A 56,753-nucleotide genomic window follows, 5' to 3' on the forward strand; every position below is an offset into this window, starting at 1 on the left:
GGAGCCAGAGGGCCAGCCCATTCGCTGGCTGCCACCCCAGGGCGGCGACCGCGCCGTGATGCTGCAGGTCGATGCCCGCGACGACAGTCCGACGAGCCGGGCGCTCTTCCAGCTGCTGGCGCAATGCCACGATGCCGCCTTCCAGCAAGCGCTGCGCCAGCATCAGGGGCTCGGCTATGTCGCGGCGGTGCGCTACCGCGAGGGGAGCGGCTGGCCCCGGTTGGGTTATGTCGTGCAGTCTCCCCACGCCGATATCAACGTTCTTAAGCACGCCGTGAGCGACTTCCTCGCTCGCCAGGGCGTCATGCTGGCAGCGCTCGATGCCGCCGTCTTCGAGCGCCGACGCGCTGGCCTGGCAAGCGCCTGGGGGCCGCCGGAAACGCCTGGGGAGGCCATGGCCCGGGCCTGGCAAGGCGTACGCCGCAATGGCGATCCGGCGCCTTGGCTTCTGGCCCGGGAGGCCCTTGCCGGGCTGACCGTCGAGAGACTGATCGCCCAGGCGACGGCGCTGGTCGAGGGCCGCCTGACCTGGCAATGGTGGGCGCACTCGCCGGTGGGCCTAGGCAGCTCGGAAATCAGGGATCAACTATAGTGAAACGACCGGCACGAGCCCGGTGGAGGACACGACCATGAGCCTAGCGCATCTGGTGAATCGCGGCTGGCAGTGGCTGACAGGGAAGACAGCGCCCGCAAGCACCTCACAAACGACACAATCCTGGACGGAAGCGACAACGACAACAGCACCGGAAGGGGGAAATACGATGAGCACGATCAGCATTCATCCGGCGGTGGACAAGGGTGTCGCGGCGGGTAGCGACGACTTCGGGGGCGGCAAGCTGCATTGCCATTGCAGCGACCGCCAGGTCGAGGTCACCGTCGAGGCGCAATGCGCCCACAACCATGTCTGTGGCTGCACCAAGTGCTGGAAGCCCGACGGGGCCTTGTTCTCGATGGTGGCGGTGGTGCCGCGCGATCGCCTCAGCGTCACCGCCAACGAGGATAAACTGGAAGTGGTCGATGCTTCGGCCGCCATCCAGCGCCATGCCTGCAAGGCGTGCGGTGTGCACATGTTCGGGCGCATCGAGAATACCGACCACCCCTTCCACGGCCTGGATTTCATCCATACCGAACTTTCGGATGAGAGGGGTTGGGCCGCGCCGGAGTTCGCGGCATTCACCTCCTCGATCATCGAGTCCGGTACTCCGCCGGATGAGATGGGAGCCATTCGCGCCCGGCTCCAGGAGCTGGGGCTGACTCCCTACGACTGCCTGTCACCGCCCCTGATGGATGCCATCGCCACCCATACCGCCAAGGCCAAGGGCGTGCTCTGACGTCGGGATACGGTTTCCCCGGGCTCGCCAGCGGCAGCCCGGGGAAAAAGCGTTTCTTCACTCCTTCCGACTGGCTTCGGCCGCGGCTTCGCGGGTTTCTTCCTGATCACTCTCGTCGCTCTCCTCGTCGGCGACATGTCTGAAGTTCGACGACGAGGAAAAGTTGCGCTCGTTGAGACTCTGCATCGTCTTGCGTAGCTTGCGGCGCTGCCAGGGCGACGACAGGCGCTTGGTGTCCCAGGTGGCCGGGGTCAGCGAGCAGAAATTGTCATTGTCGAACAGATCGAAACTGCGCTCGGCGCCGATCGGCATGTCCTCGGGGCCGTAGACGCCGATCAGGCGAATGGTCAGACGCTGGAAGCGCAGGTCGCCCGTGGGGCGATGCCCTTCCATTTCGATGCCCTCGTCCCGGGCCAGGCGCTTGATCAGCTCCGCGAAGGTGCCGATGTGCAGGAAGTCACCGGACTCCAGCGGCCCCTGGCGGGTATTCTCCCTCACCCCGCCCAGCCCGGGGGAGGTGTCTCTCTTCCTGTTTTCGTCGCCCTCGGTGTACTCCTGGTCGAAGTCGGTGACATCCATGGTGATGGTGCCTTCCGAGGTCTCCAGGTCGGCGATGATGTATTCGATGAAGATCGCCTCGGCGCTCATGTTGCTGATGATGCAGAGCGCCTCGATATCCTTCTTCTTGCCTCGGTTGATGATCAGGCGCGGGCGGCGCTGGCGGCGAAAACCCATGTACAGCAGCTGCGCGTAGGCCAGCCAGATGATCAGGATGCCGAGGTTGGTGAAGAAGCTCAGCACCTTCGAGTTCTGGGAGATCCATTCGAGCATAAGCGTCCTTGTCCTTTTCTCTATTGCCTCTACGGGACGACTTCCATCATGTGCCCCAGGTGTCTAGGAAAGGGCACACCGTGACCGGAAGCATACCCCTTTCAAGAGCGGGCTTCTCTAGCCTGTAGCAATGATAAGGCAAAAGCGGAAATGCCGTGGGGCGGCAGGCGGGGCGTTGACGAACAACGTTCTTGAATCTACTCCTCCACCCGGCTGTATCTTTTTTAAGACACTATAAGGCACTGATATGAAATGAAATTTATTATTGTCGCGTTATGGCGTTGCCAAATGGCGACGTTTTATGGCTGTCCCGGGTCACCTTTTCATCACCCGCCTTGTCCGACCACCCTCATGCCAAATTTAAGCTTTTGATATTGTTGGTTTTTTAAAAACATGGCATCCGGTTCGCTATATTATAGTCAGACAGCGAGAGCTTCTCGCTTCAGGTTCACGATTCATCTGGTGTATCGACGGGTAGATCAGATCAATCAAACCGGTTTTTCAATTCCCTGCGTACCTTGGGCTGCTCTAGCAGCCCATTTTTTTGTCTTTTTTTCGCCGTTTTTGCTGTCCGCACGAGCCAGCGCGTTCTTTCCCCGGGGCAGGCATTCTAATACCTTAAAATCGTAAATCTAGTTCTTTCCGACTTGCAGGGACTGCTTCCGACAACCCGAAAGCATGGATTTCCCCCTTTCTTAATCCAGATGAAATAACTGCCTGGCGGACACTCTTACGATGGACAGGCGGTGGCGAGCAGGGTGTCGGCATCGCCGCATCAAAGGGTGCCCGACAGGCGATGCCTCTGCAAGGACAAGCAGGACACCGACCAGGAAGGGTCAACACCCTGAGCCACCGCACCATGACCGCAAGATACGCGAAAGCACCCCGGCAAGAGGGTGCTTTCTTTCATGCGATGCCCCAATCAAGGGATGTGGCGAATACCTAAACCACCGGTGTCAACCATTCTGCATTCAGGGTCTGCTTGCCCTTGACCAGGTCGAAGTACATCGTCTGGATCTGCTCGGTGATCGGGCCGCGACGCCCCTCGCCGAGGGTGCGACCGTCGAGTTCGCGAATCGGCAGGACCTCGGCGGCGGTGCCGGTGAAGAACGCCTCGTCGCAGATGTAGACCTCGTCCCGGGTGATCAGCTTCTCGCGCAGCTCGTAGCCCAGCTTCTCGGCCATGTGGAAGACGGTGTTGCGGGTGATGCCGTTGAGGCACGACGTGAGCATCGGCGTGTAGATGATGCCGTCCTTGACCACGAACAGGTTCTCGCCGGACCCTTCGGCGACGTAGCCCTGGGGATCGAGCAGCAGCGCTTCGTCGTAACCGCCGCGTTGCGCCTCGGCCAGGGCCATCATGGAGTTGATGTACTGCCCGTTGGCCTTGGCTCGGGTCACCGAGACGTTGACATGGTGCCGGGTGAAGGACGAGGTCTGCACCTTGATGCCCAGCTCCCGGGATTCTGGCGACATGTAGGACGGCCACTCCCAGGCGGCGACGATGACATGGGTCTGGAGGTTGTCGGCCCGCAGCCCCATGCCCTCGGAACCGAAGAACGCCATGGGTCGCAGGTAGGCCTCCTCGAGACCGTTCTCGCGCACCACGGCGCGGCTGGCGTCGTTGATCTGCGCCTTGCTGAAAGGCATGGGCATGCCGAGAATCTTGGCGGAGTCGAACAGGCGATTGGTATGCTCCTTGAGCCGGAAGATCGCGGTTCCCTGCTCGGTGGCGTAGGCCCGCACCCCCTCGAAGCAGCCCATGCCGTAGTGCAGGGTATGGGTCAGCACATGAACCTTGGCGTCGCGCCAGGGCACCATCTCGCCATCGAACCAGATCAGACCATCGCGGTCGGCCATCGACATAGTACTTTTCCTTCGTTGTTCAACGTGTAGCTGGGCGTTATGAAAGCGGACCCTGCGGGCATCCCTCGCAAGCGTCTAGGTGGCGTCCTGGCTCGCTTCGGGCTCGAGCCAGCGCCGCCAGACGCGGTTGACCACCTGGCGACACTCCCGGTACTCCTTCGCGTCGACCCGGGTGCCGCTCTTGGTCAATGCATTGCGATGCGCGGCATGCCGATAGGCCAGGTAGGCATCGCGCAGGTGGCGGGCGTCGTCGGCTGCCAGGCAACCGCTCGACTCCAGGGTCTCCAGAATACGAATATTGTCGCTCCAGGCCAATAGATCGGGGGTCTCGAATCCCCGGGACAGCACCGCATACTGGCACAGGAACTCGATGTCGATCATGCCGCCGGCGTCATGCTTGATATCGAACCCGCCCTGCTCCCGCTCGCTCGCGCTGCTGCCATGGTGTTGACGCATCTTGTGGCGCATCTTGACCACTTCCTGGCGCAGCAGCTCCGAATCACGCTCGCGCCCCAGCACTTCCCGGCGAACCTCGTCGAAACGCTCGGCCAGTTCCTGACCGCCGGCCACGGCCCGGGCACGCACCAGGGCCTGATGCTCCCAGGTCCAGGCGTGCTGACGCTGGTAGTCGGCAAAGGCATCGAGGCCGGTGACCAGAAGCCCCGAGTTGCCCGAAGGGCGCAGGCGCATGTCGACCTCGTAGAGGGCACCGGCAGGGGTGATGGCCGTCAGCAGATGGATGATGCGCTGCCCCAGGCGGGTGAAGAACACGCTATTGTCGATGGCACGCTTGCCGTCGGTGGCGCCCTTGGGGGCCGCATCGTGGATGAAGACCAGATCGAGATCCGAGCCGTAGCCGAGCTCGATTCCCCCCAGCTTGCCGTAGCCGACGACCAGGAAGTCGGGCTCGCGGTGCCGAGTACCGTCCCGGCGCTGAGGCAGGCCATGCTTGTGCGTCAGGTGCCGCCAGGCCATCACCAGCACCTGCTCGAGCACCACCTCGGCGATGAAGGTCAGGTAGTCGCTGACCTTCATCAGGGGTCGCGCCCCGGCGATGTCCGAGGCAGCCACGTGCAGCACCTGGGCGTGCTTGAAGATGCGCAGCGCCTCGAGCTGGGCCTCCTCGTCCTCTTCGGGAATTCGCCCCAAGGCCTGGCGCAGTTCGTCGGTCAGGCGGGCCTTGTCGGCGGGCGAGTAGAGAGTCTGCGGGGTCAGTAGCTCATCGAGGAGCACCGGGTGGCGGGCCAGCTGCTCGGCGATCCAGGGACTCGCCGCGCACAGCGCCACCAGATGGTCGAGGGCGTCGGGGTTTTCGCGCAGCAACGCCAGATAGGCCGTGCGCCGCAATACCGACTCGACCAGGGGCAGGACGCGCTCGAGCCCGGTGTCCGGGGCGTCGCTCTGGGCCACGGCGGAGAGCAGCAGGGGCATCAGCGCATCCAGGCGCTCCTGGCCGATCTGCTGCATGCCCTGGACCGCACGCGAGCGGCGCAGTGTCGCCAGGCGTCGCGCCGCCAGCTCGGGGGCCGTGAAGCCGGCGCTCTCGAGCAGATCCTGCCCCTCCTCTTCCGTCAGCTCGCCACGCCAGGCGGCACGCCACTCGTCCAGGGGGATCTCGTCGTCGCGTTGCGCCTCGGCGTTTTCGATGGGCGCGTCCGCCTCCTCTTCCGGGTCGGCGATGACGGCATCGAAATGGCCGCGAATGCGTTCGCGCACTTCCTCGAGTCGCGCTTCAAGGGCCGTCCAGTCATCGTAGGATTGCTCGGCATGGCTCATGGCCAGTGCCAGACGCTCCCGCGCCGATGGGTCCTCCGGGAGGGTCTGGGTCTGGCGATCTTCCTGGGCCTGGAGGGCGTGTTCGAGATCGCGCAGGAAGACGTAATCGGCCTCGAGGTCGTCGACCACCCCCTGGGGCAGCAGTTCCAGCGCCGGGAGGCGTTGCAGTGCCGTCTTCAGCGACGGCACCTGCAGTTCGGTATCACGGCCGCCACGGATCAGCTGGAAGACCTGCACCACGAACTCCACCTCGCGGATGCCGCCGGGGCCCAGCTTGATGTTGTCGAGGCTGTCGCGACGGCGCACCTCGCGGTTGATCAGCGCCTTCATCTCGCGCAGCGATTCGATGGCACCGAAGTCCAGATAGCGGCGATAGACGAAGGGACGCAACCTGGCCAGCAGCTCGACTCCGGCATCGCAATCGCCGGCAACCGGCCGGGCCTTGAGCATCGCATAACGCTCCCACTCCCGGCCCTGGTCCTGGTAGTAGCTGGTCAGCATGTTGAAGCTGCCGACCAGCGGACCGCCCTCGCCCAGCGGGCGCAGGCGCATGTCGACGCGAAAGACGAAGCCTTCGGCGGTGATCGTGTCCAGCGCGGCGATCAGCTTCTGACCGATGCGCGTGAAGTATTCCTGGTGGTCGTATTCGCGCTTGCCGCCCTGGGTGGCGCCCTTCTCGGGAAAGGCGAAGATCAGATCGATGTCCGAGGAGAGATTGAGCTCGCCGGCCCCCAGCTTGCCCATGCCGAGCACCACCAGGCGCTGCGGCGAGCCGTCCTCCCGGGGCGCCGGCGCCCCCCAGCGCCGCTGGAAGTGCGACTCCAGCCAGCCCAACGCGCCCTCCAGACAGACCTCGGCCAGGCGCGAAACGCTGGCTGCGGTATCCCACATGCCGTGGCCCCGGGGGCGGTTGAGATCGCGCCAGACGATACCCAGCATGCGCGCCCGGCGGAAGCGCCGAAGCGCCGCATGCATCTGCGCCTCTTCCTGGATACCATCGAGCACATCGGCGAGGGCCTGGCCGAGAACCTTTTCCTCGAGCGGTGCATCCAGCTCTCCGTCCGCGTCCAGGGCAGCAAGCCACTCGGGATGACGTATGAGGATCTCGGCCGCGAATTCGGAGCAGGCCAGCACCCGAGCCAGCTCCTCGCGACGCGTCGCCGACAGCGCCTGCCAGACGTCGCTCGGCGGCTCCGCCCCCTGGCGTTCGGCGAGCTCGTCCGCTCGGGCCAGGCTGTCGCTCAGTCGCTCGGCTACCCTGGCCAGCGAGGCATGCAGCGCGTCGGGAATGTCCGTCAGCGGTAGGAAAGAGTCGGGCAACGCCATGAAGCTCCCGTGCAGGTCGCGAATCGAATATCCTCAGCATAGCGAAGGGCGCACCGGGGCAGAAGGGAATCGGGCGCTTTTGTGGCCTCGTCCAAGGAAGAGAAGAAGCGATTTATGCGACATCTGGACCTGCAAGTGATCGAGCACGCGTTGCGCTGGGCCAATGCCGGTGAGGCCGTCTGGCTATGCACGGTACTGGCGACCTTCGGCTCGTCGCCTCGGGAACCTGGCTCGATGCTGGTCGCCAGGGCGGATGGTCGCCATGTCGGCTCGCTCTCTGGCGGATGCGTCGAGGAAGATTTTCTCGAACGGCTGCAAGCGGGGGATTTCGACACGCCGGTCTCGGTGATTCGCTATGGCGAGGGGGGCATCGATCATCCCGAGGTCACGCTGCCTTGCGGCGGCATCCTCGAAGTGCTGATCGAACGATTGCCCCCCGTCGATGCCAACCTGATTCATCTCGAGGTGCTGCAGGCCGCCCTGCTCGGGCAGCGGTCGCTGATTCGCCGCGTGCGGCTCGACGATGGGCGGACGAGCTTCGTCGAAGGCCCAGCCCAGGGGCCGCGAGTGGAGCGGGACGCCGAGAGCGCGCGGCTGCGTGTCGGCCCGGCGCTGCGCCTGATCATCGCCGGTATCTCGCCGGTCTCGGCGGCCTGCGCCGAGTTCGCCCGTGCCCTGGGTTTCGAGGTGATCGTCTGCGATCCGCGAGACGAGGCACGGGCGGCGTTCGAGGTGCCGGGGGGCGGGGCCGGAATCGAGGTGCAGGCGGTGCTGCCCTCGCTGTTCATCGCCTCGGGAGGCTGCCATGCAGCCACCGCCGTGGTGGCGCTGACCCATGACCCGCGCATCGACGACCTGGCGATGATCGAGGCCGTGCGTACACCGGCATTCTATATCGGCGTGATGGGGTCCAGGCGCACCTCCGAACAGCGCGCCGCGCGCCTGCGGCGCTCCGGCGGGCTGGAGGAGACCGATATCGCGCGAATCCACATGCCCGTCGGCCTGGCCCTGGGCAGCAAGACACCGGCGGAGATCGCCCTGGCGGTCATGGCCGACATCCTGCGTGTTCATCGCGGGCAGCTACGCGATGCCTTGTGAGCCAACGCGTGACGACCGGCGGGTGATCGCCCTGGTCATGGCCGCCGGCCGGTCACGCCGCTTCGGCACCGACAAGCGTCGCGCCAGGATGGCCGACGGCCGCTCGCTGCTTCATGCCACCCTGGCCCTGGCGAAGGGCAGCTTTGCCGACACCTGGGTCGTCGTTGGCGACCGGGATGATACCACCGAGCTGGGAATCGACAGCGACATCCACGCACTACACGCCCCAGGCGACGACATCGGGCTCGGTACCAGCCTGGGTATCGCCTTTTCCGAATTGCGTGTCAACGCCCCCCGAGCCCTGGCCGCCGCGGTGATGCTAGGCGACATGCCCTGGGTGTCGCCGGATACCTGCCGACGACTGATCGCGCAGGCCCAATCCGAACGCATCGTGCTGCCCCGTCATCAGGGGCGCACCGGCCATCCCATACTCTTCGGGCGCGTCTTCTGGCCGACCCTGGCCCGCTTGCACGGCGACCGGGGCGCCCGTGACCTGCTCAGGCAGTGGGGCACGTGCTGGAAGGTCGTCGAGGTAAGCGACCCGGGCATTCACCGCGACGTCGATGTGCCCTCGGACCTCGACATCTAGGCTGCCAGCTTCTGCCACAGCAACAGACCCCAGATCGTCCCGGCCATGATCAGCGACAGCATGACCGCCGCCGACCCGATGTCCTTGGCCCGACCGGACAGCACATGATGCTCGGGACCAATGCGATCGATGGCGGTTTCCACGGCACTGTTGAGCAGCTCGACGATCAGCACCAGGAAGCAGCTGCCGATCAGCAGCGCCCATTCGACCGACGTCTCGCCGACCCACCAGGCGAAGGGCAGCAGCAACAGGCAGACCACCAGCTCCTGGCGAAAGGCCGCCTCATGCAGGAAAGCCGCCTTGAGACCCTTGAAGGAATAACGGGTCGAATGCACCAGATGGCGCCAGCCGGTCTCGCTCGATTTCATCTTGCAGATCCCTAAAGCCTGTCGTGGCTGCCTAGTCTATCCAATTCGGCTGTTCAATTCGGCCCCGACATTGTCGGCGCGGGTGCTACCGGTCTAGCCTGTAGGGACCCTCTATCGATCTTCCAGGAGAACGCCATGCCCCGCGTGCTGATGCTCAGAGACCAGGAACCGCGCAGCCAGGTCGAGGAACTCGGTGTCGACCAGCTCCCCGACCGTTCGGTCAGCGTCGATATCGACTATTCCGACCTGAACTACAAGGACGCCCTCGCGGTGACCGGCAAGGGCAAGATCGTGCGCGACTACCCCTTCGTGCCGGGGATCGATTTCGCCGGCACCGTGCGAGAATCCCACAGCGACCGGTATGCCCCCGGCGACAAGGTGATCCTTACCGGCTGGGGCGTGGGCGAGCGCCACTGGGGCGGCTTTGCCGAGACCATGAACGTCGATGCCGAGTGGCTGGTCCCCTGCCCCGAAGCCTTGTCGCCTCGCGACAGCATGCTGCTGGGCACGGCGGGCCTGACCGCCATGCTCAGCGTGATCCGCCTCGAGCAGGCCGGGCTGGCCGCCGGCAGCAAGGTACTGGTCACCGGGGCCACCGGCGGCGTGGGCAGCTGGGCGGTGCAGATGCTGGCGCAACTGGATTACGAGGTACACGCGGTCACCGGCAAGGCGGATCAGCATGCGTGGCTGAAGGAGCTGGGGGCCAGCGAGATCGTCGATCGCAGCGAACTCGATGGCGACACTCGCCCCCTGGAAAAGGGCCTCTGGGACGGCGCCGTGGATACGGTGGGCGGCAAGGTGCTGGCCAGCGTGCTGGCACGCATGACCTACCAGGGGCGGGTCGCCGCCGTGGGGCTGGCCGGCGGCACCGATCTGCCCACCACGGTGATGCCGTTCATCCTGCGTGGCGTGGCGTTGCTGGGAGTGGACAGCGTGATGGTGCCCTTCGAGCAACGCCAGGCGGCCTGGCAGCGTCTGGCTGCGCTGCCGCGGGACCTGTTCACGCGGATGCATGTCGAGGAGGTCGGCCTCGGCCAGGCCGCCACCCAGGCCGAGGCCATGCTCAAGGGCAAGACACGGGGTCGGGTGCTGATCAACCCCCATCAGGATTGATGGCCAACATGCCGCCGTTTCGTCGATCTCTCCCGCGGGCGGCGGCAACTCGGGCACTGCGACGGGGTTACCCTTGGTAACTTTGAGGAGGTTTGCGCTAAAATAGCGCCCCATTCCACCCATGACCCGTCGGGCCACCGCTCATGCCCCTTCGCATCGCCATCAACGGTTACGGTCGCATCGGCCAGTGCGTGCTGCGCGCCCTGATCGAGCGCCCGGCGGCGGATCTGCAGATCGTGGCGATCAACGAACTGTCCGATCTCGACACCATCGCCTACCTGACGCGCTACGACACCACCCACGGCCGCTTTCCCGGACGGGTCGAGACCCGGGACGGCCAGTTGATCGTCGACGGCCACCCGATCAGCATCGTCTCGGAGCCCGACCCCGAGCGCCTGCCCTGGCACGAGCTGGGCATCGACCTGGTGGTGGAGTGCTCCGGCAGCTTCAAGGATCGCGCCACCGCGCAGCGCCATCTCGATGCCGGTGCCCGGCGACTGCTGTTTTCCCAGCCCGCCGAACCCGATGTCGACATCACCCTGGTGGGTGGCATCAACGAGCATGAGCTGACCCGCGAGATGCACATCGTCTCCGCCGCCTCCTGCACCACCAACTGCCTGATCCCCATTCTCACCGTGCTCGACGAGGCGCTGGGCATCGAGCATGGGGTGACGACGACCATTCATTCGGCGATGAACGACCAGCCGGTGATCGATGCCTACCATCGCTCCGACCTGCGCCTGACCCGTTCGGCCATGCAGTCGATCGTGCCCGTCGATACCGGCCTGGCCCGGGGCATCGAGCGCCTGATGCCGGGGCTCGCCGGACGCTTCGAGTGCCTGCACGTGCGCGTGCCGACGATCAACGTCTCGGCCATGGACATGGCGATCTGCGTACGCACCCCGACCACCGCCGCGGCCGTCAACGCCCTGCTGCGCGAGGCCAGCGAGCAACGCCTGGCCGGCCGACTCGGCTACACCGAGGAGCCCATGGCCTCGGTCGACTTCAACCACGACCCGCGCTCGGGTATCGTGGACGCCACCCAGACCCGGGTGGCCGGCGGCCATCTGGTGAAGCTGCTGAGCTGGTTCGACAACGAATGGGGGTTCGCCAACCGCATGGTCGATGTCGCCGAGCGCATCGCCGGGCTCGATGCCCGTTGACGTCCCGGTTCTTGCCCCCGAGCGGTAGCGGTTTGCAACGACGAGCAACCATGAAGAGGAACGTGCCACATGAACGTGCGCAAGATGACCGACCTGGACCTCGCCGGAAAGCGTGTCCTGATCCGCGAAGACCTCAATGTCCCGGTCAAGCAGGGACGTGTCACCAGTGACGCCCGCATCCGGGCCTGCCTGCCCACGATCCAGGCGGCACTGGAGGCCGGCGCTCGGCTGATGCTGATGAGCCACCTGGGCCGCCCCACCGAAGGCGAACCTGCCGAGGAGTTCTCCCTGGCCCCGGTGGCCGACCGCCTCGGCGAGTTGCTCGACACGCCGGTATGGCTCGAGAAGGATTATCTGCAGGGCAAGGTCGATGTCGCCGAAGGCGAGGTGGTGCTGCTCGAGAACGTGCGCTTCAACTCGGGCGAGAAGAAGGACGACGAGGCCCTCTCACGCGCCTACGCCCAGCTCTGCGACGTCTACGTGATGGACGCCTTCGGCACCGCCCATCGTGCCCAGGCCTCGACCCATGGCGTGGCCCGCTTCGCCCCCCAGGCCTGCGCGGGACCGCTGCTCGCCCAGGAGCTGGAGGCCCTGGAGAAGGCCCTGGCCACGCCGGCACGACCGATGATCGCCATCGTCGGCGGCTCCAAGGTCTCGACCAAGCTCGAGGTGCTCAATGCCCTCTCCGAGAAGTGCGATCAGTTGATCGTGGGCGGCGGCATCGCCAACACCTTCATCGCCGCCGCGGGCTACAAGGTCGGCAAGTCCCTCTACGAGGCCGACCTGGTCGATCAGGCACTGACGCTGATGGAGCGCGTCGATATCCCGCTGCCCACGGATGTCGTGGTCGCCACGGAGTTTTCCGAGGCCGCCAACGCCACCGTCAAGGGGGTGGACCACATCGCCGACGACGAGATGATCCTGGACATCGGCCCGGTGACCGCCGAGCGCTTCGCCGCCCTGCTCAAGGATGCCGGCACCATCCTGTGGAACGGTCCGGTCGGGGTGTTCGAGATCGACCAGTTCGGCCAGGGCACCGAGACGCTCTCCAAGGCCATCGCCGCGAGCAGCGCCTTCTCCATCGCCGGGGGCGGCGACACCCTGGCCGCCATCGACAAGTACGACATCGAGGATCAGGTCTCCTACATCTCCACCGGAGGCGGCGCCTTCCTCGAATACGTCGAAGGCAAGCCGCTTCCCGCCGTGACCGCACTGCAGAAAGCCGCCACCAGGTAACCCCGGCATATCAACCCCGCCGGGCAGCCCGCCCGGCATTCACTTTCAGGAAAACCCGGATTCATGGCCCTCATCAGCCTGCGTCAACTTCTCGATCATGCCGCCGAACACGGCTATGGCATCCCCGCCTTCAACGTCAACAACCTCGAACAGATGCGCGCCATCATGGAAGCCGCCGATCGCACCGATTCGCCGGTCATCGTCCAGGCGTCCGCCGGCGCTCGCCAGTACGCCGGCGCCCCCTTCCTGCGCCACCTGATCCTCGCCGCGATCGAGGAGTTCCCGCACATCCCGGTGGTCATGCACCAGGACCACGGCACCAGCCCCGGGGTCTGCCAGCGTTCCATCCAGCTCGGCTTCTCCTCGGTGATGATGGACGGCTCCCTGGAGGAGGATGGCAAGACCCCGAGCAGCTACGCCTACAACGTCGAGGTCACCCGACGCGCCGTCGAGATGGCGCACGCCTGCGGCGTCTCCGTCGAGGGTGAGCTGGGCTGCCTGGGCAGCCTGGAAACCGGCCAGGCCGGCGAGGAAGACGGCATCGGCGCCGAGGGCAAGCTCTCCCACGAGCAGTTGCTGACCGACCCGGAAGAGGCCGCCGACTTCGTCGCCAAGACCCACGTCGATGCCCTGGCCATCGCCATCGGCACCAGCCACGGTGCCTACAAGTTCACCAAGCCGCCCACCGGCGACACCCTGTCGATCTCGCGCATCAGGCAGATCCACGAACGCATCCCCAACACCCACCTGGTGATGCACGGCTCCTCGTCGGTGCCCCAGGAGTGGCTCGAGATCATCAACGAATTCGGCGGCCAAATTCCCGAGACCTACGGCGTCCCGGTCGAGGAGATCGTCGAGGGCATCCGGCACGGGGTACGCAAGGTCAACATCGACACCGACCTGCGCCTGGCTTCCACCGGCGCCGTGCGGCGCTTTCTGGCCCATCACCCGGCCGAATTCGACCCGCGCAAGTTTCTCAAGGAAACCGTCACCGCCATGCGCGACGTCTGCATCGATCGCTTCGAGGCCTTCGGCACCGCCGGCAATGCCAGCCGGATCAAGCCGATCACGCTGGAGGCGATGTTCGAGCGCTACGCCCGGGGGGAACTGGATCCACGGGTCAACTGATCGGCGTCGCCTGGCGACGACCACCACCTAGCGACTGACCCATGGTGACAAGGTAGGCGGAGCTGTTCTATTCCCCGAACCAGCGCGTCAAGGTCGCCCGCGCCTTGGCGACGTGCTCGTCCTTGACGTGCGCGGCTACCACGGCGAGCGCGCCGACCAGCACCGAGACATCGTCGGTGTAACCGGCCAGAGGCGTCACATCGGGAATGGTATCCAATGGAAAGATGAAATAGCCCAGGGCGCCGTAGATCGTGGTTTTCGCCCACACCGGGGTGTCCGGGTCCTGGGCCGAGTAGTAGAGCTTCAGGCCCGGCGCGAGAGTCATTCTTCCGGCCTTGCGGGCGTAGCGGGTCGCCTTGTCCCAGAAGGCTTCGTCGGAATAGTGTGCCTCGTCGCCCCGGCTCGCGCATTGCCCCGCCGGCTCTTCGAGGGGTACCGGAAGTGCACGCTCCCGCTCTCTGGCATCATGCGTCAGTCGTTTCGTTTCCATAGGCGTCTCACGGCTGGCTCGAACAGGCCTAGTCAGTGATTCAATCATCACCCACACTAGCATAGGCCATCAACAAGGGACGTATGTCCGCTGGACTCAAGGAGGAGTCATGTACTGGTTAGGGCCGTGCCTGGTCGTGCTGGGTGCCTTCTTGTGGGGTGTATCGGGGGGCCTGGGGGGCTTGCTGATCGACAGGGGCTGGGGGCCGCTGATCACCGTGTTCTACCGCGGTGCCACCGGCTTTCTCTTTGTGCTGGTCTGGCTGATGTGGCAGCCGCGCCAGAACCTGAAGATCGACAGCCACCTGATCTTGTGGTCGATCCTTGGCGGGCTGGGCGTCACCGGCAACCTGACCTTCTATCTCATCAGCATCTCGGAAGTGGGCGTGGCCGTCGCGGCGACGCTCATGTACCTGGCGCCTGTCTATGTCTACCTGGCAGCCTTCCTTACCGGCGTCGAGCGTTCGACGATCCCCAAGTGGCTGGCCATCGGCGTCACGATGCTCGGTATCGTGCTGTTGACCGATGTGCTCAATAGCGCCACCTCCACCATCACCCTGCTAGGGGTGACGGCCGGGCTGCTGTCGGGGCTCTGCTATGCGCTGTTCATCTTCGTCTTCAAGCATGCCGCCGCACGCGGTGGTCGCCCGCAAACCATATTGAGCATCAGCTTGCTGTCCTTCACGCTGCTGCTCCTGCCCTTCCTCGACTATCCGCGGTTGGTCGCGGCGAGTCTCTCCTCCGATGTGGTCTGGTTCATCCTGACCGGCCTGTTCGGAGCAGGAATCGCGTTTCCCGTGTATTTCATCGGCTTGCGCACCACCTCACCCCCCGTGGCCTCGGTCATTGCCATGATCGAGCCGATCACGGCCGCCCTCATGGGGGTAGTGATTCTCGGCGAGACGCTCAGCCTGCTGCAATTGGCGGGAATGGTGCTGATCCTCATCCCCGTCACGCTGTTGAGCACTCGCCGAATTTGAAAGGCATCGCGCGGAAACGATGCCGGGAGGACTCAGCGCACCCGTCGTTCGAGTACTTTGCGCGTGCGATGGCGGCTGCGCGCGCGGCGTACCGCTTCGCTGCCCGCCCGGCGACCGACGATGCGTGCCACCCCGACCATGATGCCGGTAGAGGCTCCCCACAACAGGGCATGGCGCCACCGCACATCGGGATCGTAGGGATCCAGGGGTGGCTTGCCGATCTTGCGTTCGTAGGCCTTGCGCGCTCCGTTGCGCGCCGCTACCCCGGCGGTGATCGCCATGCCGGTACTGATCAATGACCAGAGCGTTTCGCGTTTCATGCTGCCTCCCGTCCTTGCGACAACCGTGGTGATTCTTGCAATTCGTTCTATCATCCTATCCCCGTGGCGACCAGACTCTGCCCTTGAATCGAACGAATCTCGTCTCCACTGTCCAAGGCATGCAGCCAAAGAGGGATATCTTTCAACCGCTATCTCTCCGAAACAGCGTCAAGGAGGATGACATGAGCCGCAAGACATTGATTGCCACCAACCCCGCCAACGACAAAGTGCTGGGTGAGCACGAGATGCTCGATGCCGCGGGCATCGCGGAGAAGCTCGACCAGACGCGCCGAGGCTACGCGGAACTTCGCGAATTACCGGTCGCCGAGCGTGCCCGGAAGCTTCATGCCCTCGCCGACCTGATCGACGAACGACAGGCGGAAATCGGCGAGATCATCTGCCACGAGATGGGCAAGCCCTTCAGTCAGGTCATTGCCGAGACCAAGATCTCGTCGGCCATCGTGCGCTTCTATGCCGATCATGCCGAAGAGTTCATGACACCCAAGACGAAGGAAGTGCCCGGCGCGCAGAAGGCCGAGATCGTGCGGGATCCGATGGGCGCGGTGCTGGGGGTCATGCCCTGGAACTACCCGCTCTATCAGGTGGTACGCTTCGCGGCGCCCAACCTGGCGGGCGGCAATGCCTGCCTGCTCAAGCATGCCTCCAACGTGCCCGGGAGTGCCAAGCTGATCACGCGCCTCTTCCACGATGCAGGCTTCGAGGAGGGCACCTTCACCTGGTTGCCGGTCTCATCCAGCGAGATCGATGGCATCATACGCGATCCGATCGTCTGCGGCGTCACCCTCACCGGAAGCGACGCGGCTGGCAAGGCCGTGGCCAAGACCGCCGGCGAGGAGATCAAGCCCAGCGTGCTGGAGCTCGGCGGTATCGACCCCCTCATCGTGCTCGACGATGCGGACATCGACAAGGCGGTGGAGCTGGCGATCGACGGCCGGTTCGACAACACCGGCCAGAGCTGTGCGGCCTCCAAGCGCCTGATCGTGCTCGAGCCGATCGCCAGGCGCTTCACCGAGAAGCTGATCGACCAGGTCCAGAAGCTGCGCATCGGCGATCCCATGGACGAGAACACCGATATCGGTCCCATGTCGCGCAAGGACCTACGCGATGACCTGCACGATCAGGTTCAGCGTGCGGTGAAACAGGGCGCCCAGATCGAGACCGGCGGCGAGATCCTCGACAGGCCCGGTGCCTGGTATGCGCCGACGGTGCTGACCAATGTCGCCCCGGGCAATCCGGCCTTCGACGAGGAACTGTTCGGGCCGGTCGCCTCGGTGATCGTCGCTCGCGACGTGGAACACGCCATCGAGTTCGCCAACCACAGCGAATACGGGCTGGGAGGCACCGTGGTCGGCCAGGATGTGAAGCGCGCCGAACAGGTCGCACGTCGATTGAACGTGGGCATGAGCTTCGTCAACCGTCCGACCACGCCCTTCGCCCAGTTGCCCTTCGGGGGCGTCAAGAAGAGCGGCTACGGTCGCGAGCAGAGCGAGTACGGCTTCGGTGAGTTCATGAACGTGCGCACCGTCTTCATCGCCGAGTAACCTTCCGCCGCAGGCCGCCGTGCAGATGTCGCGGGGGCCTGCGGCTGCTTTCGGCCGACGGAGCATCGAGAATGGCGACCACCGAGGATCGCTGCATAGCGGTCGCCCTGGTATATTGCGGCGCAGCAAACTATAGTCTATTCCTTGATTCAAGCCGTACCCGACGAAGACGGCCCCCTTCCCCCAACCCGGTACACTCCCATGACACGATCCCCCCATATCACGACCCTCGTGCCCTTTACCCCCGCCGCCATGTTCGACGTCTGGAAGGTCGGCGTGATGGCCTTCGAACTCTGGACCAGCTCGCTTTCTACCATCGCCATGCGCAACAACCTCTGGTACACCCAAGTGCCCACCAGCGCCAGGATGATGAAGGAAAACCAGCGCATGGTGACCGAGAAGCTCGATGCGAGCCTGGAAGTGGCCATGGAAATGAACAAGGCCATGTTCGGCATGTTCACGGGCCAGCATGCCCCCTGGTGGGTCACCAGCAGGCGTACGCTGCAGCCCTTCCACCGCCGCACTACCGCCAATTCCCGCCGACTGTCCCGGTAGGCCTTCCTTGAATGTCCGAGCGAACGGTTCACCCGTGTTGCTCGGCAATTCGCTCGGCGATCCCGCAACTCCCTTTCCGGTTGGTCATTTGTCAGGGCGGCCCGGTGCTATCTACAGTTACATCATGCCCAAGGAAAAGGAGCGCAACATGATGTCATCGCCACGCCCTGCCTCGCGGCGCTACCTGGCACCCGGTATCACCGCGGCATTACTGCTGTCCATCGCGGCTAGCGCCAGCGCTCAGAGCGCCACCCGGAACGCCGCGCCGATGATCAGTGAACAGGAACCCTATGGCCGTTATGTCACCGACAGGGAAGGCCATAGCCTGTACCTGTTCGAACAGGACGAGCCGGGTAGCGGCATCAGTACCTGTACCGATGCCTGTGCCAACGCCTGGCCACCCTACGTCACCGACGAGTCGCCCGAGGCCGGCGAGGGCATCGACGCGTCCAAGCTCGGCACGATAGAACGGGACGGTGGCACGAAACAGGTTACCTACGCCGGCTGGCCCCTCTACTACTTCAACGGCGACAAGCAGCCCGGCGATGCCCTGGGCCAGGATGTGCAGCACCTGGGCGCCGAATGGTATCTCGTTTCTCCCGAGGGGCAGATGATCCATCAGGGCGGTCGCACCGAAGCCGACGGCGAGAACCAGGACAACCAATGAACCAGCATCGCTGGAACGCCGCCCCGAAGCAGTTCCTGGACGACTCGCTCGCCGCCCGGCCTCGGGGGTGAGCCGCCACTCATCTTTTATTATGAAGAGACAGCTCCAGACAATTTCGCTACACTGTTCGAAAACACTGTTCAAAAAGTATGAAAATTAGCCTCAATCACTGGGCGTAACCGGCCGATAACAGTAACAATGCTTATGTAAGCTTGCGACTCCAAGAGGTTTCCCGATGTCACGGCCACTTTGCCTGCTCTTCGACTGTGATGGAACGTTGGTAGACAGCGAGCCCTTGCTGGCCGCTGAAATGGCGACCAGCCTCGCCGCCATCGGCCTCCCCTTCACGGCGGAAGACTACATCGGCGAGTTTCGCGGCGCTCGCTTTCGAAACATCGTCGCCGAACTGCAAAAGCGCCATGGCCGGATCGACGCGACCTCGCTGAAGGAAACCGAAGCCGGCATGCGCGCCCGACTGGCCGACCGCCTCGTGCACGAACTCACGCGCCTGCCTGGCGTCCTCGAAGCCCTTGTCGCCCTCTCGGACTACCCCTGCGCCGTGGTCTCCAACGGCCCCGAGTCCAAGATTCGCACCTGCCTGACCGCTACCGGCCTGAGCGACTACTTCGGCAACCACCTGTTCAGTGCCTATACTGCCAACTGCTGGAAGCCCGATCCTGGGCTCTACCTGCACGCCGCCCACAGCATGGGGTTCAAGGCACGGCAGTGCCTGGTCATCGACGACTCCATCGTCGGCGTTCGTTCAGCGCTTGCCGCCGGCATCCCCGTGGTGCACCTCAATCGTTTTCCGGACGTGGAAACGACCCCGCAAGGCGCCATCACGATCAGCAACATGCACCAGTTGCCCACCGTGGTAAGCCGACTGAGCCATCAGGAAGCCCTCGCCCTGTAAGACGGTCGCCGGGGGCTCCATCCGGCCGCACCAGGCGGTACCCGCGCCATGCCGCGTCGGGTATCATGACCCGACGCTCACTCGTCAGGAGGTGCCATGGCGTCCCTTCAGGACCAGCTCCGCGGCCTCGTCTATTCCACCGAACATGGCGACACCTGCCCCGACTGCCGCAAGCCCCTGGCCGAATGCGAATGCGCCGAGCGCGCCGAGGCCGAACGCCTGGCCGCCCTGGATGGCGTGGTGCGCATTCGCCGCGAGACCAGCGGCCGCAAGGGCAAGGGCGTCACCACCATCAGCGGCGTCCCCCTCGCCAAGACCGAACTCAAGGCCCTGGCCAAGGAGCTCAAGAAGCGTTGCGGTACCGGAGGCGCGGTCAAGGACGATGTCATCGAGATCCAGGGCGATCATCGTCAGACGCTCAAGAGCGCCTTGGAAGCCCAGGGCTACAACGTCAAGCTGGCCGGTGGCTGACTCATCCTCACTCGTCTTCAAGGAGCCCTGCATGATCCGGAAGGCTCGTACGACCCTGCGCCTGTCTTTCATGACGGGCTGCCTGCTGGTGCTCAGCGCCTGCGTCACCGGCCCGCGCTTCGCCAATCTCGATGCCCTGGTGGTGCCCGCCGAACCGCTGGACCTGCCGCCCAATGCCGAACTCACGGTGCGTCTTGAAGATGTGACCCGCGGTTCCGATGTGATCGCCGAAAGCACTTATACACGGCTGGGACGAGGGCCCATTCCGGTGATGCTGCGCTACGACGCCAAGGCCATCGACGATGATCGGGTCTATGTGCTGCGTGCCGCGATTCGTGCCAACAAGACCCTCACCCACCGCAACGCGGAAGAGGTGCCGGTGCTCACCGGCAAGGCGCCCCGTGGCGATGTGCGCGTGCCCATCGAACGCGTGGAGCGCTGAAGGCTACCCCACCCTGCTCCCTGGCTTGTCAGAATGTCCATCTGCTACCACGCTATGTACGTTCATCTGACAACGGAGTGCAGGATGCAAACTCTCGATATCCCCGGGACGGGCATCACCGCCTCGCGCATCGGCCTGGGCACCTGGGCCATCGGTGGCTGGATGTGGGGCGGCACCGACGACGCCCAGGCTGTTCGTACCATTCACGCCGCCCTGGAGCGTGGTGTCACGCTGATCGATACCGCGCCGGTCTACGGCTTCGGCCATTCCGAGGAAGTCGTCGGTCGTGCCGTGGCAGAGTACGGTCAGCGCGACAAGCTGGTGCTCGCCACCAAGGTGGCGATGGAATGGAAAGCGGACGAGAGCGTGGTGCGCAACGCCAGCGCGGCGCGCATCGAGAAGGAGGTGGAGGACTCGTTGCGCCGCCTGCGCACCGATGTCATCGATCTCTATCAGGTGCACTGGCCCGATCCCACGGTCCCCATGGAGGAAACCGCCCGCGCCATGGAGCGCCTCTACCGGGATGGCAAGATCCGCGCCGTCGGCGTCAGCAACTTTTCCCCCGAGCAGTGCGACACCTTTCGCGAGGTCGCGCCCTTGCACAGCGTGCAGCCGCCCCTGAACCTGTTCGAGCGCGAGGCCGAGCGCGACATCATCCCCTACGCCGAGCGTGAAGGCCTGGTCATGCTGACCTACGGCGCCCTGTGTCGTGGCCTGCTGACGGGCAAGATGCGCGCCGATTCGCAGTTCGAGGGCGATGACCTGCGCAACAACGACCCCAAGTTCCAGTCGCCGCGCTTCAACCAGTACCTGAGCGCCGTCGATGCCCTGGAACGTTTCGCCCAGGAGCGTCACGGCAAGCAGGTGCTGGAACTGGCGGTGCGCGCCCTGCTGGATCGCCATGATAACGGCATCGCGCTATGGGGTGCGCGGCGCCCCGATCAGGTGGAGCCCATCGAACGCATCGACGGCTGGCAGCTTAGTAGCGACGACCTCGACGAGATCGAGCGCATCGTCGACGAACACGTCAAGGACCCGGTAGGCCCCGAATTCATGGCGCCCCCCAGCCGGGACGACTAACCCAGGCGCGAGGAATGAGAGGTTCATCGCAGATTCGCGTGACGCCGCAACGCGGCGTTCGCCCGATAAATCTCCTACACCCAACAGCCATTCACGGAAAAGTGCGATGGACCGAATGAAAGGCCCCGGCATTCAGTCGCAATAGCCGGCCGAATGCCGGGGCAGCAGACGTCGTTCAAAAGGTATATTCGAGCCCCAGCACGGCTACTGGATAGACACCGAATTCATCGACGTCATCCTGCAGGTCGTCCTCTTCCTGCTGGATGTCCTCGCGCAGCTGGGGGTCACTGGCGGCGCCGCTAGCCTCGAGGTTGACCTCGGCATCGGTCAGGAAGGCGCCCAGCTTGGCGAACACGCCAAGTCCACTCTTGTGACTGCCGCGCCAGCCCAGACCCAGGTAGGGCTGAATGGAATCACCCAGGGTCACGTCGCCGCGCAGGGTGCCGACTTCTTCGGCGGTATAGGTGTTGCCGTTGTATTCGTAGCTCTGGCCGTCTTTCGGACGCCCGATCACCAGCGCGGCGATATCCGGCTTCACGGCACCGGCGGAAAGGAAGAAACGTCCGCCAAAGGGGAAGTAATCCAGCGTCAGGCCATAGACATCCATGTCGACGTCGCCGTCGTAGTCGGCGTCGTCCGTCTCGTACTCGATGTCGTCGTAGGTAAAACCGCTGTAGCCTGCGGTCAGTGCCAGATTGTCGTGAAAGCGGTAGCTGAGGCTGCCGCCATAGCCGGTAGTCCCGACCTCGGCGCCGACCGACCAGTGGCCACTGGCGGCTGCAGCAGGCAAGGCGAGGGCCGTCAAGGCCCCGGCCAGCATGAAGGTGTGCAATGTGCGCATGGGTTCCCCGTGTCTCGTTCGTCATCGTGATGGCCGGCTCGATACGACCGGCTACAAGGCGATAACGACCATGATCGGGAAATCTTTAGTCACATCTTTGCCATGCCCTTCTCTATCTCATAGCCCGTCAGCGAGTGCCATCAGGGTCTCTCCCACCGCGGCCTCCACCTTGAGGGAGTAGAGGTCGTCGGCCCGGGTGCGGCCGCGATTGAGGCAAGCGATGGGCTTGCCCTCCAGGGCCGCGCGTCGTGCGAAGCGATAGCCCGAATAGACCATCAGCGACGATCCGACCACCAGCAGGGCATCGGCCTCTGCCAAGGCGGCGAAGGCAGCCTCGACCCGCTCGGGCGGCACATTGTCTCCAAAGAACACCACGTCCGGCTTGAGCAGACCGTCGCCACAGCGAGTGCAATCGAGCACCTCGAACCGGGAAAAGTCCAGCCCATCGAGGTCGGCGTCGCCGTCCGGCCCCACCGGCGCCTCGAGGGCGCACCAGCCGGTGTTGCGGGCGGCGAGTTCATGATGCAGGTGATGACGCATGCGTTGGGCGCCGCAGGCCATGCAGCGCACCATCTCGGCGCGGCCATGCAGGTCGATGACCCGACGGGAGCCGGCATGCTGATGCAAGCCGTCGACATTCTGGGTGATCACCGTGGACACGTACCCGCGAGCCTCGAGATGTGCCAGCGCGCGATGGGCCGGACCGGGCCGAGCGTTCTCGATGGCCTTGAAGCCAAGCAGGCTACGCGCCCAGTAGCGCTGACGCGTGGCCAGGCTATTCATGAAGGCATGATGCTGCACCGGCGGCGAACGTTTCCATTCGCCCCGCTCGTTACGGTAGTCGGGGATGCCGCAATCGGTGCTCACCCCGGCGCCGGTCAGCACCACCAGCCGCGGGTGGCGCAGAACGAATTCATGCAGAGCCTGGACGTCCGCCGTTGCCGAAGCCTGCAACGGTGGCACACCAGGCGTTTCCTGAAGCGAGAGCATGGCGCTGGCTACCTGCGTTGATTCACGACGAAGAAAGTATGGCTGCCCATTGAGTATGATGGCCAGTCGTACCATTGGCGATAACATGGCCTACGCGAACCATCCCTGAAACGTCGACGCATGGTTCTTGTCGATGGGCTTGGCTAAGATAAGCATTTCATGAACCACCAAGGACGAGGAAATCAGCGATGGCCTGGCTGGAATATCTGTTACCGCTGATTTTTCTGACCCCTCTCGGGGCCACCGCCGTGGTCGTTCTGGCACTGCGCAACCTGCACGATGCCCGGGTCCGGTCGCCCTTCGACGCCCATCCCCTGCGCGAACCCGGTCAGGCCCTGCGGGACAGACTCGATCGGGCCTTTTCCAGCCTGTTTCTCAACGGCGCCCTGGGGCCCATCGTCGTGCTGACCCCGCTGGTCTACGGCATGGGCCGCATGCTGTTCGCGCCGCATCAGAACTGGGTGGAATGGGCCATCTACGGCCTGCTCTCCACGCTGCTGGTTCTGCTGTTCTGCTTCCTGCTGATGCTCGACTATCAGCGGATTCGTCGCATCAAGCTCGGTCTGGCCTGCGAGCTGGCGGTGGGCCAGGAACTGGAGCGCCTCATTCGCCCCGAATCCCACCCTTACTTCGTGTTTCACGACGTGCCCAGCGACACCTTCACCATCGACCATGTCGTCGTCACCCCGCACGGCCTCTTCGTCGTCGAAACCCGCGCCCGCACCCACCCCCTGGATGCCACCGGGGCCCCCAGGCGCACGGTGGTGGTGGAGCGTGAGCGGCTGCGATTCCCGGGCTGGAGCGAACGACTGCCACTGCGCAAGACCCGCCAAGCGACGACCTGGCTGCGCCAGTGGTTGAACCGGCATCATAGCGTGGAAGCCCCGGTGCGTGGCGTGCTCGTCTTGCCGGACTGGGACATCGAGCAGGAGCATCCTTTCGACGACCCCCTCGTGGTCGATGGTGAGGGGCTCGCCCAACTGCTCATCGACACCTCCCTTGGCGATCTCGACCGAGCGACCCACGACAAGATCACCCGGGCCCTGACGGCGCGCGCGGCCTCTCAGGATGCTCGTCGCCTGCAACGACCTTCCGTCTGACTCATGGCGTCGTGACGAGCCTGACGCGCGGCGCACAGCGCCCACGGTGCAGCGGCACGAGACTCCGCGCCGCGGGGAAGTCCGCCAGCCGCCGGGCATCGATACCGATGCGCACTTCGGTCAGCACGCGGTTGCCGCGCCCGGCACACTTCAGGTTCAACGCCCGGCCCGTCCCCTGACCGAAGACTGCCTCGAAGGTCTCGATCAAGGCATTGCGGTCTAGCTCGCCGCCGCGATGGATCATCACGAAATCCACGAAGGCGCTGGCATTGACCGTCTCCAGCAGTTCCACGGCCATGGCGAAGTAGTCGTCGGCAGGCAACTCCAGGCAGGCCGCGTGCTTGGCGTACTGATAGCGATCCAGGCAACTGGCGCGCCCGGGCATGGCCTCATCCAGCTCCCCGGCCAAGGGCTCGGAGAAACCGAAGGGCGCATGGGCACGGCAGAAGCTGCCCCCGGCACGCGGCTGCTCGAGAAAACACCCCTCGGCACGCCAGCGCCTAGGGGTGATGCCCTCGTCGGCCAGGCGCTGCGGCAACGAGGGCCACAGGCCATGCAGCACGAAACCCTGCTCGGCACTTTCCTGTACCTCGGCGTCGCGGCACTCCGCGAGCGGCCGAGAAGTCGTCTCACAGAAGCCTGGCTGCCAGGTCAGCGCCAGCACATAGTGATCGAAGCCCTCCGCCTCGAGCGTGGCGCCTGCCAGCGCTGGTTCGTTCGACACCAGCGCAAGCGTCATCAACACGCCACCGAGGAGCCGTTTGATCGACATGGCCTTCATGGCCCTCCGGGCCGGCTTCACCGTTGACTCTCTAGAGGCGCGATGGATGACTGCGTCGCCCAGTTTGATATGCCGATATCGCTGAAGATGATGCAGGTCATGAAGCCCACCGCCCCCGGCATCAGGTAGAGCACCCCCAGCTTGTTGGTGACGAAGTCCTTGGCCAGCAACACCCAGACCGCCCCCTGCTCCGGGTAGATGATCAGCGGCAGGGTGACCGCCAACAGAAGAAACAGGGAGCCGAAGAAGGTCGGCTTATCGATGACGTCAAACGCGCGTTTTGGCTTCACGAGAGTTCCCTTGTGTTGTTCTGGCACTTTCTATGTATAAGTTTTTCACGAGGAAAGCACAGGCAGTATCGCCCATTTTGGGTATATCAGAACAGCTTTGAATAAATTAAAAAAATACTAACAATAAGAAATTGAAAATTGCGCAATACAACGCCGTCGTCGACGCTGATGGTCAGCGTCTTCTCTCCAAGACGCCTTCCACAACGACAATGATCAAAGCAAAGGTATCGACACATGAAGACGACGTTTTCGCTCCCGGCCCTGGTCGGGCTGGCCGTCTTTGCGGGCAATGCCCAGGCCCTCGACATCAAGCTTGGCCACGTCCTGGCGCCTACCCACAACTGGCATGTCGCGGCGGAAGGTTTCGCCAAGGATGTCCGTGAAGCCACCGATGAGCGCGTCAATTTCCAGGTCTTTCCCAGCGGCCAACTGGGCAACGAGAAGACCATGGTCGAGGGCATGCAGATCGGCAGCGTACCGGCGGGCATCATCGGCTGCGGTTCCTTCCAGCCCCTGGATGCCAAGTTCGGCATCGTCGAGCTGCCCTACTCCTGGGCCGATCGTCAAAACGCCTACGCCGCCTACGACGGCGAGCTGGGCGATCGCCTGGAATCCCTGGCCGAGCAATACAATATGAAGATCCTCGCCTGGTGGGAGAACGGCTTTCGCCACGTCACCAACAACCGCGGCCCCATCGAGGCGCCCGAGGATCTTGAAGGGCTCAAGATTCGCGTCACCCCGGACAAGATGCGTCTCGACACCTTCAACGCATTGGGCGCCAGCCCCGCCCCACTCTCCTTCGGCGAGCTCTACTCCGCGCTGCAGCAGGGTGTCTTCGATGCCCAGGAAAACCCGCTGTCGATCATCTACTCCTCGTCTTTCTACGAGGTGCAGGATTACGCTTCTCTCACCGGCCATGTCTGGGCACCGGCCTGCCTGACCGTGTCGAACAGCACCTGGAACCGCCTCTCGGACGACGACCAGGCCAAGGTACAGGAGTTGGCCAACACCTGGCGCGACAAGCAGCGCGAGATGACCCAGGCCGACGATCAGAACATGATCGAGAAGCTCGAGGCCGAAGGCATGCAGGTCAACGAGGTCAATACCGCGCCCTTCAACGAGAAGGTGCAGAGCGTATGGACGGAGTATGAATCGGTTTTCGGCAGCGAGCTTATGGGGCTGGTCAAGCGCTATCGCCAGGGCGAGTGATTGCCATGGCATTGTCCTCTTTCACCCACACCATCGCGCGGATCAGCCTGGCGCTGGCCGCTACCGGCGCCGCCAGCCTCGCGGCGCTAGTGGCCTATAGCGTGTTCATGCGCTGGGTGATGGGCAAGCCGCCGCACTGGGCCGAAGAGCTGCCCCAGCTGATCCTGGTCTGGACCACCCTGTTGGCGGCGATCGTCTGCACCCGTAACCGCTCCCACCTCAACGCCGGGCTGTTGCCGTTGCTGGTGCGCTCTACCCGAGCGCGCCGCCTGATAGGTCGCGTGACCGACCTGCTGCTAATGCTCATGCTGCTGTTGCTGGCCAAGGCCGGCTGGGACCTGGCGATGCTGACCATGTCACAGACTACCACCGCCTTGCAGATTCCCGCCGGCATCGTCTATCTGGCGGTACCGATCAGCTGCCTAGGCATGACATTGATGCAACTCGAGCACCTGTTGGCCCGTGGAGACACACCATGACCCTAGGTGCCCTGACCCTGATCGGCGTCTTCGCGCTGGCCATCCTCGTCGATATCCCCATTGCCTTCGGCCTGATTCTTGCCGCCCTGACCTATCTGCTGGTCTTCGGCGCCGCGCCGATGATGGTCTCGGCCCAGCAGTTCGTGGCCGGCATGGAAAGCTTTACCCTGCTGGCCATCCCACTGTTCGTGATGGCCGCCCAACTGATGAATCGCGCCGGGCTGACCCAACGCCTGGTGCGTCTGTGCATGGCACTGGTCGGCGACATTCGCGGCGGTCTGGCGGTGGTGGCGGTGCTCGCCTGCATGATGTTCGGCGCACTCTCCGGCTCCGGGGTGGCCGACGTCATCGCCATCGGCAGCATGCTGTTGCCGGCAATGCATAACAATGGCTACCACAAGGGCTTCAGCAGTGCCCTGGTCGGCACCGCCAGTTCGATCGGCACGGTGATCCCTCCCAGCATCGTGATGATCGTCTACGGCACCACCTCCAACACCTCGGTAGGCAAGCTGTTCATGGGCGGCGTCGTTCCCGGCATGCTGCTGACTGCTGCGCTGGTCGGTGTGGCGCTCTACGTGTCGCGCAAGCACGGCTGGGCCGGTGGCAAGGCCGCCGAGCCCGGCGAGCGTCGGCGTGCCTTCATCGGCGCCCTGCCCGCGCTACTGGTGCCGGTGCTGATCATCGGCGGCATCCGCTTCGGCGTGTTCACCCCCACCGAAGCCGCCGCCTCGGCGATCCTCTATGCGCTGCTGGTCGGCACTCTGGTGTATCGCAGCCTGGGGCTTCGTGAGATCGTCGACAGCCTGATCGCCACCGCCGAGACCAGCGGTGCCATCCTGTTGATCATCGGGGCCGCGGGGCTGTTCGCCTGGGGGCTGACCTACGAACAGGTGCCCCAGGCGATCGCCGCGCTGATCGGCGAGTTCACCGATAGCCGTTACAGCGTCCTGCTGCTGCTCACGGCGGTGCTGCTGGTGCTCGGCTCCTTCATGGAAAGCATCGCCATCATCATCATCGTCACGCCGATCGTCATGCCGCTGCTCAGCCAGTACGACATCGACCCGGTGCATTTCGGCGTGCTGCTGACCGTCAACCTGGCCATCGGCGCCAATACTCCGCCGCTGGGGGTGGACCTGATGGCGGCCTGCCGCATCGCCGGGATCAGCGTCATGGAGTCGTTGCGCCCTCTCGTGTTGATGCTCGGCGCCATGTTCGCGGTGCTGATGCTGATCACCTTCGTGCCCGAGCTGGTGCTCTTCCTGCCCAACCTGATGGACGGCTAAGCCATGTTACCCCACGAGCAAGCGATCCCGCGCAGCTGGCTGTTCGTGCCCGGTCACGATCCGGCGCGTCTCGATGCGGCCCTGGCCTCGGCGGCCGAGGCCATCATCGTCGATCTGGAGGAGTTTACTCCCGCGGCGGAGCGGGATAGCGCCTGTCAAGCCTTTGCTGCCTTCGCCGCGCGTTGCCGCCGCCAGGGCCGCCTGCCCATGGTACGGATCAACCGACTGGATCGAGATGGTGCGGCAGAGCTCGAGGCTCTGATCAAAGGCGCTCCGAGCGCGATCTTTCTACCTCAGGTGGAAAGTTCCCAAGCACTAATCGACCTGGCCCTGACCTTAGACGATGCCGAACATCGCCACAGTCTGTCGCCGGGGCAGGTGGGCATCGTGCCGACGCTGGAGAGTCGTATCGCGATCGATAACGCCGCGGCGCTGCTTTGTGCACCACGCCTCAACGCCGCGCTGATCGGCACCGGCGATCTTGCCGGCGATCTCGAACTATCCCCGGACGAGGCCCCGCTTATGCTGCGCCCTTATCGCCGACGCTTCCTTGAAGTCTGTCGCCAGGCCGAGGTGCTCGCCATCGACGGCCCCTGGCCAATGTCCGATGGCTTCGCCGACGATCAGGCTTGGGCGATGCGCCAGGGCTTTCGCGCGCGCTGCGTGGTCGATCCCGTTCAGATTCCGTTTCTGCATGCTGCCCTATCGGCGCCGCCCCAGGCCGAATGAGCCATGCTTCATAAAGAGAAAATCACCATGACCCACACCACGCCACCTCTGCGCAATGGCGGTCAGATCCTGATCGACCAGTTGCGCCGCCACGGCACCCGCCGCGTCTTCCTGGTGCCCGGGGAGAGCTATCTGCCCTGCATCGATGCCCTGAACGAGCATCGCGATGCCATCGAGCCCATCGTCTGTCGCCAGGAGAGCGGTGCCGGCTACATGGCCGAAGCCTACGGCAAGCTGACCAATGAGCCCGGGGTGTGCTTCGTCACCCGCGGGCCCGGCGCCACCAACGCCTCGATCGCCGTGCATACCGCCTATCAGGATTCAACACCCATGATCCTGTTCATCGGCCAGGTGGGAAACGATTTCATCGAGCGCGAAGCCTTCCAGGAGATCGATTACCGGCGCATGTTCGGCCAGATGACCAAGTGGGTCGCGCAGATCGACGACACCGCGCGGATTCCCGAATACATTGCCCGGGCTTATGCCGTAGCCAGGAATGGCCGGCCCGGCCCGGTGGTGCTGGCCCTGCCGGAAGACACCCTGTGGGGCGAGGCACAGGTCGCCGATGTCGAACCGCGCCCACGGGTACACGCCTACCCCAGTCAATCGCAACTCGCGGCGCTGCAAGAGCGTCTGGAAGCTGCCGAACGCCCCTTCCTGCTGGTCGGCGGCAGCGGCTGGACCCAAGAGGCGCAGCAGGCAGTAGCAGCGTTCGCCGAGCGCTTCGCGCTGCCGGTCGGCGTGGCCTGGCGTCGCCTGGAATGCTTCGATCCACGTCGGGAGCAGTATGTCGGCCATGTGGGCAATGCCATGCACACTGCCCTGCGCGAGCAGCTCGAAGCCTGCGATTTATTGATTGCCATCGGCACACGCATCGGCGAGGCCACCAGCGAAGGCTATAGTTGGATCGCATCGCCGGTGCCCCGCCAGGCGCTGATTCACGTCTATCCTGATCCCGAGGAGCTCGGTCGCGTCTATCAACCGAGCCTGGCCATTAATGCCGACGTGGTCGGCTTCGCGACGGGCCTGGAGACCCTGGTGCCACGCCAATCGCCGCGCTGGGCGGCCACCACCCAGGCCGCGCGCCACGTCTATCTCGACACCCTGGTGCCGCAGCAGGCCCCGGGAAGGCTGAGCCTCGACAAGGTCAGCCACACCGTGGATCGCGTCCTCGATGGCCGCGGCTGCATCAGCGTGGGGGCGGGCAACTATGCGCTCTATCCTCATCGCTATGTGCGCTTCGGGGGGCTGGGCACGTCGCTGGCCCCCACCGTCGGGTCGATGGGCTACGGCCTGCCGGCGGCGATCTCGAGCAAGCTCGAGCAGCCCGAGCGACCGGCGATCTGCTATGCCGGCGATGGCTGCTTCCAGATGAACCTGCAGGAGCTGGGCGTGGCGCTGCAGTATCGCCTCGGCATCGTGGTGCTGGTGTTCAACAACGGCATGTGGGGCACCATTCGCGCCCATCAGGAAACCGATTTCCCCGGCCGGGAAATCGCCCTGACCTTCACCAACCCGGAATTCGCTACGCTTATCCAGGCCTACGGCGGTCACGGCGAGATCGTCGATGACGACGACGCCTTCGAGGACGCCTTCCGCCGGGCCCTGGCCTTCGCCGAACAAGAACGCCTGCCGGCGCTCATCGAACTGCGCTACGACGCCGACGGCATCGCGCCAGGTCAGCGTCTCAGCGCGATCCGCGAGGCAGCCCTCGATCGCCACTACACCCAATCGACAAAGGGAGCCACACCATGACCAATTCCCCGACATCAGCACTGCGCATCGATGGTCAGCGTCTCTGGCAATCGTTGATGGACCTGGCCAAGCTCGGCGCCACTCCCAAGGGCGGCAACTGTCGCCTCGCCCTGACCGAGGAAGACCGCCAGGGCCGCGAGCTAGTGACCGGCTGGCTACGCGATGCCGGGCTGACGCTCCAGGTCGATCAAATCGGCAACATCTTCGCCCGCCGCGAGGGGCGACGCGACGACCTGCCGCCGGTGGTCACCGGCAGCCATCTCGACACCCAACCCACCGGCGGTCGTTTCGATGGCTGCTACGGCGTCCTCGCTGGCCTCGAGGTCATGCGTGTGCTCGCTGACCACCAGATTACCACCGAAGCCCCATTGGAGGTGGTGATCTGGACCAACGAGGAGGGTTGTCGTTTCGTGCCGGTGATGATGGGCTCCGGTGTCTATACCGGCATCATTGCCCTGGAGGACGCCCTGGCCGCCAAGGACCGCCAGGGCGACACGGTGGCCGCGTCTCTCGAGCGTATCGGCTACGCCGGCGACCTGCCGGTCGGCGAACAGGAATTCGGCGCCTACTTCGAGGCGCATATCGAACAGGGCCCCGTGCTCGAGGCCGAAGGGCTTCAGGTCGGCGCCGTAACCGGCTCGCTGGGCCTGCGCTGGTTCGATGTGGTGGTGACCGGCCAGGAAGCGCATGCCGGCCCCACGCCCATGCCCTATCGCCGCGACGCCCTGAAGCACAGCGCGGCACTGCTCGGCGAGATACTCGAGCTGGCCGATCCTTACCAGCCGAATGGACGGGTAACCTGCGGCGAATTCGACCTCTACCCCAATTCGCGCAACGTCATTCCCGGCCAGGTGCGATTCAGCGTGGATATTCGTCATCTCGAGCCAGAGGTTCTCGACCAGATGGAGCAGGCGCTGCGCGATGTCTGTGTCCGACACGATGAACCCGGCAAGGTGACGGTCGAACTGCGCGACGTGCAGCAAGTCCCTCCCACCCCCTTCGACAAGGAATTGGTGGACCTGGTGCGCAGCAGTAGCCGGGCGCTCGAGATCCCCTATCGCGATATCGAAACCGGGGCGGGACACGATGCGGTGTTCGTCAGCCGGGTGGCGCCCACGGCGATGATCTTCGTGCCCTGCGAGGATGGCATCAGCCACAACGAGAGCGAGTACGCCAAGCCCGAGGATCTCGAGGCAGGGGCCAATGTGCTGCTGCATGCCATGCTGGGCAAGTCGGGCGTTGTCGATGCCCAGACGAGCGAATAGGAGCACAATATGTCGACCCATGATCTGAGCCATTGGCGCCACCAGGCAGACCGGCTAAGCCTGACAACCCGCCCCTTCATCGACGGCGACTTCGTCGATAGCCAAGGCGACGGGATCCTGACCGCCTATAATCCGGCCACCGGGGCTGTGCTCGCCGAGGTTAACGCCTGCAACGCAGCGGATATCGACCGCGCGGTAGGCGCCGCGCGGCGCGTCTTCGAGGGCGGCAGCTGGTCGCGGTGCCCTCCTCTTCAGCGCAAAAAGGTACTGCTGCGCTTCGCGGCCCTCATCGAAGAACATGCCGAAGAGTTGGCGTTGATCCAGACCCTAGAGATGGGCAAGCCAATAACCGACAGCCTGAGCTTCGATCTAGCCGAGACGGTGCGCTGCGTAGCCTGGTATGCCGAGACAATCGACAAGCGATACGATGAGATCGCCCCCACTGGCGAGGACGTCCACGCCACCATCAGCCGTGAGCCGCTTGGCGTGGTAGCCGCAGTGGTGCCATGGAACTTCCCGCTGATGATCGCCGCCTGGAAGTTCGCCCCGGCGCTGGCCATGGGCAACAGCGTGGTGCTCAAGCCCGCCGAGGCCTCAAGTCTCAGCGGGCTGCGGCTCGCCGCCCTGGCCGAGGAGGCCGGGCTGCCGGCGGGGGTATTCAACGTCACCCCGGGCCACGGGGCCGTCGCCGGGCAGGCGCTAGGACTACACAGGGACGTCGATGCCCTGACCTTCACTGGCTCCACCGCCACTGGCAAGCGCTTCATGCGCTACTCGAGCGAATCGAACCTCAAGCGGGTATGGCTGGAGTGCGGTGGCAAGTCGCCACATATCGTCTTCGCCGACTGCCCGGACCTGGACGCGGCGGCACAGGCCGCCGCCGCTGGCATCTTCACCAACCAGGGCGAGGTGTGCATCGCCGGCTCGCGGCTCTACGTGGACGAGGCGATCTTCGACACCTTCCTGCCGCGTCTTCTCGAGGCCGCCAAGGCCATGCCGGCGGGCGACCCTCTGGACCCAGCGACGCGCATGGGCGCCCTGATCAGCGCCGAACATCATGCCAAAGTACTCGACTACATCGAGCGAGGGCTCAGTGAGGGCATGACCCTTCACCATGGCGGTCGGGCGGCCACACCGGTCGACGGCGGCTGGTATCTGGAACCGACGATTCTCGAGGGCGCCCAGGCGGCCGTTCTCATGCGCGAGGAAATCTTTGGCCCGGTACTCGGCATTAATCGCTTTACCAGCGAATCAGAGGCCATCGACCTGGCCAACGATTCGATATACGGCCTGGGCGCAGGCTTATGGACCAGCGATCTCGCCCGGGCTCATCGGGTATCACGACGGCTAAGTGCCGGACTGGTATGGGTCAACTGCTACGCCGATGGCGACATCAGCGTACCTTTTGGAGGCATGAAACAGTCCGGATTTGGTCGCGACAAGTCCTTGCACGCCCTGGACAAGTATTCGGACCTGAAAACCACATGGATGAACCTGGCCTATGGGTCATCGTGATCGCCCGGTATCACTCTGGATCGGCGACATCCGACTCGAGCCCGGACGTCAGTCGCTCCTCCATCGGCACCTTGGCCATGGCGTTGAGGAAGAACTCTACGAAGGTCGTCTCGGCCGCACTGAAGCGCGCGTCGCTGTGCCACATCAGGTTCAAGTCGATATCCGCCACGCCATCGTAAGGCGGTAGGGGCCACAGCCGCCCTTCGGTTACATCCCGGGCGACCAGGTGTTCAGGGAGGCAGCCAATGCCCCAGCCGGCGAGCACCATACGCTGTATTTCCTGGAGGCTGCTCGACTGCCCGACCACCGACCCCTGCAGGCCATGCTGGGCACGAAACACCGCCAGCGGCGACAGGACGCCATCGAGCTGCTCACTGCCAAAGGAGACATAGGCTTCATGCAACAGGCTTTCCATCGGCAGGTTGTCCCGCCCGAAGAGCGCATGCCTGCGTCCGCAATACAGGCGATAGCGCTGCCGCGCGAGGATCTGGCTGTTCAGATTGTCCGGGCACTGGCGAGACAGGCAGATGCCTATCGCCCCCTGGCGCTGCAACAGGGCATGCTGGACCTCCAGACTGGACATTTCCTCGATACCGAAGGTGATCTGCGGGAAATGTTGGTGGAAGCGCTCGAAGACGCTATCCAGGAAACGGCATTGAATGCCGGTGATGAACAGCAGCGAGATGTGACCCGCTACCTCCGGATCCGCTTCGCTCACCGAGGCGGCCAGCCGTGCCACGTTGGCGTAGATATCAATGGCCTCCTGATACACCAGGTGTCCCGCCTGGGTGACTCGGAAGCGGTGGCTATCGCGCTCGATGAGCCGTTGGCCCAGGCGCTCCTCCAGGCGTTTCAGGGACAGACTCACGGCGGGTTGCGACAGGTACAACCGCACCGCCGCACGACTGACGCTCTCCTCCTGCACGATGACGATGAAGGTACGTAGCAGGTTCCAGTCGAGCGTATCGTGAATGGGCCGCATGGCGGATTCCTTGCAAGAGTGACACAGCACGAACCACATTGAGATCAAGAGCGTAACGGCCAACGTTCGGAGCGTCACGCACTTGATAACCACACCACCAGGAGCTAGACGTGTTCAATGAACGGGAAACCCTCTACCTATCGATCGTCGTCATCCTCTGTGCCCTCTTCCTGATCGGCCTGTCCTACTACTTCTACCGACACATCAAGACCTACGACGACTACAACGTTGCCGGCCGCTCGGCAGGCACCTTTCCGCTGATCTGCACGCTGGTGGGCACCGCCGTGGGCGGCTCCACCCTGTTGGGTTTCATGTCCAAGGGTTTCCAGCAGGGGGTCGGGCAGATCTGGTTGCCCGGTGCCATCACCATCGCCGGCGTACTGCTGCTATTGTTCTTCGTGCGGCGCATCCGCGACTACGGCGAACGCTACAGCATGATCACCCTAGCGGACTTCATGGTGAAACAGTACGGTGACAGCGCCCGCCTGCCGACCCTGCTCAGCATGATCTGCGCCTATTCGGCGATCACCGGCATGCAGTTCGTGGCCATCGCCACGGTGCTGAACCTGGTGTTCGGCCTGGAGCTGGCCTACGGCATCGTGATTACCTGGCTGATCCTGACCATCAAGACCTACCTGGGCGGTCTCAAGGCGGTCATCTGGTCGGATGCGATCCTGGGCACGCTGCAGACCCTGGGCGTGTTCTTCCTGCTCGCGGTGGTCTATCACCTGGCCGGTGGCTGGGGCGGCATCACTGACAGCGAGAAACTGACGGCGCAACCGCATTTCCTCGAGGTAAGCGGCATCGCCCCGAGCGATCTCTTCGTCTATCTGCTGACCATCGGTGGCTACCAGTTCGTGCGCCAGGACCTGTGGCAACGCTTCTGGGCGGCCAAGAACGCCCAGGCGGCCTATTCAAGCTACGCGGTGGCGGTGGTGTTTACCATGCTGATCGGCGGGGCTGCCGTGCTGATCGGGGTGTTCGCCTCGCTCGGTCTGAACATCCAGCTCGACAACCCCGATCTGACCTTCTATGCGGTGCTCGAGGCCACGCTGCCACTGCCGCTGATCATCCTGATGATCGTGGTGCTGCTCTCGACGGTGGTGTCCTGCGCCGACTCCTTCTTCATCGCCGGGGCGTCGTCGATCGCCAACGACATCATCAAGCCGCGGCTCAAGAACCAGGATGATCGCTTCCTCCTGCGCATGAGCCGCTATTCGGTCCTCGTCATGTCGGTGATTTCCGTGGGCCTGGCACTGTATGCTCCCCGCCTGGTCACGATCTGGATCCTGGGCAGCGCCATGCTAGTCTGCGGCGTGCTCGTCCCGGCCCTGGTCGGCCTGCTGTTCGACAACCTCAATCGCCGTGCCGGTGTCGCCACCATGTGGGCGGGGCTGGTATCGGCGGTGGCGTGGCAGGCACTCGGCCAGCCCTTCGGTGTGCATCCTGTCTTCATCGGCCTGCCGATCTCGCTGCTGATGCTGCCACTGCTGTTCCGTGGCCGCGATCCCGAACCGATGATCCAGGAACGATGATGCCGAAGCGCTGAGCTAGACCGGTGCAGTGCTCATTTCGAGCACTGCGCCTGACTGGGCCAGCGACACAGGAAGAGCGCATAGGCCTTTAGCGTATGGCGAATCGACGCGATGCCCGCCTTCATGTCGTCGGCCCCTCGCCCTTAGAGCCAGCCGTCCTTTTCCCAGGGCTGCCAGGGCGTCTGCGTCCACATGTCCACCGGTTCGGCCGGCACCACGCCGCCATGGTCTCGAGCACCCCTTGCTCCTGGCCCAAGACGCTGTATTGGCCGACCAGCGGCCGGGTCATCTCCAGCGTCTGCGGAAAGAGCCGATCGCATTGCTCCAGCACGCGCTGTTCCGTCTCGCTCAACATAGGATATCTCTTGAATGGGATCGCTGCCTTTTCAATCAGGATAAGCACATCGCGGGACACGAGCACCCAGAACGCTATTATTTATACAAAAATAAATATGTATAAATCTCATAAATTCTAAGCATTAAAAATAGAAAACGCCCAGCCGCTGGATTCGTTTGACCCTCTCTCGGGGACGTGACTAGATGGATTCGACCATACAGGGCGCTTCCAGAACGCCCGGCACAACAATCACAACGCGAGGCAAATCATGAACACTCCCCTCAAGATTGCGGCGCTGGCCGCAGCGATGTTGACCGCTTCCCAGGCCATGGCCACCGACCTGCGCATGCTCTCCAGCTACGACCAGACCGCGACCTATACCCGCGAGGTCGCCCAGCGCTACATCGACAAGGTACAGAGCGCCAGCGGAGACGAGATCAGCATCGCCCTGAACGGCCCCGGTGTGGTGCCGCCCTTCGAGCAACTGCAGCCGGTCTCCGCCGGAGTCTTCGACCTGCTTTACACCCACGGCGCCTACCACACCAACACCACCGGCGTGGGGGCGGCCATGGACGCCGTCTTCGTCGACCCGGCGATGACCCGCGAGTCCGGCCTCTGGGACTTCATCGACGAGCACTACAACGACCAGGGCCTCAAGCTGCTGGCGATTCCACCGCTCGGCACCAGCGGCTTCCAGTACGTCCTCGAGGAGCCGATCACCGGAACCCCCGGCCTCGAGGGACGCCGCCTGCGCGGCAGCCCCACCTACACCAACGTGACCAAGGGCCTGGGCGGCACCCCGGTGCTGATGTCGAGCGGTGACGTCTATTCGGCGCTGGACCGGGGCGTGATCGACGGCGCCGCCTGGGGCCTCAACGGCGTCGAGGACCTGGGCTGGCACGAGGTCGCCGGTTACTTCACAAAGCCGACCTTCGGCCAGACCTACACCTACCTGTTCATGAACCTCGATGCCTTCAATGCGCTCAGCGAGGACGAACAGCGGGTCATGCTAGAACAGGGCCAGGCCCTGGAGAACGAGACCGCGGCGATCCTCGACGAGCTCGCTCAGGAGGAATGGCAGTCGCTGAAGGACAAGGGCATGCAGGAGACGCACTTCGAGCCGGCCGACGCCGAGCGGCTGGATGCGCTGGTCACCGAGGGCATCTGGCAGCTGGGCATCGACAAGTCGCCCGAGGCGGTGGAGACCATGCGCGAGATCGCCCAGCAGCACGACATGACGCCCGACGCTCAGTAGGAATCCAGCATGAACCACCCGATAGCCAGGCTTCACGACCACGTCACGCGATTCGGGTTCTACCTCGGCGGTGCCACCCTGTGTGGCATCGTCGTGTGTTTCTGGATCGAGGTGGTCGCCCGCTACTTCTTCAACTCGCCGACCCTCTGGTCGGGCTCACTGGTGGCCTACTTCCTGTGCGTCTCGGCTAGTCTGGCGATGCCCGAGCTCGCCCGCACCCATGGCCATATCGCCATCACGGTGCTTCCCGACCGGCTGTCGCCCAAGGCCCGCCGGCGCTACGAGCGCATCGTCGCGCTGGTCGCGGGCGGCATCTGCCTGCTCGCCGCCTGGATCATCGTCGACGAGAACCTGCGCCAGATCGCCGGCGGCACCACCACCGCCATGGGGCTGGACATCCCCAAGTACTGGGTGTCGAGCTTCATCAGCTACGCCTTCATCAATACCGCCCTGCACTTCCTGCGTCACGCCCTGTTGCCGGTGGACGCGACCGTCACCGACCCCCAGGAGACCTGAGGCATGGAATGGTATGTCACTCTCGGGCTCGCCATCGCCCTGCTGATGGGGCTCTTCGCCTTGGGGGTGCCGGTATTCGTGGCCTTCCTGACGATCAACGTCGCCGGCACCCTGTGGCTGATGGGCACCGCTGGCTTCGGACTGTTCGCCAACAGCGTCTACGACACCGTCACCTCGGAGACCCTGACCACCATCGCGCTCTTCGTGCTGATGGGCGAGCTGCTGTTCCGCTCGGGCTCGATCGACGTCATCTTCGATGCGCTGGACACCCTGATGGGGCGCATCAAGGGACGGCTCTATTTCTTCGTCGTCGCCCTCTCCACCCTTTTCGGCGCCCTCTCGGGCTCGGCCCTGGCGGTCACCGCCATGCTCAGCCGCTCGGCGCTGCCGACCATGCAGCAGCGCGGCTACGACGACCGCCTGTCGATCGGTCTGATCCTCGGCGGCGCCAGCCTGGCGCCGATCATTCCCCCGAGCCTGCTGGTGATCATCATCGGCTCGATGGTCGATGTCTCCATCGCCCGCCTGCTGATCGCCGGCATCCTTCCCGGCATCCTGCTCGCCGGCCTGTTCGTCGCCTACGTGGTGATCCGGCTGATGCTCGATCCCTCCCAGGCGCCGCCGGTCGACGACAGCGGCGGCGGCACGCCCCGCGAACGCAGCCGGGCACTGCTCAAGATGGCGCCCTTCAGCATCATCATCTTCTCGGTGCTGGGGCTGATCATGCTCGGCGTGGCGACCCCCTCGGAGTCGGCGGCCACCGGCGTGCTCGGCGCCCTCCTGGTGGCTTGCTACTACCGCCGCTTTAGTCTGAAGATGGCCCGCGAGGCCGTGCTGTCGTCGCTGTCGATCAGCGCCATGATCATCACCATCCTTGCCTGCTCGAAGCTGTTCAGCCAGCTGCTGTCATTCGCCGGGGCCACCTCGGGCCTGGTCGCCGCGGCAACCGCCCTCGAACTCGACCCGGCGTGGATGATGCTGCTGCTGATGCTGATCCCGCTGTTCGCCTGCATGTTCATCGACCAGATCGCCTTCATGATGGTGGTCATCCCCATCTATGCGCCGCTGCTCCAGGTCTACGGCTTCGACCCGATCTGGTTCTGGACGCTGTTCCTGATCAACCTCTCGGTGGGCAGCCTGACCCCGCCGTTCGGCTACAACCTGTTCGCGGTCAAAGGCGGCGCCCCCTCGGTGTCGATGCCGACGATCTACGCTGCCGCCTGGCCCATCGTGCTGTGCTTCCTGTTCGGCATGCTGGTGCTGTTCTGGGTGCCATCGCTGACCACCTTCCTGCCCAGCCTGATCTGACCACTGCCCCGGAGCCTCTCATGTACCATATCGCCCCCATGCCCGCGCCCCTCGACGAGCCCCTCAGGCAGCAGTTGCTGGGCTGCGAGACCGCCACCATCGGCCACTTCCGCGAGGTCGGCTTCATCGACCCGGCGATCCGCTCGGTGCTGGCGCAGACGCGCATCGCCGGCACCGCCGTCACCCTCTCGCTGCCGCACACCGACGGTACCCTGCTCAATCATGCCATGCGCCTGGTGCGCCCCGGCGATGTGCTGGTCATCGACCGTCAGGGCGACGAGCGCCATGCCTGCTGGGGCGGGGTGATGACCCAGGTGGCCAAGGGCCTCGGCGTAGCCGGGGTGATCATCGACGGCGTGGCCACCGATGCGGCAACGATCCGGGAGCAGGGTTTCCCGGTGTGGAGCCGAGGGGTGGCGGCGCTGACCACCAAGCTGGCAGGAATCGGAGGCGCCCTCAACGTGCCGATCAGCGTCGGCGGCCTGGTGGTCCAGCCAGGCGATGCCATTCTCGCGGATGAAAGCGGCGTGCTGGTGCTGCCACCGGAAGACGTCGCCGCGACGGCGTCACATGCCATTCATCTGCAGCATCAAGAAGAGGAAATCCTTGCCCGGGTCGCGGCCGGGGAGCTACTCCCCGACATCAGCGGCGCCACGGCGCTGGTCGAGCGCATCAATCAATCGGCGTCTTGAGCGATCGTCAATCCGCCTTCAAGCGTCCGCCCATCTCTTGGGCCAGGTCCACCGCGTAGTGATCGGTCATGCCGCCGATGAAGTCGAGCATGCGCCGGTAGCTGTCGTAAAGGCTCCAGGACGAACGCGGCGTGTTCTCGCCGATCAGCGCCAGCACGCGCTGATGCTTGAAGGTGGAATGGCCATGGTAGTGCAGTTCGTGGGCCGCGCCGATGAAGGCTTCGAGCAGGATGCCCAGGGTCGTGTAGGCACCGATCTCCAGCTTGGCCTTGCGCTCGTTCTGGAAGATGCGCTCCCGGGCCAGTTGCTTGGCCGCCGAGACCCCCCAGCCCAGGTCGGGATGACACAGCTCGAGGAGATCGCCCTGCAGCGCGCCGTTAAGCAGCGCCTGCTCGTGCTGCACGAATACCGCCCCCACATCGTTGACCGCCCGCTCCATGGCCGCCCCGCGCAGCGCGGCGATACGCCGGCGCTGGGACACCCCTTCACGCTGCATCTCGGGATACTCCGCAGGCTCGCCGCCGGCGATCTGGGTGAGCACATCGGCCACCTCGTCGAAGCGCAGGATGCCCATCTCCAGGCCGTCCTCGAGATCCAGCAGGGCATAGCAGATGTCGTCGGCGGCCTCGACCAGGTAGGCCAGCGGGTGCCGACACCAGATCCAGTCGCCCCGCGACTTGAGGCCCAGTTGCCCGGTCACCTCGGCCAGCAGGTGCGTCTCGGACTGGTAGCAGCCGAACTTGCCCGCCTTGCCGCCGTGCTCCACGGTCCAGGGGTACTTGAGCAGCGTGCCCAGGGTCGCCGCGGTCAGCCGCATGCCGCCCTTGAACTGGTTGTATTCGATCTGGGTGACGACCCGAAAGCCCTGGGCGTTGCCCTCGTAGGTCAGCAGATCGGCCCGTTCGGTGTCCGAGAGCCCTTCGAGCAGGCCGCTGCCATTGTTCTCGGCGCGCTTGAACCAGTCGCGGATGGCGTATTCACCGGCATGGCCGAAGGGCGGATTGCCGATGTCATGACCCAGGCACGCCGCCTGCACGATCACCCCCATGTCCGCCGGAGTGATCCACTTGGGCAGGCGTTCACGCAGCCCCTCGCCGACGATCATGCCCAGGCTGCGCCCCACGCAGCCCACCTCCAGCGAATGGGTCAACCGGGTGTGGATATGGTCGTTGTCGGTCAGCGGATGGACCTGGGTCTTGCGCCCCAGGCGACGAAACGACCCGGCGAAGACGATGCGGTCGTGGTCCTTGTGGAACGGGCTGCGACCGATCTCGTCCCGGGATTCGCGGGGCTTGTCGTTGAGCCGGTGCGGATCGAGCAGGCGTTCCCAGTGCATCTGCGTCATGCGGCATCCTCGAGGTCGTGGCGCAGCAGCGCGGTGGTGGCAATCAGGGCATTCTACGTGATTCACCGGCAATGCCCAGAATGCGTGCGCAACAACGCCACTCCATCCTTTGAAAAGACAAAATAGAAATGAATGAACTCTTCAATAAGTCACAACTTCCAATACCCGCTTGATCGACTCCCATCGGAACCCGCTTGACCGGGACTTTTTCCCCCTCCACCACGTCAGCCATTTCAGACACTTCATGTAAGACATTGACTACATTTTGGTGTAGGAAATTGCCCCACCACCTTTCATTAAATAAATCCGCAAAAATGCACTGAAATTTTTTATTTTTAAAATCAATCGCCTATAAAAACAAGATCACAAAATATTCTCCGTGACCATCAAATACCCCGCCTAGGAGATCACTTTCCTAATTTCAAAAACGATGATATTTATCCGCCAGCGAGAAACGGTATAGTCATACGGCAAAATAATTATTTTTTTATCAGGTTAGTTAAAAAAAACTACCAGAACCTTCTCCTGTCAGCCCGAAAAAGGTTCTGTAGAAAGCATTAACGCTCGCCTCTGGCCAATCTTTTCGCTTACTTCCGTGACGCCTGTCCAGATGGGTGTCGGCATGCATCGATAGGGATTCTTAAATGGCAAAAGACGCAACAGTCGCTCCCCGGGAGCGCATCAACATCAAGTACGTGCCGGCGACCGGCGATCAACAGGCGGAAACCGAACTACCTCTGAAACTGCTGGTGGTAGGCGATTTCAAGGGCAGTGAAGAGCCGACGCCCATCGAGGAGCGCGAAGCGGTCTCGATCGACAAGAACAACTTCCACTCGGTGATGCGCGAGGCCGGGCTTTCCTTGAAGGCCAGCGTACCCAACCGCCTGGATGACAGCGACGCCTCCAGCGACATCGCACTGGAGCTCGAATTCAAGTCACTCAGCGATTTCGAGCCCGATAGCGTGGCCCGACAGGTACCGGAACTACGCAAGCTGGTCGAGTTGCGCGAGGCACTGGTGGCGCTCAAGGGGCCACTCGGCAACGTCCCGGCCTTTCGCGAGCGGCTACAGAAGCTGATCGAGAGCGAAGACGCCCGTAGCCAGTTGCTGAGCGAGCTCGAACACCTCGACAAGTCCGACAATCGCACCTGAATTACCGACCAAGACGCATCAAAATCGAGAGACAGCGCATGACCGACACGCTACAAGAACGCAGCCAATCCAGTGAAACAGTAGAAGAGCTGTCACTGCTGGACCAGGTAATGGCCCAGACGCGCATCGCGCCGAACGAAGAGGGCTACGATGTCGCCAAGCAGGGTGTTGCCGCCTTCATCAGCGAGCTCCTCAAGGGCGCTCAGGATTCTCCCAATGTCAACAAGGCCGTGGTCGATCGCATGATCGTCGAGCTCGATCGCAAGATCGGCGCCCAGGTGGACTCCATCCTGCACGACCAGCAATTCCAGAAGCTGGAATCTTCCTGGCGAGGGCTGAAGCTGCTGGTCGAACGCACCAACTTTCGCGAAAACATCAAGCTCGACCTGCTGCACGCCACCAAGCAGGAGTTGCTCGAAGACTTCGAGTTCGCCCCGGACCTCAGCCTGAGCGGTCTCTACAAGCATACCTACTCTGCCGGTTACGGTCAGTTCGGCGGGGAACCGATCGGCGGCATCATCGCCAACTACGATTTCTCGCCGTCGACGCCAGACATGAAGCTCCTGCAGTATTCGGCAGCCGTCGGCGCCATGGCGCACGCACCTTTTCTGTCCTCGGTGGCCCCCTCGTTCTTCGGTGTCGACAGCTTTCAGGAACTGCCCAACATCAAGGATTTCAAGGCCATATTCGAAGGGCCCAAGTATGCCCGCTGGCGCAGCCTGCGCGAATCCGAGGATGCCCGCTACCTGGGACTGACTGCGCCGCGCTTCCTGCTACGCATGCCCTACGATCCGGTCGAAAACCCGGTCAAGAGCTTCAACTACCGGGAGAGCGTCAACGAGAGCCATGATCACTATCTGTGGGGCAACACCGCGTACCTGCTCGCCGAACGCCTGACCGACAGCTTCGCCAAGTATCGCTGGTGCCCCAATATCATCGGACCGCAGAGCGGCGGTGCGGTGGAAAACCTGCCGGTACATACCTATGAAGCGCTGGGCCAGGTGCAGGCCAAGATACCCACCGAAGTGCTGATCACCGACCGGCGTGAGTTCGAGATGGCCGAAGAGGGGTTCATCTCGTTGACCATGCGCAAGGGCAGCGACAACGCCGCCTTCTTCTCCGCCAACTCGGTCCAGAAGCCGAAGAAATTCTCCAATACCCCGGAAGGGCGACACGCCGAGACCAACTTCAAGCTCGGCACCCAGTTGCCCTACATGTTCATCATCAATCGCCTGGCACACTACATCAAGGTGTTGCAACGCGAGCAGATCGGCTCCTGGAAGGAACGCCAGGATCTGGAACGCGAGCTCAACGCCTGGATTCGCCAGTACGTGGCCGACCAGGAAAATCCACCGGCAGAGGTGCGCAGCCGTCGGCCACTGCGCGCCGCGTCGATCCAGGTCTCCGATGTGGACGGCGACCCGGGCTGGTACCAGGTGACGATGGCGGTGCGTCCGCACTTCAAGTACATGGGTGCCAACTTCGAGCTATCGCTGGTCGGCCGACTCGACAAGGAGTGAGCTGAAGCGTGAGAAGAGCAGCGGATATGCGTGATCACCACGGAAAATTGACCGGCAGCCGATTGTTCGAACGCCTGGCCATGCCCGAGCGTGATGCGCCGATGGACCACGACGGACCGACCTTTGCCATCCTGGATTCCATCAAGCGCCATCTCGTCGATCTGCTCAACAGCCACCCGGGGCACAGCGAGAGTGCCCCGGAGCTGGGACTGCTCGATTTCAACGATGCCACCGCCGGCGTGCTCGATCTGGAGCTCAACATCCGGCACGCCATCCGGCGGTGCATCGAACGCTTCGAGCCCCGTATCAGCCAGGTGGCGGTCGAATCGCAGCCCCATGACGGCGATCCCCTGCAGTTGCGCTTCCAGGTCCAGGCCGAGCTTGCGCTGGGCCGAGAGAGTACCAGAACCACCATCGACCTGCTGTTGAACGACAAACGCTATCAGTGCCTTGACTGAAGGGGTGTTGCCTTGCCGTATCCGAATACGAGGCCCGAATGCTGAACCGCTACTTCCGGGCAGAGCTCAATTTCCTCAAACGCCAGGGGCGGGAGTTTGCCGAGGGCAATCCGGGCCTGAGCCGTTTCCTGTCGGAGCACGGCAGCGACCCGGACGTCGAGCGCCTGCTCGAGGGCTTCGCCTTTCTGACCGGTCGACTGCGCGAGAAGGTCGAGGACGAATTCCCCGAGCTCACCCACTCGCTGATCACCATGCTCTGGCCCAACTACCTGCGCCCGGTTCCCAGCATGACCGTGGTACAGTTCACGCCCAAGTGGAACACCCTGAGCGTCGCGCAGACCATCCCCCGCGGCACCTCCCTTGGCAGCAAGACGGTGGATGGCACCACCTGCTGCTTTCGTACCTGTCACACCGTAACGGCGCATCCGCTGGCCCATGCCGGTGTCGATGCACAGCACTCGCGGGAATCCTCCATCGTCGAGCTTGCCTTGACCGTGCACAGCGACCAAGCCCTCGACACGCTGGGCATCGACGATCTGCGCCTGCATCTGGGCGGGGACGACTACACGGCGCGCACCCTGTACCTATGGCTCAACCATTACCTGGCCGGCATCGAACTCGAGATCGACGGCCATCGCGAACGACTTCCTGGAGAGAGCCTGCGCCCGGTCGGTTTCGCCGAGAACGAGAGTCTGCTGCCCTATCCGCGCAACACCTACCAGGGCTATCGCATTCTTCAGGAATACCTGTGCTTCCCGCAGGCGTTCCTGTTCTTCGACATCGTCGCGCTGGGGAGTCGATTGCCCTCCCGCCCCGGCAGTCGCCTCACCCTGCGCTTCGTCTTCACCCGCACCTTGCCCGTGGATGCCCGTGTCCATGACGAGCATCTGGCATTGCACTGCACGCCGGCGATCAACCTGTTCGAGCACGATGCCGACCCCATCGATCTCGATGGCAAGCGCAGCGAATATCGTTTGCGGCCAAGCAGTCGTCATCCTGCACACTTCGAGGTATTCAGCGTCGACCACGTATCAGGCTGGCTGGAGAGCGAGCCCGGAAAGATACGCGGCGAACCGCGCCACTACGTGCCTTTCGAGAGTTTTCAGCACCAGATCGAACGCGACCGCGGACGCAATGCACTGTATTACCGCGTGCGTGTGCACGACAGCCTGCGCAACGACGGTTTCGACCACGACATCGCTTTCGTGCGCGGCGACGAACGGGCCTGCCTGGGCCTGCGTGAAACCATTTCTCTGAGACTGACCTGCTCCAATCGCGAGCTACCCGAACGCCTGAGCGTCGGTGATATCTGTGTACCGGGTGAAGACAGCCCGACCTTTGCCGACTTTCGCAATATCCTGCGACCGACACCCGCGCTGCGACCGACACTGGATGGCAGCCTGCTGTGGACGTTGATCTCCAACCTGTCGCTGAACTATCTGTCACTGCTCGACCGAGACGCCTTGTGTTCCGTATTGCGTGCCTACGACTTCCGGGCCCTGATGGATCGTCAGGCCGAGCGGGTCTCGCGGTTGCGCCTCGAGGGCATCCTGGCCATCGAGACGCAACCCATCGACCGCCTTCAGCGCGGGCTCCCGGTGCGTGGGCTGCGCTCATTCGTCACCCTCGACCAGGAGGCCTTCGGCGACGAAGGCAGTCTTTATCTATTCGGCAGTGTGCTGGCCCGCTTCTTTTCGTTGTACGCCAGCATCAATTCATTTCACGAGCTGCAAATCGTCAATCAACACAATCGCGAGCGCTATACATGGACCTCTCAGCCGGGCCAACAGCCCCTGATATAGCGCTCGCCCCTCTGATCAAGGGAGCGCGACGCTACGACTTCTTCCAGTTGGTGGATTTGATCCACCGACATCATGACGACGACATCGAACGCGGCGATGTCGCCCTCGACCGGCGCATTCGTTTCCGAGCCTCGGCCTCCCTGGGCTTTCCCGGTAGCGACGTGACGGCGCTGAAGGCCGTGCGCTCAGGTGCCTACGAGATGGAAGTCAGTTTCCTTGGCCTGCAAGGCGCGCAATCGCCATTACCCGGCTACTACCTGGAGACCCTGGCCCATGAGGCAGCCCACGGCGAAGGCAACGGTGGCGACTTTCTCGATTTCTTCAACCATCGCCTGCTCAACCTGCTATACCGGAGCTGGCGCAAGTATCGCCATTACATACGTCACCAGGATGGCGCTCGCGACGGCTTTTCCGCCAGCGTCTTCGCCCTCGTCGGTCTCGGCGACGCAGACCTGCGCGGCGAGACCGCGATCGACTGGAGCAAGATGCTGGCCTACGCCGGCCTGCTCGCCGGGCGTTCACGCTCGCCCCAGATCGTGGCAGGCATCATCGGGCACTGCTTCGACCTGTCGGAAGTCACCATCGAAGAATGGGTAAAGCGCTGGGTCGCCATTCCCCAGGATCAGCGCAGCAGCACAGGGCTGAGCAACATGATGCTGGGCAGCAATGTCGTCGCTGGCGAACACGTGGCCGATATCGGCGGCAAGTTCGCACTGTGTCTCGGCGGACTCACCCTGACACGCTTTCGTGACTTCCTGCCGGATGGTTGCGAGCACGCGCCGCTGCGCACCTTGGTCGATTTCGTTCTGCGCGAGCCACTGGCCTACGACCTGGAACTCGAACTACTGCCCAGCGAGATGCGCCCCTTGCGCCTGGGGGACGCCGACAGCTGCCAGCTCGGCTGGACCACCTTCGTCGCTCCCGGCGACACCCCGCGAAGGCAGCGGGTTCGCATTCAAATGACACGTTGATTCACAGGAACGCACATGCAGGGCACTCCCCCTCTGTATCACGCCATCACGCTGGTGGTGACCAACAGCGAACGCCTCGATGGCCGCTCGATGAGCAGTCACGTCTTCCATGCCGAAGGGGGCTTTATCGGCAGTGGTCGCGAAGACCACTGGCTGCTGCAGGATCGCCATGGCCAGATCCTCCCGGCGCATGCCGAAATCAGGCTGTTCGACGAGCGCTTCTGCCTGATCGATTGCAGCGGACAGACCTTCGTCAATCACGCCACTCTGCCCATCGGACAGAATCGTCAGGTCGCCCTGCGAGACGGCGACGAGCTGCTCATCGGCGACTACCGGTTGCGTGTGCACTATGGCGACCGACAGGCGGTGCAGCCCGGCTCCCAGCCTCTCGACACCTTGATCACCGAAGAGAACGAAATGCCCGAAGGTGCCGAACTGCCGGCCATGGAGATCGGGAAGCATCGGCACGACGACCCCCTGGATGCCCTGGACGACACCACGACCCATATCGTTTGCCGAGACCCCCTCGACGCACTCGCTCCGAGCGATGCTTCCACCAACGACGGCAATGCCCGGGCAGCGCTCGCCACCCGTTTTACGTCGAGCGCCATCCAGGGCGTCGGTGACGATCTTCGAGATCGGAGCCAGACCGCGATGCGCTTGCCGACAATCAGACGACACGAGGAACCCCCGATGGATGAAACAATTCTCAACGACCTGGAACGCTCCGTGGGCGAACAGCTGGAAGAACGCTGGCAGGACCCCACCACGACCGGGGCCAGCGTCACCAACCATGTCGGCACCGCACCACTACTGCGCGCCCTCGGCGGCAAACTCAGTTTCCGCGACAGCGAAGAACAGCACGCCTTCCTGGAAGAGGCGGGCCACACCCTGCGTGCCACCATCGAGGGTCTGCTGAGCCTGCACCGGGAGCAGGACAACAATCGCTACCCGTTGCGCGATCGCCATCTGCAGCCCATCGAGGACAACCCCCTGCGCCTTGATCAGGATTACGACGAGACGCTCAACACCCTGTTTTCGGCCCGGCGTAGCCCGGTTCATCTATCGGCCCCGGCAGCGATCGGCGAATGCCTCGAACACCAGCGCCAGCATCAGACAGCCATCGAGGAGGCCATTGGCCAGGCGCTTTCATCGATCCTCGAAGCCTTTTCTCCCGATGCCCTGCTCAAGCGTTTTCACGCCTATCGCCGTAGTCAGCGAATCCAGCAGGACGAGAGCGGTTGGGCTTGGGACATGTATTGCCACTACTACCAGGAGCTCGACTCGGGGCGCCAGCGCGGCTTCGAGAAACTGTTCTGGGAAGTCTTCGAGCAGGCTTACGACAGCTCCGTGCGGCGCCAGCAGCGGGAGAACGCGTGATGCGCCTCCTCGTTCCATTGGCGCTGATACTACTGTTGAACGGGTGCAGCGCGCCCTTCCAGGCCATCGGCAAATCCGCCCAGGTCATCTGGGATCCTTCGCTTCCCGTCGGCCATCCCGAGAATCGCCCCAGCCGGGTCGATCTTTCGATGGTCGCCGAGCGTGACGTCAACCCCAACTACCGAGGAATCGGCACGCCCTTGATGTTCCAGATCCTTCAACTCAAGGACGACTCGATGCTGATGGCTGCCGACTTCCCGGAATTGAAACGCGATCTCGAGGAGACCCTGGGAACCAACTACCTGGTTCACGATGACTTCACCCTGTTGCCCGGGCAATTCAAGTTCTATGCGCCGTTCGAGATCGATGAGGACACGCGCTACATGGGTGTCATCGCGCTTTATGCCGACCCGAACAGGGCGCAGTGGAAGAAGGTCGTGCGCGTCGACGCGACTGGAAACGACTATCACCTGCTCGTGCATCTTCGTGAGCACGAGGTGGAACTGAGGAAGGAAAATTGATGGCCGCTGGCAATCGCGTCGTATGGAACGAAGGGCTGTTCATCAAGCCCCAGCACTTTCAGCAGCAGCAGCGTAGTCTCGAGACGCTGATCGATATTCGCCTGAAGGGGGCCAGTGGCCAACCTCATGGTTTCCTGTCACTCGAACTCAACACCGAGTTCCTGAGTTTCGGACGCATCGCGCTGACTCGAGCCAGTGGCGTGATGCCGGACGGTACCGCCTTTCGTCTTCCCGAGGACGATGCCGAGCCGGCGCCTCTGGAGATCGAGGACTCCGCACTGACCAACCAGATCGTCTATCTGGGAGTGCCATTGGCCACCGATGCCGTGGGCGAAGTGAGTTGGCCCGAAGACCAGTTGCCTTCACGCTATCGGCTGGCCACGCGAGGAATACGTGACTTGCACTCCCGGGAGGGGGGCATCACCGAGCTCGATGTCGCTCGGGTAACGCCGCGTCTCTTGCTCGAGCGCGACGACCGCAGCGCCTACGCCTGCCTTGCGGTGACACGCATCATCGAGCGCCGCCCGGATGGCAGCCTGATCCTTGACGACCAATTCGTGCCGACGCTGCTCAACGTGGCGGCATCTCCCTTCCTGCAGCGTTTCATCGGCGAGATGACCGGCCTGATGCGCGAACGGGCACGCAATATCGCCCAACGCCTGGCGACACCCCATCAATCCGGCGTGGCCGACGTCTCGGACTTCATGCTGCTGCAGCTGCTCAATCGTGCGAATCCACGTTTCCAGCATCTTTCTCGCCTGGGGAGGCTGCATCCCGAACGCCTGTATGAGGCGATGCTCGAGATCGGTTGCGAACTCATTACCTTCACCGACGAATCGCGACTGCCGCCGGACTTCCCGGCCTATGACCACGATCAACCGGGACGCGCCTTCAAATCGCTGATGCAGAGCCTGCGCCAGTCGCTTTCGACGGTGCTCGAACCCCGTGCCCTGGCCATACAGCTACAGTCGCGCCGCTATGGACTGATGGTCGCGCCGCTGTCCGATAGCGAATTGCTCGACGATGCAGACTTCATTCTTGCGGTACATGCCGACATGCCCCCGGACACACTGCGCAAGCAGTTCGTTCAACAGACCAAGGTTGCCAGCGTCGAGCGCATCCGCGATCTCATAAGCCTGCAGTTGCCGGGCATACCGCTTATCCAATTGCCGGTGGCACCTCGCCAACTGCCCTATCACGCCGGTTACACCTACTTCCAGCTCGATCGTCAAAGCCAGGCCTGGAGCATGCTCGAGGGCGCCAGCGGTTTCGCCTTCCATGTGGCCGGTGAATTCCCGGGGCTGGAAATGCAGTTCTGGGCGATCAGGAGTTGATCATGCAAGACGTCGTGACACGCCACGAAGATCACATAGACGCAACCGGCCTGAACGGGCTGATCCATAGCGACGTCGAGCAACTCGATGCCGATGAGGATTACTGGTTCCACCTGCGTGGTCACAACCTCAATCCGCTGGTCGATGCGGCGAGTTCGTTGCTCGGCATGGTGCTGCGCGTGCGCAAGCTTGCCAGTCTCGAGGATATCGAACGGCTCTATCACCAGGTCGTCACCGAAATTGCCTCGATCGAGGTCGAGCTCGCCGAACGAGGTTATGACCGCGCCACGCTGCTGGCCTATCGCTACGTCCTCTGTTCCTTCATCGACGAAGCGGTGATGGGTACGACCTGGGGTCAACAGAGCAAATGGGCGGAGCACTCGTTGCTGACCCGTTTTCACAACGAGACCTGGGGCGGCGAGAAGGTCTTCTCGATACTCGCCCGCCTGCAGCAGGAGCCCCAGCGCTACCCCCACATGCTGGCCTTCATCTATTTATGCCTGTGCCTGGGCTTCGAGGGACGCTATCGGGTCATGCCCCAGGGCCGCACGGAATACGAGCTGATCGTGCGCACCCTTGGCGAACAGCTCTCGGCCCAGGGAGATGCCACCAACAGCGCTCTGACTCAGCCACTGGAAAACGTCATTCCCGCCCATCGTCGCCGTCGCGAGGGTTTGCCCCTGTGGGGCGTTTTCGCCCTGTTCGCGACATTCGCAACGCTCGCGTATGGCGTGCTGGCCTGGTCGCTGGATCAGAAAGCCGATGCCGTGATCGCCATTCTCGACCGAATACTTTAGGAGAAACTAATGTATAGGGTAGAGCTCTCTGCGCTCATCGGCAGACTCAACGCCATCGCTCGCCAGGGTCTGGAGCAGGCCACGGCCCATTGCGCGGAACAGCGGGCACCGGAAGTGAGTGTCGGGCATCTGCTGCTGGCGTTGCTCGACCAGCCGCTCTGCGACGTGCGCCACCTACTCGAGCATCAGGCCATCGAGACGTCGGAACTGCGCGCCTCGCTGAGCGACGAGACCGCTCCACCCCGGGGTCTCATGGTCGCCACCCCAAGTTTCTCGCCGCTGCTCATCGAGCTGCTGCAGGATGCCTGGCTGCTCGCCTCCACCGAACTCGAGCATACTCAGCTGCGCAGCGGCGCCATCTTCGTCACCTTGCTGCACAATGCCTCCCGCTATTTGGGGCCGCGCAGCAGCGAACTTCTCACCCCGCTCAATCGCGAAAGCCTGCGCCGCGACTTCTCGCGGCTGACCGCGGAGTCCACCGAAGCGCCCCGCCTCCAGGAGCACGAAGATTCCTGGCAGCCGGGTCCTGGCGTTTCAATACCGCCTCCGGACAGCGACAGCGCCCTGGCACGCTTCACCACCTCGCTGACCGAACAGGCGCGCCACGACAAGCTCGATCCAGTCCTGTGCCGCGACCCGGAGATCGACCAGATGCTCGACATCCTAGGCCGCCGGCGCAAGAACAACCCGATCGTCATCGGAGACGCCGGCGTCGGCAAGAGCGCGGTGGTCGAGGGGCTGGCGAACCGCATCGTGGCCGGCGACGTGCCACCCGCGCTGGCCGAGGTCGAGCTTCTGGCGCTGGATCTCGGTGCCTTGCAAGCCGGTGCCTCGGTGAAGGGCGAATTCGAAAAGCGCCTCAAGGCGGTGATCGACGAAGTGCGTAATGCGCCCCGCCAGATCCTGCTGTTCATCGACGAAGCGCATACCCTGATCGGCGCCGGCAACCAGGAAGGAGGAGCGGATGCCGCCAACCTGCTCAAGCCGGCCCTGGCTCGGGGCGAACTGCGTACCATCACCGCCACCACCTGGCGCGAATACAAGAAGTATTTCGAGAAGGACCCGGCACTATCCCGGCGTTTCCAGCCGGTTTCCCTGGCCGAGCCCAGCCCCGAGCAGGCGCTGATCATCCTGCGGGGTCTGCGCGACGTCTATGAGCGCGCGCACGGCGTGCTGATCGGCGAAAGCGGTCTGCGCGCCGCGGCCCAGCTGTCGGCCCGCTACCTGGCGGGACGCCAGCTTCCCGACAAGGCCATCGACGTGCTGGACACCGCCTGCGCGCGGCTGTCCCAGGCCCTGGACGCTCCGCCACGCCGCTTGAGTCATTTGCGCAGCGAACACCTTGCCGCGCGCCGCGAACGCGAACAACTCAATCGTGAAGTCCTGTTGGGTCGCGCCCCGGATACGCAGCGCAGCGACGAGCTCGATACTCGCCTGGCACGTATCACCGACGAGCTCGCCACCCTGGAAGCCGCCTGGCATACCCAGCGCGAGTGCGTTGACGCCACCCTGGTATTGCACGCCCAATTGCTCGGCAGCCACGCAGAATCGCAAGACGTGCAACTAGCGTCGGCTACCAATGATCCCTGCGGCGATACTGCCCCCGACGCCGACCACCATCGTCTGCATGCCGAACTGCTCGAACGCGAGGCCGAACTCAAGACACTGCAGCACGAACATGCCTTGCTCGATGCCAGTGTCGAGGAGGCCCAGATCGCCCAGGTCATCGGCGACTGGACCGGGGTTCCCGTGGAGCGCTTGACCAGCGACGAACTGACCCGACTGACCGAGCTACCCCAACATCTCGGTCGTCTGGTGCAGGGCCAGGACACCGCCATCGCTCGCCTGCATCGCCATCTGCTCACCGCCCGCGCGGACCTGCGTCGCCCGGGGCGCCCCCTGGGCGCCTTCCTGCTGGTCGGCCCGAGCGGGGTGGGCAAGACCGAGACCGTGGTGCAGATCGCCGAGCGTCTTTACGGGGGGCGGCAATTTCTCACCACCATCAACATGTCCGAGTACCAGGAAAAACACACGGTCTCTCGGCTGATCGGGTCTCCGCCGGGTTATGTCGGCTTCGGCGAGGGCGGCTTGTTGACTGAAGCGATTCGCCAGCGCCCCTACTCCATCGTACTGCTCGACGAGGTCGAAAAGGCCCACCCGGACGTGCTCAACCTGTTCTATCAGGCCTTCGACAAGGGTGAACTGGCCGATGGCGAGGGGCGCTTGATCGACTGCAAGAACGTGGTGTTCTTCCTGACCTCGAACCTCGGCTTCGAAACCATCGTCGCCCATGCCGATTCCCCCGGGTCCCTGGACGATGCGCTCTATCCCGAGCTTGCCGGCTTCTTCAAGCCGGCGCTGCTGGCGCGCATGGAAGTCGTGCCCTATTTTCCGCTCTCCGCGGATACGCTGACCTCGATCGTCGAAGCCAAGCTCACCGCCCTCGCCTCACGCATTCGCCAGCGCCATCGCGACGCCGAGGTGCGACTTGGAGAGGGCTTGGCCGAAGCCATCCGTGCTCGAGCCATCCGCAGCGAAAACGGGGCCCGCATGCTCGAATCGGTCATCGACGGTGAGCTGCTGCCACCGGTCTCTCGGGCCCTGCTCGAACGTCTCTCCCGGGGCGAACCGGTCACTCGCGTCACCTTGGGCGTCGACGACGAGCGCGCGGGTTTCGTGGCCTGCGTGGAATAAGCCGATGAGCCTGGACAGAATGACGATCGCTCTCGACATGCTGGCATGCCCAAACACTGCCAGCTTGCGCGAGCGCGGTCGTGCGGCGTTGTGCGAGACCCACGATCTGGTCTGGAGCCATTGCCTGGCGCTCGATGCCAGCGGTCGCTGGCTGGTTCAGGACGATAGCGAGATACGCCTTGCCTGCGATGACTTTCGTCATCCTTATGCTCACGCCATCCGTCGCGGCACCCCCTTGACCCTGAAACTCGGCGAGGCTCGCTCGCGGCTCGACCATCCGGACTTCCAGGCTCAGGTCGCGAGGCTGTCAAGCGATCTGCTCTTGGAGATCCGACCGCTGAGAGCCCTGGATGGTGCCCGAGAATGGCTCGGCGTACTGGCGTTTGCCGCCAGTACCGTCGCACTCGATGCCCTGCTCGATGATCCCGGCTTTTCCGTCTTCGAAAGGCTGTTGTGTCAGCTCTGGGCTCGACACCATCGCCAGCTCGACGAGCATCGTCAGCGCAGCCAGCTGCGCGACTCCTTGACCAAACTCAACGCTGGCGCTCGTCGCCAGGCCCTGAGCCGTCGGCTGGCTGAGACCATCCTGGGCGAAACCCCGGCCATCCAGACCCTGCGCGAGCAGATCGTGCGCGCCGCCGAAACCTCCCTGGCCGTGCTGATTCAGGGTGAAACCGGCAGCGGCAAGGATCTGGTGGCCCGAGCCCTGCACCGTCTCTCGGCTCGCGCAAATGGCCCTTTCGTGGCACTCAATTGTGCGGCGATCCCCGAAACGCTACTCGAATCCGAGCTATTCGGACACGCCAAGGGCGCCTTTTCCGGCGCCGACCAGGCCCGAAACGGCCTGCTCGGCGAGACCGATGGCGGCACCCTGTTCCTCGACGAAATCGGGGATATGCCACAGTCGTTGCAGGCCAAACTGCTGCGCGTGCTGGAAAGCGGTCGCTATCGCCCATTGGGGGAAAGCGAGGAGCGGCGTGCCGATCTGCGCCTGGTCGCCGCCACTCATCAACCGCTACGCGAGCACATTCGTGACGGTCGCTTTCGCGCCGACCTGTTCTATCGCCTGAGCCAATTTCCCTTGGTATTGCCTCCCCTGCGAGAGCGCCGCGACGACATCGCCTTGCTCGCCAAGACGTTCATCGATGAGTTCTGCCGACGCGAGAGACGCGCCGAACTGGGCATCACCCCGGCGGCATTGCGCCTGCTTCGCGAGCGCGACTACCCGGGCAATATCCGCGAACTCAAGAACCTCATCGACTATGCCTGCGCCATGACCCCCGCCGGGGAAGACGTGGGCCCCCGGTCCCTGCTGATCGTTGCCGAGGAAAGGGCAGCGCCGGCGCAGGACATCGCCCCGCCTGGCACGACCGACAATGCGATTTCGGACTTGCGCCAGGCGCTGCGCGACTACGAGGCCCGCCTGATTCGTGAACGTCTTGACCGCTTCGATGGCAATCGCACCCTGGCCGCCCAGAGCCTGGGCGTTCCCAAGCGCACCCTGGCACACAAGTGCCAACTGCTGGAATTGGACCCCTGATGATCCCGACCTTTCTTCGTCCCAGGGCCCTGGTACTGATGCTGATGGTGCTGTCGAGCCCCGCATCGAATGCCGACGACCCTAACGAGCTGGCTACCGGCTGTGCCGGCCTGCAATCACGGCTGGAACGTCTCCAATGCTACGACGCCCTGTTTCGCCCGGCTTCGAGCACCGTTTCAGGCGGCGACCCCCGACCGGCGCTGTGGCATGCGATCAACGTCCTCGAACAGGGGCGTGGCGACGACTTCAGCCTGCGTGTCGCCCAACCCGACAACGGCGACGTGCTGATGAGCGCCCCGGCCCTGGGCGCCATGCATCCGCGTCCCCGACTGGTCATCAGCTGTGAAAACGACATCACCCATTTTCAGATCCATGTCGACGAACCGCTCGGGGAGGGTCGCGTTCGACTGCGGCTCAAGACCCCAAGCATCGATATCGAGCGCCCCTGGCGCATCCGCGACGAGGGGTATGTGGTGAGCGGCGGTCGAGGCCTGCCCGCCATCGACACCCTGCAGCGCCTGCTCGATGCCAATACCCTGACGCTCGGCAGCAATGTCGATGCCCTCGATGGGCTGCGTTTCGATCTGACCGGGCTGCGCGCACGCATCGAGCCGCTGCGCAACGCTTGCCGCTGGTAGGAGATGGCCATGACACGCATCACTACACAAGCGCAGCTCGCTCCTCTGCTTGCCCCTCTACCCGCCTCCTCGTCAGGCGACACGGAGGGCGCACCGGAGATCGGTCATCGTGTCGATGGCGAGGCCGATTACGCCTGGCTCGACGAGGAGATGATGAAGATAGGATCGCTGCGCCATGGCAGCGTCGACTGGCTGCAGGCGGAAAGCCGCGCCATGCGCCTGCTCAGCGAGAAAGGCAAGGACCTCAAGGTGCTCGGCCACTTACTGCACTGCCTGCAACAGGATGGCGACCCTCTCCGCTTCGCCTTGTCCCTGCAATTGCTTGTCGGGGTGCTGGGCAGCTGGTGGCACGCGGCCTGGCCCTTTCATAGTGAGCGCGCCCGCCATCGGCTGTTCATCCAATTCACCCAGCGCAGCGCACGCCTTGCAGCAGCCC

At 63.8% G+C, this 56,753-nt stretch carries 54 protein-coding genes (2 of these 54 running past the window's edge); 42 read left to right on the forward strand and 12 right to left on the reverse strand.

Annotated features, from left to right (window positions below; genetic code table 11):
* A protein-coding gene (locus tag BUA41_RS11980; protein ID WP_072823140.1) for an insulinase family protein crosses the window boundary here: on the forward strand, window positions 1-592 show its 3' portion. The gene continues 1,913 nt to the left of window position 1, outside the view; the window shows 592 of its 2,505 coding nt (coding positions 1,914-2,505); its start codon lies beyond the left edge, outside the window; it ends in the stop codon at window positions 590-592.
* Window positions 593-761: 169 nt separating this feature from the next.
* A complete protein-coding gene (gene gfa, locus BUA41_RS11985; RefSeq protein ID WP_072823142.1) occupies window positions 762-1,331 on the forward strand; it encodes an S-(hydroxymethyl)glutathione synthase in 570 nt (189 codons plus the stop codon).
* A 57-nt stretch (window positions 1,332-1,388) separates the two neighbouring features.
* Here the strand turns inward: gfa and BUA41_RS11990 are convergent, their stop codons facing one another.
* From BUA41_RS11990 to glnE, 3 genes are all read right to left on the reverse strand, one after another.
* On the reverse strand, window positions 1,389-2,162 hold the full coding sequence (locus BUA41_RS11990; RefSeq protein ID WP_072823146.1) for a hypothetical protein: 774 nt from the start codon (window positions 2,160-2,162) through the stop codon (window positions 1,389-1,391).
* Between the two features lie 942 nt (window positions 2,163-3,104).
* Window positions 3,105-4,028: a branched-chain amino acid transaminase gene (locus tag BUA41_RS11995; protein ID WP_072823148.1), complete on the reverse strand. Its 924-nt coding sequence runs from the start codon at window positions 4,026-4,028 to the stop codon at window positions 3,105-3,107.
* Between the two features lie 75 nt (window positions 4,029-4,103).
* A complete protein-coding gene (glnE, locus tag BUA41_RS12000) occupies window positions 4,104-7,130 on the reverse strand; it encodes a bifunctional [glutamate--ammonia ligase]-adenylyl-L-tyrosine phosphorylase/[glutamate--ammonia-ligase] adenylyltransferase (protein ID WP_072823150.1) in 3,027 nt (1,008 codons plus the stop codon).
* A gap of 114 nt (window positions 7,131-7,244) precedes the next feature.
* Between glnE and BUA41_RS12005 the strand changes: the two genes are divergently transcribed.
* Both BUA41_RS12005 and BUA41_RS12010 read left to right on the forward strand, forming a co-directional pair.
* Entirely contained in the window at window positions 7,245-8,228 is a 984-nt protein-coding gene (locus BUA41_RS12005; RefSeq protein ID WP_072823152.1) for an XdhC family protein, read from the forward strand.
* The gene (locus BUA41_RS12010) at window positions 8,218-8,817 is read left to right on the forward strand and encodes a nucleotidyltransferase family protein (protein ID WP_072823349.1); all 600 of its coding nucleotides are present in this window, start codon (window positions 8,218-8,220) and stop codon (window positions 8,815-8,817) included. The genes BUA41_RS12005 and BUA41_RS12010 overlap by 11 nt, the downstream gene beginning before the upstream one ends.
* Here BUA41_RS12010 and BUA41_RS12015 read toward each other — a convergent pair.
* Entirely contained in the window at window positions 8,814-9,185 is a 372-nt protein-coding gene (locus BUA41_RS12015) for a diacylglycerol kinase (RefSeq protein WP_072823154.1), read from the reverse strand. The genes BUA41_RS12010 and BUA41_RS12015 overlap by 4 nt on opposite strands.
* Window positions 9,186-9,320: 135 nt before the next feature.
* On the opposite strand from BUA41_RS12015, the gene BUA41_RS12020 reads away from it, so the two are divergent.
* The 4 genes from BUA41_RS12020 (at window position 9,321) to fba (ending at window position 13,825) form a co-directional block, all read left to right on the forward strand.
* Complete coding sequence (locus BUA41_RS12020; protein WP_072823156.1) at window positions 9,321-10,298, forward strand: MDR family oxidoreductase; 978 nt, start codon at window positions 9,321-9,323, stop codon at window positions 10,296-10,298.
* 143 nt (window positions 10,299-10,441) lie between these two features.
* Complete coding sequence (locus BUA41_RS12025; protein WP_072823158.1) at window positions 10,442-11,461, forward strand: type I glyceraldehyde-3-phosphate dehydrogenase; 1,020 nt, start codon at window positions 10,442-10,444, stop codon at window positions 11,459-11,461.
* 69 nt (window positions 11,462-11,530) lie between these two features.
* Window positions 11,531-12,697 carry a phosphoglycerate kinase gene (locus BUA41_RS12030; RefSeq protein WP_072823160.1) on the forward strand — a complete coding sequence of 389 codons (1,167 nt, stop codon included), beginning with the start codon at window positions 11,531-11,533 and terminating at the stop codon, window positions 12,695-12,697.
* 63 nt (window positions 12,698-12,760) lie between these two features.
* A complete protein-coding gene (gene fba / locus BUA41_RS12035; protein WP_072823162.1) occupies window positions 12,761-13,825 on the forward strand; it encodes a class II fructose-bisphosphate aldolase in 1,065 nt (354 codons plus the stop codon).
* A 67-nt stretch (window positions 13,826-13,892) separates the two neighbouring features.
* Here the strand turns inward: fba and BUA41_RS12040 are convergent, their stop codons facing one another.
* On the reverse strand, window positions 13,893-14,315 hold the full coding sequence (locus BUA41_RS12040) for a YkvA family protein (RefSeq protein WP_072823164.1): 423 nt from the start codon (window positions 14,313-14,315) through the stop codon (window positions 13,893-13,895).
* A gap of 109 nt (window positions 14,316-14,424) precedes the next feature.
* Here BUA41_RS12040 and BUA41_RS12045 point away from each other — a divergent pair, with 109 nt between their 5' ends.
* Window positions 14,425-15,294 carry a DMT family transporter gene (locus tag BUA41_RS12045; protein WP_072823166.1) on the forward strand — a complete coding sequence of 290 codons (870 nt, stop codon included), beginning with the start codon at window positions 14,425-14,427 and terminating at the stop codon, window positions 15,292-15,294.
* Between the two features lie 32 nt (window positions 15,295-15,326).
* Here the strand turns inward: BUA41_RS12045 and BUA41_RS12050 are convergent, their stop codons facing one another.
* Window positions 15,327-15,614 carry a DUF4235 domain-containing protein gene (locus tag BUA41_RS12050; protein WP_072823168.1) on the reverse strand — a complete coding sequence of 96 codons (288 nt, stop codon included), beginning with the start codon at window positions 15,612-15,614 and terminating at the stop codon, window positions 15,327-15,329.
* A 182-nt stretch (window positions 15,615-15,796) separates the two neighbouring features.
* Between BUA41_RS12050 and BUA41_RS12055 the strand changes: the two genes are divergently transcribed.
* The 7 genes from BUA41_RS12055 (at window position 15,797) to BUA41_RS12085 (ending at window position 21,304) form a co-directional block, all read left to right on the forward strand.
* Window positions 15,797-17,176 carry an NAD-dependent succinate-semialdehyde dehydrogenase gene (locus tag BUA41_RS12055; protein WP_072823170.1) on the forward strand — a complete coding sequence of 460 codons (1,380 nt, stop codon included), beginning with the start codon at window positions 15,797-15,799 and terminating at the stop codon, window positions 17,174-17,176.
* Between the two features lie 201 nt (window positions 17,177-17,377).
* Window positions 17,378-17,731: a hypothetical protein gene (locus BUA41_RS12060; protein ID WP_072823172.1), complete on the forward strand. Its 354-nt coding sequence runs from the start codon at window positions 17,378-17,380 to the stop codon at window positions 17,729-17,731.
* Window positions 17,732-17,879: 148 nt separating this feature from the next.
* Complete coding sequence (locus BUA41_RS12065) at window positions 17,880-18,398, forward strand: COG4315 family predicted lipoprotein (RefSeq protein WP_072823174.1); 519 nt, start codon at window positions 17,880-17,882, stop codon at window positions 18,396-18,398.
* 235 nt (window positions 18,399-18,633) lie between these two features.
* Window positions 18,634-19,311: an HAD family hydrolase gene (locus BUA41_RS12070; protein WP_072823176.1), complete on the forward strand. Its 678-nt coding sequence runs from the start codon at window positions 18,634-18,636 to the stop codon at window positions 19,309-19,311.
* A 96-nt stretch (window positions 19,312-19,407) separates the two neighbouring features.
* Window positions 19,408-19,782 (forward strand): translation initiation factor Sui1, encoded by a 375-nt coding sequence (locus tag BUA41_RS12075; protein WP_072823178.1) that lies wholly within the window; start codon window positions 19,408-19,410, stop codon window positions 19,780-19,782.
* 31 nt (window positions 19,783-19,813) lie between these two features.
* On the forward strand, window positions 19,814-20,224 hold the full coding sequence (locus tag BUA41_RS12080; RefSeq protein ID WP_072823180.1) for a YbaY family lipoprotein: 411 nt from the start codon (window positions 19,814-19,816) through the stop codon (window positions 20,222-20,224).
* An 84-nt stretch (window positions 20,225-20,308) separates the two neighbouring features.
* On the forward strand, window positions 20,309-21,304 hold the full coding sequence (locus BUA41_RS12085) for an aldo/keto reductase (protein ID WP_072823182.1): 996 nt from the start codon (window positions 20,309-20,311) through the stop codon (window positions 21,302-21,304).
* A 175-nt stretch (window positions 21,305-21,479) separates the two neighbouring features.
* Here the strand turns inward: BUA41_RS12085 and BUA41_RS12090 are convergent, their stop codons facing one another.
* Window positions 21,480-22,145 carry a hypothetical protein gene (locus BUA41_RS12090; protein WP_072823184.1) on the reverse strand — a complete coding sequence of 222 codons (666 nt, stop codon included), beginning with the start codon at window positions 22,143-22,145 and terminating at the stop codon, window positions 21,480-21,482.
* Window positions 22,146-22,262: 117 nt separating this feature from the next.
* Entirely contained in the window at window positions 22,263-23,099 is an 837-nt protein-coding gene (locus tag BUA41_RS12095) for an NAD-dependent protein deacetylase (protein WP_072823186.1), read from the reverse strand.
* Window positions 23,100-23,323: 224 nt separating this feature from the next.
* Between BUA41_RS12095 and BUA41_RS12100 the strand changes: the two genes are divergently transcribed.
* Window positions 23,324-24,235, forward strand: coding sequence for a nuclease-related domain-containing protein (locus tag BUA41_RS12100; protein WP_072823188.1), 912 nt, complete (start codon window positions 23,324-23,326; stop codon window positions 24,233-24,235).
* A 1-nt stretch (window position 24,236) separates the two neighbouring features.
* Here BUA41_RS12100 and BUA41_RS12105 read toward each other — a convergent pair whose 3' ends face one another.
* Together BUA41_RS12105 and BUA41_RS12110 are read right to left on the reverse strand one after the other, a co-directional pair.
* Window positions 24,237-25,007 (reverse strand): ribonuclease T2 family protein, encoded by a 771-nt coding sequence (locus BUA41_RS12105; RefSeq protein WP_245791910.1) that lies wholly within the window; start codon window positions 25,005-25,007, stop codon window positions 24,237-24,239.
* 26 nt (window positions 25,008-25,033) lie between these two features.
* Window positions 25,034-25,306 carry a hypothetical protein gene (locus BUA41_RS12110; RefSeq protein ID WP_217652815.1) on the reverse strand — a complete coding sequence of 91 codons (273 nt, stop codon included), beginning with the start codon at window positions 25,304-25,306 and terminating at the stop codon, window positions 25,034-25,036.
* 234 nt (window positions 25,307-25,540) lie between these two features.
* On the opposite strand from BUA41_RS12110, the gene BUA41_RS12115 reads away from it, so the two are divergent.
* Genes BUA41_RS12115 through BUA41_RS12145 form a run of 7 tightly spaced genes read left to right on the forward strand, consistent with a single transcriptional unit; the run spans window position 25,541 to window position 33,541 of the window.
* On the forward strand, window positions 25,541-26,515 hold the full coding sequence (locus BUA41_RS12115; protein WP_072823192.1) for a TRAP transporter substrate-binding protein: 975 nt from the start codon (window positions 25,541-25,543) through the stop codon (window positions 26,513-26,515).
* 5 nt (window positions 26,516-26,520) lie between these two features.
* The gene (locus tag BUA41_RS12120) at window positions 26,521-26,994 is read left to right on the forward strand and encodes a TRAP transporter small permease (protein WP_072823194.1); all 474 of its coding nucleotides are present in this window, start codon (window positions 26,521-26,523) and stop codon (window positions 26,992-26,994) included.
* Window positions 26,991-28,277, forward strand: coding sequence for a TRAP transporter large permease (locus tag BUA41_RS12125; RefSeq protein WP_072823196.1), 1,287 nt, complete (start codon window positions 26,991-26,993; stop codon window positions 28,275-28,277). The genes BUA41_RS12120 and BUA41_RS12125 overlap by 4 nt, the downstream gene beginning before the upstream one ends.
* A gap of 3 nt (window positions 28,278-28,280) precedes the next feature.
* The gene (locus BUA41_RS12130; RefSeq protein WP_072823198.1) at window positions 28,281-29,006 is read left to right on the forward strand and encodes an aldolase/citrate lyase family protein; all 726 of its coding nucleotides are present in this window, start codon (window positions 28,281-28,283) and stop codon (window positions 29,004-29,006) included.
* Between the two features lie 27 nt (window positions 29,007-29,033).
* The gene (locus BUA41_RS12135; RefSeq protein WP_072823200.1) at window positions 29,034-30,761 is read left to right on the forward strand and encodes a thiamine pyrophosphate-binding protein; all 1,728 of its coding nucleotides are present in this window, start codon (window positions 29,034-29,036) and stop codon (window positions 30,759-30,761) included.
* On the forward strand, window positions 30,758-32,026 hold the full coding sequence (locus BUA41_RS12140; protein WP_072823202.1) for a Zn-dependent hydrolase: 1,269 nt from the start codon (window positions 30,758-30,760) through the stop codon (window positions 32,024-32,026). Before BUA41_RS12135 ends, BUA41_RS12140 begins: the two co-directional genes overlap by 4 nt.
* A 9-nt stretch (window positions 32,027-32,035) precedes the next feature.
* Window positions 32,036-33,541 carry an aldehyde dehydrogenase gene (locus BUA41_RS12145; protein ID WP_072823203.1) on the forward strand — a complete coding sequence of 502 codons (1,506 nt, stop codon included), beginning with the start codon at window positions 32,036-32,038 and terminating at the stop codon, window positions 33,539-33,541.
* Window positions 33,542-33,551: 10 nt separating this feature from the next.
* On the opposite strand, the gene BUA41_RS12150 is transcribed toward BUA41_RS12145, so the two are convergent.
* The gene (locus BUA41_RS12150; protein WP_072823205.1) at window positions 33,552-34,523 is read right to left on the reverse strand and encodes a LysR family transcriptional regulator; all 972 of its coding nucleotides are present in this window, start codon (window positions 34,521-34,523) and stop codon (window positions 33,552-33,554) included.
* Between the two features lie 110 nt (window positions 34,524-34,633).
* On the opposite strand from BUA41_RS12150, the gene BUA41_RS12155 reads away from it, so the two are divergent.
* The 5 genes from BUA41_RS12155 to BUA41_RS12180 all read left to right on the forward strand — a co-directional run bounded on the left by BUA41_RS12155 (window position 34,634) and on the right by BUA41_RS12180 (window position 40,166).
* Window positions 34,634-36,058 carry a sodium:solute symporter family protein gene (locus tag BUA41_RS12155; RefSeq protein WP_072823207.1) on the forward strand — a complete coding sequence of 475 codons (1,425 nt, stop codon included), beginning with the start codon at window positions 34,634-34,636 and terminating at the stop codon, window positions 36,056-36,058.
* A 605-nt stretch (window positions 36,059-36,663) separates the two neighbouring features.
* Window positions 36,664-37,650 carry a TRAP transporter substrate-binding protein DctP gene (gene dctP, locus BUA41_RS12165; RefSeq protein ID WP_072823211.1) on the forward strand — a complete coding sequence of 329 codons (987 nt, stop codon included), beginning with the start codon at window positions 36,664-36,666 and terminating at the stop codon, window positions 37,648-37,650.
* Window positions 37,651-37,659: 9 nt separating this feature from the next.
* Window positions 37,660-38,166: a TRAP transporter small permease gene (locus BUA41_RS12170; protein WP_072823213.1), complete on the forward strand. Its 507-nt coding sequence runs from the start codon at window positions 37,660-37,662 to the stop codon at window positions 38,164-38,166.
* Window positions 38,167-38,169: 3 nt separating this feature from the next.
* Window positions 38,170-39,474, forward strand: a complete 1,305-nt coding sequence (locus BUA41_RS12175; RefSeq protein WP_072823215.1) for a TRAP transporter large permease — start codon at window positions 38,170-38,172, stop codon at window positions 39,472-39,474.
* 20 nt (window positions 39,475-39,494) lie between these two features.
* Window positions 39,495-40,166 carry an RraA family protein gene (locus BUA41_RS12180; protein WP_072823217.1) on the forward strand — a complete coding sequence of 224 codons (672 nt, stop codon included), beginning with the start codon at window positions 39,495-39,497 and terminating at the stop codon, window positions 40,164-40,166.
* Between the two features lie 7 nt (window positions 40,167-40,173).
* Here the strand turns inward: BUA41_RS12180 and BUA41_RS12185 are convergent, their stop codons facing one another.
* Complete coding sequence (locus BUA41_RS12185) at window positions 40,174-41,511, reverse strand: deoxyguanosinetriphosphate triphosphohydrolase (RefSeq protein WP_072823219.1); 1,338 nt, start codon at window positions 41,509-41,511, stop codon at window positions 40,174-40,176.
* Window positions 41,512-42,155: 644 nt separating this feature from the next.
* Between BUA41_RS12185 and tssB the strand changes: the two genes are divergently transcribed.
* The 13 genes in view from tssB to tssA are tightly spaced (at most 38 nt apart) and all read left to right on the forward strand, a layout consistent with a single transcriptional unit that may run on beyond the window.
* Entirely contained in the window at window positions 42,156-42,662 is a 507-nt protein-coding gene (gene tssB, locus BUA41_RS12190; RefSeq protein WP_072823221.1) for a type VI secretion system contractile sheath small subunit, read from the forward strand.
* Between the two features lie 38 nt (window positions 42,663-42,700).
* A complete protein-coding gene (gene tssC / locus BUA41_RS12195) occupies window positions 42,701-44,182 on the forward strand; it encodes a type VI secretion system contractile sheath large subunit (RefSeq protein ID WP_072823223.1) in 1,482 nt (493 codons plus the stop codon).
* 26 nt (window positions 44,183-44,208) lie between these two features.
* Window positions 44,209-44,640, forward strand: coding sequence for a type VI secretion system baseplate subunit TssE (gene tssE / locus BUA41_RS12200; RefSeq protein ID WP_072823225.1), 432 nt, complete (start codon window positions 44,209-44,211; stop codon window positions 44,638-44,640).
* Window positions 44,641-44,678: 38 nt separating this feature from the next.
* Window positions 44,679-46,442: a type VI secretion system baseplate subunit TssF gene (gene tssF, locus BUA41_RS12205; RefSeq protein WP_072823227.1), complete on the forward strand. Its 1,764-nt coding sequence runs from the start codon at window positions 44,679-44,681 to the stop codon at window positions 46,440-46,442.
* Complete coding sequence (gene tssG, locus BUA41_RS12210) at window positions 46,406-47,413, forward strand: type VI secretion system baseplate subunit TssG (protein ID WP_072823351.1); 1,008 nt, start codon at window positions 46,406-46,408, stop codon at window positions 47,411-47,413. Before tssF ends, tssG begins: the two co-directional genes overlap by 37 nt.
* Window positions 47,414-47,428: 15 nt before the next feature.
* Complete coding sequence (gene tagH / locus BUA41_RS12215; RefSeq protein WP_084671509.1) at window positions 47,429-48,793, forward strand: type VI secretion system-associated FHA domain protein TagH; 1,365 nt, start codon at window positions 47,429-47,431, stop codon at window positions 48,791-48,793.
* Complete coding sequence (gene tssJ, locus BUA41_RS12220; RefSeq protein WP_072823229.1) at window positions 48,793-49,314, forward strand: type VI secretion system lipoprotein TssJ; 522 nt, start codon at window positions 48,793-48,795, stop codon at window positions 49,312-49,314. Before tagH ends, tssJ begins: the two co-directional genes overlap by 1 nt.
* The gene (gene tssK, locus BUA41_RS12225) at window positions 49,314-50,648 is read left to right on the forward strand and encodes a type VI secretion system baseplate subunit TssK (RefSeq protein ID WP_072823231.1); all 1,335 of its coding nucleotides are present in this window, start codon (window positions 49,314-49,316) and stop codon (window positions 50,646-50,648) included. Before tssJ ends, tssK begins: the two co-directional genes overlap by 1 nt.
* A gap of 2 nt (window positions 50,649-50,650) precedes the next feature.
* Window positions 50,651-51,445 (forward strand): type IVB secretion system protein IcmH/DotU, encoded by a 795-nt coding sequence (gene icmH / locus BUA41_RS12230; protein WP_084671512.1) that lies wholly within the window; start codon window positions 50,651-50,653, stop codon window positions 51,443-51,445.
* A gap of 9 nt (window positions 51,446-51,454) precedes the next feature.
* The gene (tssH, locus tag BUA41_RS12235) at window positions 51,455-54,139 is read left to right on the forward strand and encodes a type VI secretion system ATPase TssH (protein WP_072823233.1); all 2,685 of its coding nucleotides are present in this window, start codon (window positions 51,455-51,457) and stop codon (window positions 54,137-54,139) included.
* 4 nt (window positions 54,140-54,143) lie between these two features.
* A complete protein-coding gene (locus BUA41_RS12240; protein ID WP_072823235.1) occupies window positions 54,144-55,679 on the forward strand; it encodes a sigma-54 interaction domain-containing protein in 1,536 nt (511 codons plus the stop codon).
* Complete coding sequence (gene vasI / locus BUA41_RS12245) at window positions 55,679-56,317, forward strand: type VI secretion system-associated protein VasI (protein ID WP_084671514.1); 639 nt, start codon at window positions 55,679-55,681, stop codon at window positions 56,315-56,317. Before BUA41_RS12240 ends, vasI begins: the two co-directional genes overlap by 1 nt.
* Before the next feature lie 9 nt (window positions 56,318-56,326).
* Window positions 56,327-56,753, forward strand: partial view of a type VI secretion system protein TssA gene (tssA, locus tag BUA41_RS12250; RefSeq protein ID WP_072823237.1) — the 5' portion only. 1,028 nt of this gene lie beyond the right edge of the window; 427 of the gene's 1,455 nt are visible here — the first part of the coding sequence; it begins with the start codon at window positions 56,327-56,329; its stop codon lies off the right edge, out of view.

It is taken from the genome of Modicisalibacter ilicicola DSM 19980 (assembly GCF_900128925.1).
Taxonomy (GTDB): Bacteria; Pseudomonadota; Gammaproteobacteria; order Pseudomonadales; family Halomonadaceae; genus Modicisalibacter; species Modicisalibacter ilicicola.

Coding starts and splice junctions, on each gene's coding strand:
- fba (WP_072823162.1), top strand. CDS start 12,761: ATGGCCCTCATCAGCCTGCGTCAACTTCTCGATCATGCCGCCGAACAC.
- BUA41_RS12015 (WP_072823154.1), bottom strand. CDS start 9,185: ATGAAATCGAGCGAGACCGGCTGGCGCCATCTGGTGCATTCGACCCGT.
- tssG (WP_072823351.1), top strand. CDS start 46,406: ATGGACCTCTCAGCCGGGCCAACAGCCCCTGATATAGCGCTCGCCCCT.
- BUA41_RS12010 (WP_072823349.1), top strand. CDS start 8,218: ATGCCTTGTGAGCCAACGCGTGACGACCGGCGGGTGATCGCCCTGGTC.
- BUA41_RS12020 (WP_072823156.1), top strand. CDS start 9,321: ATGCCCCGCGTGCTGATGCTCAGAGACCAGGAACCGCGCAGCCAGGTC.
- BUA41_RS11990 (WP_072823146.1), bottom strand. CDS start 2,162: ATGCTCGAATGGATCTCCCAGAACTCGAAGGTGCTGAGCTTCTTCACC.
- gfa (WP_072823142.1), top strand. CDS start 762: ATGAGCACGATCAGCATTCATCCGGCGGTGGACAAGGGTGTCGCGGCG.
- BUA41_RS12080 (WP_072823180.1), top strand. CDS start 19,814: ATGATCCGGAAGGCTCGTACGACCCTGCGCCTGTCTTTCATGACGGGC.
- BUA41_RS12100 (WP_072823188.1), top strand. CDS start 23,324: ATGGCCTGGCTGGAATATCTGTTACCGCTGATTTTTCTGACCCCTCTC.
- BUA41_RS12090 (WP_072823184.1), bottom strand. CDS start 22,145: ATGCGCACATTGCACACCTTCATGCTGGCCGGGGCCTTGACGGCCCTC.
- BUA41_RS12140 (WP_072823202.1), top strand. CDS start 30,758: ATGACCAATTCCCCGACATCAGCACTGCGCATCGATGGTCAGCGTCTC.
- BUA41_RS12085 (WP_072823182.1), top strand. CDS start 20,309: ATGCAAACTCTCGATATCCCCGGGACGGGCATCACCGCCTCGCGCATC.
- tssB (WP_072823221.1), top strand. CDS start 42,156: ATGGCAAAAGACGCAACAGTCGCTCCCCGGGAGCGCATCAACATCAAG.
- BUA41_RS12050 (WP_072823168.1), bottom strand. CDS start 15,614: ATGAAACGCGAAACGCTCTGGTCATTGATCAGTACCGGCATGGCGATC.
- BUA41_RS12185 (WP_072823219.1), bottom strand. CDS start 41,511: ATGACGCAGATGCACTGGGAACGCCTGCTCGATCCGCACCGGCTCAAC.
- BUA41_RS12130 (WP_072823198.1), top strand. CDS start 28,281: ATGTTACCCCACGAGCAAGCGATCCCGCGCAGCTGGCTGTTCGTGCCC.
- BUA41_RS12025 (WP_072823158.1), top strand. CDS start 10,442: ATGCCCCTTCGCATCGCCATCAACGGTTACGGTCGCATCGGCCAGTGC.
- tssE (WP_072823225.1), top strand. CDS start 44,209: ATGCGTGATCACCACGGAAAATTGACCGGCAGCCGATTGTTCGAACGC.
- BUA41_RS12070 (WP_072823176.1), top strand. CDS start 18,634: ATGTCACGGCCACTTTGCCTGCTCTTCGACTGTGATGGAACGTTGGTA.
- BUA41_RS12145 (WP_072823203.1), top strand. CDS start 32,036: ATGTCGACCCATGATCTGAGCCATTGGCGCCACCAGGCAGACCGGCTA.
- tagH (WP_084671509.1), top strand. CDS start 47,429: ATGCAGGGCACTCCCCCTCTGTATCACGCCATCACGCTGGTGGTGACC.
- BUA41_RS12175 (WP_072823215.1), top strand. CDS start 38,170: ATGGAATGGTATGTCACTCTCGGGCTCGCCATCGCCCTGCTGATGGGG.
- BUA41_RS12075 (WP_072823178.1), top strand. CDS start 19,408: ATGGCGTCCCTTCAGGACCAGCTCCGCGGCCTCGTCTATTCCACCGAA.
- BUA41_RS12105 (WP_245791910.1), bottom strand. CDS start 25,007: ATGTCGATCAAACGGCTCCTCGGTGGCGTGTTGATGACGCTTGCGCTG.
- BUA41_RS12045 (WP_072823166.1), top strand. CDS start 14,425: ATGTACTGGTTAGGGCCGTGCCTGGTCGTGCTGGGTGCCTTCTTGTGG.
- BUA41_RS12060 (WP_072823172.1), top strand. CDS start 17,378: ATGACACGATCCCCCCATATCACGACCCTCGTGCCCTTTACCCCCGCC.
- BUA41_RS12170 (WP_072823213.1), top strand. CDS start 37,660: ATGAACCACCCGATAGCCAGGCTTCACGACCACGTCACGCGATTCGGG.
- tssK (WP_072823231.1), top strand. CDS start 49,314: ATGGCCGCTGGCAATCGCGTCGTATGGAACGAAGGGCTGTTCATCAAG.
- tssH (WP_072823233.1), top strand. CDS start 51,455: ATGTATAGGGTAGAGCTCTCTGCGCTCATCGGCAGACTCAACGCCATC.
- BUA41_RS12005 (WP_072823152.1), top strand. CDS start 7,245: ATGCGACATCTGGACCTGCAAGTGATCGAGCACGCGTTGCGCTGGGCC.
- BUA41_RS12115 (WP_072823192.1), top strand. CDS start 25,541: ATGAAGACGACGTTTTCGCTCCCGGCCCTGGTCGGGCTGGCCGTCTTT.
- BUA41_RS12150 (WP_072823205.1), bottom strand. CDS start 34,523: ATGCGGCCCATTCACGATACGCTCGACTGGAACCTGCTACGTACCTTC.
- tssC (WP_072823223.1), top strand. CDS start 42,701: ATGACCGACACGCTACAAGAACGCAGCCAATCCAGTGAAACAGTAGAA.
- BUA41_RS12135 (WP_072823200.1), top strand. CDS start 29,034: ATGACCCACACCACGCCACCTCTGCGCAATGGCGGTCAGATCCTGATC.
- vasI (WP_084671514.1), top strand. CDS start 55,679: ATGATCCCGACCTTTCTTCGTCCCAGGGCCCTGGTACTGATGCTGATG.
- tssF (WP_072823227.1), top strand. CDS start 44,679: ATGCTGAACCGCTACTTCCGGGCAGAGCTCAATTTCCTCAAACGCCAG.
- BUA41_RS11995 (WP_072823148.1), bottom strand. CDS start 4,028: ATGTCGATGGCCGACCGCGATGGTCTGATCTGGTTCGATGGCGAGATG.
- dctP (WP_072823211.1), top strand. CDS start 36,664: ATGAACACTCCCCTCAAGATTGCGGCGCTGGCCGCAGCGATGTTGACC.
- tssJ (WP_072823229.1), top strand. CDS start 48,793: ATGCGCCTCCTCGTTCCATTGGCGCTGATACTACTGTTGAACGGGTGC.
- BUA41_RS12040 (WP_072823164.1), bottom strand. CDS start 14,315: ATGGAAACGAAACGACTGACGCATGATGCCAGAGAGCGGGAGCGTGCA.
- icmH (WP_084671512.1), top strand. CDS start 50,651: ATGCAAGACGTCGTGACACGCCACGAAGATCACATAGACGCAACCGGC.
- BUA41_RS12055 (WP_072823170.1), top strand. CDS start 15,797: ATGAGCCGCAAGACATTGATTGCCACCAACCCCGCCAACGACAAAGTG.
- BUA41_RS12030 (WP_072823160.1), top strand. CDS start 11,531: ATGAACGTGCGCAAGATGACCGACCTGGACCTCGCCGGAAAGCGTGTC.
- BUA41_RS12240 (WP_072823235.1), top strand. CDS start 54,144: ATGAGCCTGGACAGAATGACGATCGCTCTCGACATGCTGGCATGCCCA.
- glnE (WP_072823150.1), bottom strand. CDS start 7,130: ATGGCGTTGCCCGACTCTTTCCTACCGCTGACGGACATTCCCGACGCG.
- BUA41_RS12065 (WP_072823174.1), top strand. CDS start 17,880: ATGATGTCATCGCCACGCCCTGCCTCGCGGCGCTACCTGGCACCCGGT.
- BUA41_RS12120 (WP_072823194.1), top strand. CDS start 26,521: ATGGCATTGTCCTCTTTCACCCACACCATCGCGCGGATCAGCCTGGCG.
- BUA41_RS12180 (WP_072823217.1), top strand. CDS start 39,495: ATGTACCATATCGCCCCCATGCCCGCGCCCCTCGACGAGCCCCTCAGG.
- BUA41_RS12125 (WP_072823196.1), top strand. CDS start 26,991: ATGACCCTAGGTGCCCTGACCCTGATCGGCGTCTTCGCGCTGGCCATC.